We start from the raw sequence: 41,782 nt of genomic DNA, 5'->3' as shown, positions 1-41,782 counted from the left end.
CCGAATGGAATGGGGAATGACTCCGACCAATTAGGACGTAATATTATGGATCATCATTTAGGTGTAGGAGCTTCTGGAAATTTCGACGGATTTGAAGACAAATATTATAAAGGTAGAAGACCGAATGGAGTTTATATTCCTCGTTTTAGAAATTTAGGTGGCACATCAAACAGAACCGATTACAAAAGAGGTTTCGGATATCAGGGTGGTGCCAGCAGAGGTAACTGGGAAGATACAGTTGCAGAATTAGCGTACGGTAAAGATTTGAAAAATGCAGTCGAAAAACCAGGTGGATGGAGAATGGGAATAGGTGGATTTGGCGAAGTTTTACCTTATGAAGACAATAGAATGACCTTAGATTACGATAAAAAAGATGCATGGGGCCTACCTACTGTTACTTTTGATGCTGATTTACAGGAAAATGAATTTAATATGCGTAAGGACATGCAAGAATCTGCCGTTGAAATGTTAGAAAAGGCAGGATTTAAAGATGTGAAAGGCCATGACGGACCAACCGGACTAGGACTTGGAATTCACGAAATGGGTACAGCACGTATGGGGCGAAATAGAAAAACCTCAGTATTAAATGGAAACAATCAATTACATGATGTTTCAAATGTATACGTAACAGATGGTGCCTTTATGACATCAGCTGCTTGTGTAAACCCATCATTAACTTATATGGCATTTACTGCCCGTGCTGCTAACCATGCAGTTGCGCAACTTAAAAAAGGAAATATATAATGGATAGAAGAAAAGCACTAAAAAACATGGGAGCGGCACTAGGTTACACTATTGCTACCCCTACATTATTAAGCATCGTTCAAAGTTGTAAAAGTGAAAACGCTATCACTTGGACTCCTGATTTTTTAACTCCTGACCAAGGTTCAGCAATAATGAAATTAGTAGATATCATATTACCAGCAACAGATACGCCTGCCGCTTCAGAACTTCAAGTTCACATCTTTATAGATAAGTTTGTAAATGAAGTTATGGATCAAGAAAAGCAAGACTTTTTTAAAATGTCTATGGACAAATTTCTTAGTAAATCACTAAAAACTGCTGGCAAAGAAAAAGCGGGTGATTTAAGCATGGAAGATTTAGAGACGACTTTAGCAAGCACTTTAAAAATATCGAAAGATGAACAATTAAAGAATTCTGAAGCCATCGCTGATTACAACAAAGCACTTGCAGCAAACGAAACTGCTAATTTAAATGACGATGCAGCTGCATATGCCTTTGCGAGCCAATTACGAGGAACAACTATTTGGGGTTATAAAACTTCGGAGTATGTAGGAGAGAAGGTACTCGCCTATTTGCCCATACCTGGTGAATACATAGGCTGTGATGACCTTACAGAATTAACAGATGGTAAAGCATGGTCATTGTAAACAAATTATGAAAATGAAAAGAAGAAGTTTTATCCAAAAAACTGCTCTAACAACTGGAGCACTATCTATGACTGGCGTATTATCGCATGCGAATTCAACCAGCAATACAGCTGCACATAAATTCAATTTAAAATATGCACCGCATTTGGGCATGTTTAAAAATCTAGCTGGTGAAGATCCGATTGACCAAATAAATTTCATGGCCGATCAAGGTTTCACAGCATTTGAAGATAATGGCATGATGAAACGCGACTTAGCTATGCAAACCAAAATGGGGGAGACTTTAGCGAAACGCGGAATGACTATGGGTGTTTTTGTAGTTGACAAAGGCGGCAATATGGCAAATACATTAGCAGCTGGTAAACAAGAATATATTGATATCTTTTTAGATGGATGCAAAAGAGCTGTAGAAACCGCAAAGCGTGTAAATGCTAAATGGATGACTGTTGTGCCGGGAGGTTATGAAAGAAAACTGCCTATTGGAGTACAAGATGGTAATGTAATTGAAGCACTAAAAAGAGGAGCTGAAATATTAGAACCTCATGGTTTGGTAATGGTATTAGAACCGCTTTCTGATTCACCTGATTTGTACTTGCAAAATTCTGATCAAACTTATATGATTTGTAAAGGCGTAGATAGCCCATCATGCAAAATACTTTTCGACATTTATCATATGCAGAAGACCGAAGGCCATTTAATTCACAATATGGGTTTAACTTGGGATGAAGTTGCATACATACAAATTGGAGACAATCCGGGCAGAAAAGAACCTACTACAGGTGAAATAAACTACAAAAATGTCTTTAAATGGATTCATGAAAAAGGATTCGATGGTGTTTTAGGAATGGAACACGGAAATTCTAAAGAAGGTAAAGATGGAGAACAAGCAGTAATAGATGCTTATAAAAGTGAAGATGCATTCATGTAGTTTTAAATACACTAATATAAAAAGGGTTTCCTAAATGGAAACCCTTTTTATTTATGCCTTGATTCTTTTTGACAATCTTCGCTTTGAATATGAGATTACTTTTTGAGGTGTAATCCCTTTTAAAAAATTGACAGTTTTACGTGTTTTATGCTTGGTTTTCTCCCAGTTCAAACTTTCACCTTTTCGAAGTAAATCATAAGAATACAGCAAATGCTTTTCTCCCTTAAATTGATATTTATAATCATATTCACCCCATAAGAGGTGAAATTTTTTACCTCCTTGTTCCAAAAAGTGTTTAATAGTTAAATATAAATTTACTTGCCCTAAGCGGTAGTAATCATACTTTGGGTCGTGTGAGATTATATGAAAATACAAATGTCCCCCAACTATCGTGTTAACAATAACCGAAGCTACTCTTCCTTCAACACAAATACTCGAAACAAGACCATGTGCCTTTACACGTTCAATCATTCTTCTATTCATCTCGGCATTTTGAAGTGAGGCTTTGCCTTTTTTCTTCATTCTTAACTGATTCAATTCAAACGCTTTTTCGATAATTGAAACTGGAACATTTTCCTTCTCATAAAAGGTTATTTCAAAATCAGCAAAATCTCTTTTTAATCGATTTATAGAACTATTGATATTACGTTTAATATTCTTGCCTAATAAAGATCTATAGGTTGCAATATTTTCCGGCAAATCAATGATATAATCATCATTCATTTCCGTAGCATAAGAATGGTACTCTTCTGAGTTAATTTTAGCGTATTGCTTTTGAAAAGAAATTTTACGAATGTTATTAAAGTTCTCGAAAACAGTTTTACTAAACATGTTTAAAACCGAATCATCAATGGAACACAGTTGATTTATAACCTCAACCTTATTCTTGTTGGTGCCGAATAAAATAACATCAGTAACTTGTTCTTTCTCATTTAAAACCGAGAACGTGTATTTCTTTTGTTCTCCATAACTAATATTACCAAAAGCAGTAACTGCATATGAACTTTCATAAAGTCTTTCTAATTCTGGTAATGACTTGTTCTCTTGATAAGGCTCAAGTACATATTTTGATGTCTTTGAATAATTCCCCATAAAACATATTAAGTTTAATTAATATTATGGGGAACTATTTCGTACGGGGAACTATCTCATATTGGGGAACATTATATTTTAACCTTTCTCTAATTCGGAATTTCCGGTGTATTTAATCTCACTATAGAAGCATTTATTTCTTCTTGAGTCAATTCGTGTTTTACAATTTTCCCGTCGAAATAATCATCATATGCTTTCATATCAAAATTACCATGCCCACATAAATTAAAGAGTATTGTTTTAGAAACTCCTTCTTCTTTACATTTTTTTGCCTCAGCAATTACAGTTGCAATTCCATGTGTGGCTTCTGGTGCCGGAATAATACCTTCAGTTTTTGCAAAAAGAACTCCTGCTTCGAATACCTCTACATTATCATGTGCCACGGCTTCAATTAATTTATCTTTTAAAAGCTGACTAACGATTACCCCTGCTCCATGATAACGCAACCCTCCTGCATGTATAGGAGCAGGAACAAAATCATGCCCTAAAGTGTACATCGGAAGTAAAGGAGTCATTCCTCCAGTATCACCAAAATCATATCGAAACACACCTCTTGTTAATTTCGGACAAGAAGTGGGCTCACTGGCAATACATCTTATGTTTTTTCCTTCTTCTAAGTTCAATCTTAAAAATGGAAATGCTAATCCTGCAAAATTTGAACCACCTCCAAAGGGCGCAACTACAATATCAGGCATATCGCCCGCTTTCTCCATTTGCTTAATTGCTTCCTGACCTATAATAGTCTGATGTAATTTTACATGGTTTAAAACACTCCCCAAAGCATATTTGGTATCTTCTCTTTGAGCTGCCATTTCAACTGCCTCAGAAATAGCAATTCCCAAAGAACCAGGGCTATCAGGATTTTCAGCTAATATCTTTCTACCTGCTTCAGTCAAATTTGTAGGCGACGCAAACACATTTGCTCCCCATGCATTCATCATCGATTTACGATACGGTTTGTGATGATATGATAGTTTCACCATATATACATCGCATTCAATTCCGAAATGTTGACAGGCAAAGCTCAATGCACTACCCCACTGACCTGCTCCTGTTTCGGTTGTAATCCTTTTAACTCCTTCCTGTTTACTATAATAGGCCTGAGGAACAGCTGTATTTGGCTTATGAGAACCAGATGGACTAACTCCTTCATATTTGTAATAAATCTTTGCAGGGGTATCTAATGCCTTTTCCAAGCCATATGCCCTATATAATGGTGTTGGTCTCCAAAGCGAATAAAGATTTCGAACTTCATCAGGAATTGGAATCCACTTTTCAGTACTGACCTCTTGTTCAATAAGAGCCATTGGAAACAAAGGAGCCAATGCCTCTGGACCAATAGGTTCTAAAGTACCCGGATTTAATGGCGGCAAAGGCTTATTAGGCATGTCTGCAACAATGTTATACCAGTTCTCTGGAATCTCATTTTCATCAAGGATAATCTTTCTTTTCTTCATTATTCACTATTTAATATAAATTTAAAACAAAGGTTAACACTGTGTTTTAGGCAGTTTACAGTTTTAATTGTGCATTTTGTCGATTACTATTTTAGCAAAATTACCTTTCAACGAATTTTTTAACCGTTTTCGACATACAGCATACTATAAAAATAAGATAATTCTCAAATCGCCCGTTATCCTATCATAACCTATTTAAAACTTATGCTATGGTCCCTTATCTTTTAATTGCTGCTTACGTTTTATTACTTTTTGTTGGAAGAATATACTACCGCAAATTTTCAAATTCTAATTTGAAGAATAATGGTAATTTGAGCGAGGCATAATCCTACTAAAATTCGTTAAAAAGCACCTTTTTTCCGATTTAGTGTAATTTTGATAAACTATTTGCGTTACTTATACGTATATAGTTTATCAAAATTTACCTAAACATGGACAATTATTTAATTATTTTAATGATTTACATCGCTGCTTATATGTTTTCAGTAGCGTTGCGTCCGTATATTAAAAAATAGTATACAAGCTTATAAATCATTTTTTTTCTTTCATTTCCCCATTTAATACACCAATTTTAAGTGTATTTCCCTTCTTTACTATTTTGAAAATTGTTCTTTTTACTATTATAGTAGATATCTATTATCTAACTATCAATTTCAAACTTTATCTTCCTAAAACTAATAAATTTTTACAAGAAAAAACCCCTGTAAAAACAGAGGTTTTGTTAAATAAATAAGTTCTAAGTATTACTTTTTCTATATCTAAATTTTGAAACTAAGAGCCACACATTAAACAATCATCATCCGCTTGACCCAATTTAGATTGTTCAATTAACGCCTTCATTTCTTCAGCACTCATAGGCTCAACGTTTAACTCTTCTGCTGCAACAGGAGTTGTTTTAACGGCTAACTCTTTTGCATTTTCAACAACTGGTGTTGCTGCCTCAACCTCTGCTTCCGCCGCTACGCTAACTGGCACTTCCTTTTTCTTGGTATTATCTAATGTGAATTTTATAGCATCTACTGCAGCTTTAGTTCTCAAATAGTACATCCCTGTTTTAAGTCCACTTTTCCATGCATAAAAGTGCATAGAAGTTAACTTACCATAATTGGCATTTTCCATAAATAAATTAAGCGACTGACTCTGATCTATGAAGTATCCTCGTTGGCGACTCATATCGATAATATCCTTCATACTTAACTCCCAAACTGTTTTATACAATTCCTTAATATCTGCTGGAATTACATCAATATTTTGTATTGATCCATTGGCTCGCATTAATTCTTGCTTTAAACTCTCATTCCACAACCCAAGGTTAACTAAGTCTTCTAACAAATGCTTATTGACCACAATAAACTCACCCGACAAAACTCTTCTTGTATAGATATTTGAAGTATAAGGTTCAAAACATTCATTATTACCTAATATCTGAGAAGTAGATGCAGTTGGCATAGGCGCTACCAAAAGTGAATTACGAACGCCATGTTTTTCTACTTGAGCACGCAATTTACTCCAATCCCATCTGCCCGATAAATCTTCATCTTTTATATTCCATAAATTATGCTGAAAAAGGCCTTGAGATATCGGGGAACCTTCATATGTCGAATATGGACCTTCTACTTTTGAAGCTTCCATGGAAGCTGTTACAGCAGCATAATACAATGTTTCAAAAATCTCTTGATTAAGCTTCTTGGCTTTATCACTTGTAAATGGCAATCGAAGCATTATAAAAACATCCGCTAATCCTTGCACTCCTAAACCAACAGGTCTGTGGCGCATATTTGAATTCTCAGCCTCTTTTACAGGATAGTAATTTCTATCGATTACGCTGTTTAAATTCTTAGTTACTCGCTTAGTTACTCGATGTAGTTCTTTATGGTCAAATTCGCCATTTTTAACGAACATCGGTAGAGCTATGGACGCTAAATTACACACAGCAACCTCATCTGGCGAGGTATATTCTAATATTTCGGTACATAAATTTGAAGAACGTATGGTTCCTAAATTTTTCTGATTACTCTTACGGTTAGCAGCATCTTTATAAAGCATATAAGGAGTGCCTGTCTCTATTTGAGACTCTAATATTTTCTCCCAAAGCTCCCTAGCCTTTATCGTTTTCCTCCCTTTATTTTCAGCCTCGTACTTAAGATATAACTTTTCAAACTCTTCGCTATGATTGGTGAAAAGTCCTGGACACTCATTCGGACACATAAGTGTCCATTCAGCATCTGCTTCTACCCTTTTCATAAATAAATCCGGTATCCACATGGCATAAAATAAATCACGCGCACGCATTTCTTCCTTACCATGATTCTTTTTTAAATCTAGAAAATCGAAGATATCTGCATGCCATGGTTCTACATAAATTGCAAAGCTACCTTTACGCTTACCTCCTCCTTGATCTACATAACGTGCCGTATCATTAAATACACGCAACATTGGCACAACGCCGTTAGAAGTTCCGTTTGTTCCTGCGATATACGACCCTGTGGCACGAACATTATGAATAGAAAGACCGATACCACCAGCACTTTGCGAAATTTTAGCAGTTTGCTTTAGCGTATCATAAATACCATCTATACTATCGTCTTGCATTGCCAATAAAAAACAAGAAGACATTTGTGGTTTTGGAGTACCTGAATTAAATAAGGTTGGCGTTGCATGAGTAAAATACTTTTTTGACATCAACTCGTAAGTCTCAATTGCTGCATCAAGATCATTTAAATGAATACCTACTGATACACGCATAAGCATGTGTTGTGGTCTTTCAGCAATTTTTCCATTCAGTTTTAAAAGATAAGAACGTTCTAATGTTTTAAAACCAAAATAATCATAACCAAAATCGCGATTGTAAATAATAGTAGAATCAAGTCGTTCCGAATTTTCAGCGATTACTTTAAAAACTTCATCAGATACTAACGGCGCTTTTTTACCTGTTCTAGGGTTTACATATTTGTAAAGATCCTCCATTGTTTCAGAGAAGGATTTTTTTGTATTCTTATGTAGATTAGATACCGAAATACGAGCAGCCAATTTTGCAAAATCGGGATGTGTTGTTGTCATCGTTGCGGCAATTTCAGCAGCAAGATTATCTAACTCTGATGTAGTTACGCCGTCATACAAACCTTCAATAACTCGCATGGACACCTTTATTGGATCAACACGCTCATTGAGACCATAACACAGCTTTCGCACCCGTGCAGTAATTTTATCAAACATCATCGGCTCTCTTTTACCGTCTCTTTTTAGTACGAACATAGGGTCTCAATTTTTTTTGTTATTAATAGGTTTTAACTCGATTAAAAATCAGCGTCGAAACTAATTTTTTGAGAATCAACATCTTTATCTTTATTCAACACGCCTGCCTTTTGATATTCTGACACTCGCTTTTCAAAGAAATTGGTTTTTCCTTGTAAGGATATCATATCCATAAAATCAAATGGATTTGTGGCATTATATACTTTCTCGCATTCCAATTCAACCAACAATCTGTCCGTTACAAATTCCAAATATTGGGTCATTAACTTAGAATTCATGCCAATTAAACTTGCTGGTAACGATTCTGTAATAAACTCTCTTTCAATATCTAATGCATTGGTTAAAATCTGAGTAATGCGTTCCTTAGGCACTTTATTTATTAGATGCTTGTTATGCAAGTGTACCGCATAATCACAGTGCATACCTTCATCTCTAGAAATTAACTCATTTGAAAAAGTGAGTCCAGGCATAAGACCTCTTTTTTTCAACCAAAATATAGAACAAAAAGCACCCGAAAAGAAAATACCTTCAACTGCTGCAAAAGCAATTAATCGTTCAGCGAAACTTGGAGAATCAATCCATTTTAAAGCCCAATCTGCCTTCTTCTTGATAGCCGGAAAGTTTTCAATTGCCTTAAATAGAATATTCTTTTCCTTTTCATCCTTTACATAGGTATCAATTAAAAGTGAATACGTTTCAGAATGAATATTTTCCATCATGATTTGAAAACCATAGAAAAATTTTGCTTCCGAATACTGAACTTCACTAACAAAATTCTCTGCAAGATTTTCATTTACGATGCCATCTGAAGCTGCAAAAAAGGCCAATATATGTTTGATGAAATATTTTTCATCATCACTTAATTTGTTATTCCAATCGTTTATATCCTCACTTAAATCTATTTCTTCAGCAGTCCAGAAACAAGCTTCACATTTTTTATACCATTCCCATAAATCGTGATGTTGAATTGGGAAGATTACAAATCGATCTTCGTTTTTATCTAAAATAGGTTCTACTGCTGTTGACATATTTATATATTTTAACTTCTATATTTTATTCCGGTTTTACAAACGAGCCTTAAAGTACTCGCGCATAAAACTAATAGGCCTTGTATTTTTCTCTAAATACGGAGAAAAAAGGCTGATGATTGTAAAATCAAATTCAAACTTTAGTTAAGAAAGGGTGCTTAGCTGAGCCGTTGTGTACACAAATATGGAGAATAAAGCAACTGAATAAAAGGAGCTTAACATAAAACAGTTACAAAGTTTTTAACACTACATGTTGAAATGTGTGATGGCATCTGATATTTATTGACCTGATCAAAAGTCTAGATTTAAAGCAAAAATCAGTACAAAAAAACAAACCAAAAAGTATATTAAAAACATACTTTTTGGTTTGAATAAAAATATTTCTAGGTTCTGTATTTCAATTAAAATTTTATCATGGTTTATATACCACAAAATTGAAAATGGCATCCTCCGCAACTCCCGCAGTATTAAATGTATCTACAAGCAACTTGCCATTAACCGAACCGCTTTTAATAAACCCTATTCCGCTTCTACTTACTAGAGTAGGATAATTCCACAAAACATAAAATTCACCTGTAATTTCAATACTATATTTACCCTCACCTGTTCTAGTTACAGAAAAATTATCACTACCAGAACTAATGCTTCCATCTGAAGCGATAGCTCCATATGCATTAGCAAGCATATTGGCATTTCCAGTAGCAGAAGTATGAAGTTCACCTGAAGTTCTTATATTGCCCGCCACTTCTAATTTTTCTGAAGGATTAATATCCCCAATACCCACGTTGCCTGAACCGCTAATTGTCATTCGATTAGCAGCACCTTGATCATTCTGAATATAAAAATTTAACCTACTATTCGCTGCTCCACTCACACCATCCTTCGCAATACCAGCAATTTGCCAAAAACCTGTGTTCTCAGTATTTCTAAATTCAAGTCTTGAAAAATCATCTCCTTCCTCTTCCAATTTAAGTAAAGGTCTTTCAATTGCTGAATTATTCTTTATATGCAAATGGGAATTTGGGTTTGAAGTTCCTATTCCTACATTACCACTATCAAAATAAATATCACTTCCAGTAGTTTCCCACTGCGAACCACCTCCTCCACCAACTTCATCAGTGCCCGCAACCCAATTGCCCAGTGCTGCGTCCCATTTAGCAACTTGACCATCAACAGTTCCAACTAGACCATCAACTATTCCGTCATCACCTAGTAATAGTCCGTGCCTTGTAGTTCTATTAAAATAATCGCTTAGATCAACACTTCCGAGACCATCTTCAATAGAAAGCACATCTCCAGTTAATACTAAACCTTGATTATCCGTATCTACCAATCCGCCAGTGGCCAATTCCTCTATTGCTGCTTGCGTATCACTTGCAGCAAGACCGGTTCCTGTATTGTCAAAAGGCACTTCAGAAGCGTCTTGGTCATCGGTTCCTCCCGGTGGAATAATTGTAGAAAGGTCGACACTAGTACCATCTGTAATTTGCAGGGTAGTACCCGAAAGTGATAAATCCTGATCATCGGTATCTACCAATCCGCCTGAAGCCAATTCTGCTATTGCTGCTTGCGTGTCACTTGCAGCAAGACCGGTTCCTGTATTATCAAAAGGAACTTCAGAAGCGTCTTGATCATCCGTTCCTCCCGGCGGAATAATAGCAGAAAGATCTACACTGGTACCGTCTGTAATTTGAAGAGTTGTACCTGATAAAGATAAATCCTGATCATCCGTATCCACCAACCCTCCAGTGGCCAACTCATCTATAGCTGCCTGAGCATCTGTTGCCGTTAGTCCGGAAGATGTATTATCATAAGAAACCTCTCCAGCATTTTGGTCATCGGTACCTCCTGGTGGAATTATGGCCGATAAATCTATCGTAGATCCATCGGTAATACTTAAATCAGTTCCAGAAAGACTAATATCTTGAATTTCATTAGTTGGATCCGCATCAGCATCTATTGCTCCCCCAGTAAGTTTGCCATCGATATATGTTTTTATAGCCTTCTGCGTAGGCACTTTTTCATCACTATTACCAGCAAATGTACCATCGGTTGAAAATTCATTAATAGCAGCTCCTTCTGCTAATGAAAGATCTTTTGATGCGTAAAGCGACCCCGTTACAAAAACATTGCCGCCATTTTTATTTTCGATATCATCTCCAATGGTATGCCATTTATTATCCGCAGAACTTAATGCATAAGGCACCGCCATCATTTCCGTTGTACCCACCTCGTTGCCATTCATCGTAATTGTAGCCAAGGCCGCTCCTGAACCCCATGGCAAGCTATTAAAATCACCACTTACCAAATTACCATTTCCAATTTTAAGACTAAAAACACCATTGGCGTCCGTAGTGATTTCATGACTTTCCTCATACTCGATGGTGTCACCTGTGGGTCCAACTTTTAACGTAACACCGATTGTCATGGTTTCGCTAATCAATAATTGTTGATCTGCATTTCGTGCTACACCTTGGTAGTTTATAAAATTCTTTTGCCCTTCCTGAGCAAGAGCCATCGCACTTAAAAACAGTGTAATTACTAAAATAATTGGAGTGTAAATTTCTTTCATAATTTCTAAATTTTGTCCCATTAAAAAACCACAGCAATGCGGCCTTTAAATGTGATGTTATTTTTTAATGACTTTAAATAGTTTTTCTTCTTGTTCGTTTTCTATGGCTAGGCGTAGCACATAAACACCACTTGCTAAATGGCTAACATCTATTTGGTGTTCCAAATTCGCAGTCGCTACTTTTTGCTTTAACGCCATGATACCATTTACAGTAAATAGAGTTACACCGTATATTGGATTATTATTTGTTTGAATATTCAATTGATTATCCATAGGACTCGGATATATTACAATACCGCCCAAGTCTTTATCTTCAGTAATTGCCTCAACAAAAAGTGATCCAGCCCAAAAGCCTTGATCTATAGATTCATCACCTGCGATTAACCCAACAATGGGCTCGCCTATTGTAAAACTGAAACTATTAGAGTCGTTTGATAATATTATTCCAGCTGAGCTAACTGCGTTCTTAGCTATTGTTTGGCCAACTGCGGAAAGTGTGATAAATATTAAAAGAAAAGTGAGTAGCGTTTTCATCATATTAATCTTTAGTTTTTTATTGATGTTTTAAAAAACTAAAGGTTAACAACCCTTAATGAAATTTATTTTTATAATTAATTGAATAGGAAAAGAAAACAAACAAAAACCGAAAAGTAGCAAGAAGTCACTTTTCGGTTATATTAGTTCAAAAGACGAAAATCGATTTTGAAAATTAAAGTTTAACATGCAAAAACAAACACACATTTAATGCTTCGCGGTCAATGCTAATTTGACTATTTAAAAATCCTGCTTGTTTCGCTAAATGTAAAAGTTGTTTTCCGGTTCTATGTATTAAATGCCAATCTCCCATTATTTCAAGATAATTTCTACTAGGATTATTCTCTTTATTAAAATTCCCTAAAATAATTTCCCCTCCGGGCAACAATTTATTTTTAAGGTATTCCAACAATAAAATCACCCCATTATCACTCAAATAATTACATAGACCCGCCGACCATATAATATTGTGCTTTTCAACAGAATTATAGTTAAAGATATTACTATGCACATACTCAATATGATGGTTATATTCAGTATTTAATCCTTTAGAATAAGCTATAGCATAGTCATCTAGCTCCACACAAGTGGTAGTTATTTTGCACCCATTTATATTATTAGCATACATTTCGAATAATTCTCTACCCGAACCACTTGCTACATTTAACAATTTTAGGTTTTTAGTAACCTTGCTTTTATTTTCTATTATTTTTTTAAAATACTCTTTGCTATTGCGTATTGCCTTAGGTACGGTTTGTTGCTGAAAATATTCGTCCCATATTCGAAAAGCAGTATTCCTAGTTTTGAATTCTGTGTAAATTTTATCAATCAATAAAAAATCACCTGGATAACCATAGGGCTTTCTTAATACATGTCCCTGAAGAGTTTCTGCTAAAAATTCTTTTTTAAAACTTGTACTGATTTCTAAAATATCTGACTTTAATATTGCGGCATTTTCCATGTCGCACCTAACTTCAAATAACAAATCGTTTAATTTTTCAAATCGATCGTTACTCCAGTTTTCTTTACCTACAAAACTTTTTAGCTTATCTAAAAGTGCAGTGTGACTATCTTTTTTGTGAAGAATTGCGAACATAGCTTAAGATTTAATTATTCTTAAAAAATTAAAAATTTCTATTGTATCGATAGCAAAAGCCTTCTTTAGATCATGTAACATTTTATAAGTAACATAACATATTAGTATTACCAATTGAAAACTAGCAATGTACCACATGTTTACACCTTGTGTAAATTTAGCTAAAGGCTCAACACATAATAACATTGTATTACATAGAAGTATTGCTAAAATTATTGTGGCCTTCATAGCTATAATTTATTGGTTAATAATTATGCTTTACACTAATATAAAATTAAGGTTAAGCAGGTTAAAAAACTTAAAAATGCAATAGTTGATAATGTGGCATAAACAAAAAACGCTTTCATAGTCATATCGATTTATTAATTAATGTTCTTAATAATTAAAGGTTAACATTTTTAAAACTTGCGAAATACAATTCCTGTAAAATTCTGAGAAGAAATAACTTGTATTAACCGACTACAATATAAAAACAAGATTGCCTGCACATTTTAATATTGTATAAATGGTAAAGAATTATGTAAGATTGACCAGGTTTTAATAATGAAAATGCGACCAGTTCATAATTCTTAAAATTCAATCCTGATTTTTAATACTTAGACAATGCTATTCTTCTCCTTACCTAAAATTTCAACAAGTCATAATATGCTAAAAAGACACTATTTACGAATTGGTAGTTTTGAAACAGCCAGAGCCGAATCAGTTACCATCTCTACATTATCAGGTTCTAAATCAAAACAAGCTCCAGGGTTGTATGCACAATCTATCAAGCACGCTTCGGGAGTCTCCTCACATCCTTCGGTATTTTTACTGCAGGCCATAAAAATTGTAAAAAGTCCAACTATTAAAACAGATAATAAAATTTTTGTTTTCATGATGTTTTATTTAAGGTTATATATTATTACACAACTACAATGTGGGAAACATCAGGAGAACTAAGGAATAATATCCCTATCGAATAAAAGGAAAGATTCTTCTTTTATTAACTGACCACAATATAAAAACTAGATTGCCTGCCCAATTAAATGTTGTATAAACGGTTTAAAATTATGTAAGATTGGTTTGTAATTTAGAATCCGAGAAATACACACTTGCTTTTATTAGCTCTTTTTAAAAATTGTGGAAACCAATCCTATGTTCTACTCCATTATTTGGCTTAAAACATCTAAATTCAATTCATCTACTAATTTCCATGTATTATCAGGATTTATATTTACCCCGTTTACGATTACACCGAACCTTTTATCCACTACAAACTGTAAACTAGTTTCATTTCTCTTTTTATAAAATGTCTGTTGTGCTTGTATTCCATTTGCATTTACAGCCTGCAGGTGTATGCTTTCATCTTCCTGTTCCATATCCATATTGGCAGCCATATCCAAGCCAGCTATCACCATACTGCCTGCTGGCCCAGCGCCATCAATAATATTTACCTTAAACTTCTGATTTGTGTTATCTAATTTAAATACACCTTCAATAGATGCCACATTGGCGAAACCAGCCAATCCAACCTTAAACCCTGTTCTATTAAAACTATTTACTGCTACTGGGAGCCAGTTTTTTAAATCATCATTTGTTAAAGGCTGAACACTTTTTAAATGCTCTATATCTTCTTTAGCCTCTTGAACTTTATCAATCAGGGTGGTTGTGTTTGAAACTGTTTGTTTGGCTTTAGATAATTTTTCTTTTACCTCGCCGACACAAGACCAAAAATTCAATAACACTAACATAAGAACTATATACTTTTCTTTATTTTTCATTATTCACAACTTTCACTATCTATTTCAGCCTTTGCCTCTTTTATAGCTTGATCAATTTCAGCCCGACTGACTGTTGGTATGCAGTCATAAATGTTATTTACAGCATCATAATAAGCCTTTGCAGCACTTTTATAGTTTGCACAATTTCCTGCAGTCGGATTTTCGGAATATGCTGAAGCAGCATTGGACCATGCCTGAAGTTCATCTATATAGCCTTGAGACCAATTTCCACCAAAACAGTTCCCAGCTGGATTTAAGGGGTTGTCTTTACTACAACCAAATGTTAGCATTATTACTAAAGCGTAACCGCTTAAAAGAATTTGTTTTCTGAAATTTTTCATCATCTTAATTTTTATTGGTTAATCAATTCAATTTATTAGCGTTCTAATTATTAGAACTATCTACATTTATTAGTGTACTAAACTTTAAAAGGTAAACATCAAAATGAAAAAAACCGATAACAATATTGTTATCGGTTCTTTCATCAACCTAACTCAAACTCTATTAATCTAATATCAAAAAAGTATTTCAATTACAAACATCACCTTCAGTTCCATTGTCGTTAAATTCATTTTCCAATTCTATAAAATTTGCGTTGGAATTAACGTTAATTCCACACCCACCACTTTGTGCAATAAGTGAATATTCAACGGTCAATTGTCCGGATTTTATATAAATAGCTGCCTTATCATTACAACAGTAGACATAATTAGAACCAGCATTTTTAACCTCAGCATATCGAATTATATTTGATGAACTATTTGTTTCGGTATGGATGCCTCGCCAAAAGCCACTTATATCCTCTGATCCACGAAATATAATAGGCTCATTTTCTGTACCGATAGCATTAATAATACCATTGTCGTAAACTCCTAAACCAGCATTTTCTTCAAATACTATCTCGACACCAGCTTCAACATCCAATCTTGCTTGAACATCTATAACTTTATTAAGTTCTATACGATAAGGAACATCGGTAGCTTTCATGGTGATTTTTTCATTTATTCCTGAATCATCAATTATTATATAATTCTTATCGTTCCCCTGATATGATGAAGAAACACCATCTATCTCACCTATTCTCTCCATGGTCAGTTTAAGGGGGGCTAGTTCATGGGTGGTAATGATATTTTCCGAATAACCGTTAAATTCAAAATTATCAGTAGCAATTATCCCATAGGATTTGCCATTGCTTATTTCAGTATTGGTAATGGCAGCCATTCCGTCTTTTAAGTATATTGATGAAGCGTCATTACAACAATAAACATAATTACCTCCAGCATCAGATATTTGTAAATAGTTAAGGGAATTACTTAGTTTATTAGACTGAATATGAATTCCTCTCCAGTAACCTTTAGTAGCTTCTTCTCCTTGCATTACTACTGGCTCGGTATCACTACCATTCACAGTCAAGGACCCATCATCATAAACCCCGATACCAGCATTTTCATTAAATTGTATTACCACGCCAGCTTCAACTATTAAAGGTGCGGTAACATCTATTACACAGTCTACAACATAATCTATTTCCGCCGGACCATTAGTTAAAGTTGTTTCTACCGTTATATCACAATCTATTTTTTGTGTTTCCGTGCTGACTTGCTCCGATACTGGAGTATATTCCCCCTCATGAACCCATTTTTGGATATTTCCAGCACCGCTTGAACCTACTGAAATTCTTAAAGTATCGTCGCCTTTAAGCTCCATAAATGCATTGTAATAACTATAATCACTACCTAATTCTTCGTATGTATAATTCTCGGCATCTATAGCTTCAATATCTTTCCATTTTATATCACCATCATTAAATGATGACCCTGCCTTATCAGTAATTTTACCTTCGGCGTCTTTCATTTCAATAATCATCCCGTCATTAGGAATGTTATTACTCGCAATTCTAATCCAAGAACCTGTTAATTTATCAAGAGTTAATTCTTCTTGTTGCTCTTCTTCTGGAGATTCTGGCACTACAGGTATTTCATTAGAGTCGTTTAATTCCTCTACAGTACAAGACACTAACATTAAAGTAAAAAGTGAGATGTACACTACAAATTTTGTTTTCATAATCTTATATTTTTATTGATTTTATAGCTATTTGTACCTTAAACTTTAAAAGGTCAACATCTCCTTTAAAAAAAATTTATATTTAAGGGATGTTTACTTCTTAATCAATTGAGCACCAATGAAAGACCAGCAGATTATTTCCCAAATGAAACAGCGGGATAGAAATGCACTTAAAGAAGTTTATAAAGAATATAAAATAGAATTTTTCAAATTCGCTTCTCGATATACTTCTGATAATGAAGTGTTAGAAGATATTTTCCAGGATGCTTTAATTGTACTTTATGAAAACGCCCAAGTAGGAAAATTAGATCAATTAAAAAGTACCTTGAAAACTTATTTATTTGGCACTGGTAAGTTTATGTTGTTTAAGCATTTTCGAGATTCAAAAAAAGAGGTGCCTACAGAGGAAACTTATATTTTTGACCGCTATGAAAAACAGGTAATAAATGATGTTTATGAAGATAAAGGAATGAATGATTACCAAGTAAAACTTATTGCCAACTTTAAAAAGTTAGGTAATAAGTGCCGTGAAATTTTAGAACTTTTTTATCTAAAAGGAATAAAATTAGATGAGATTATGGCTATTCAAGGTTATGAAAATAAAAATGTAGTCAAAAGTCAGAAGTCGAGATGTCTTAAAACATTAAAAGAATTAATAATGAAGAAAGATGGATAAAGAAGAATTGATTAACGGATATATCGAAGGTTCCCTCTCCGAAAGTCAATTGGAAGAGGTTACACATTTACTGAACACCGATTCAGAATTTGCATCTGATTTAAAGTTTGAAGAAGAATTAAAAATATCACTTAAAATAGAAGAGCGACAAGAGCTAAAAGATATGTTCGCTACCTTAAATACAAAAAAAGAATTTAAAAAAGGGAAGCTAATTTTAATGCGTCCTTGGTTAGCAGCTGCCTCGATTGCACTCGTAGTTGGACTAACATCATGGTTTTTCTTCTTTAATAACAGTTCAGCCAATTTAAATGAATTATACATTAGCAACTTTTCACCTTATGAAAATGTTGTACATCCTATTGAACGTGGCAACCAAATTGAAGATTTAATGACACGTGCTTTTACAGCCTATGAGGATGAAGACTATACAAAAGCCTTAGAACTATTTAAAGAACTAAACGTAAAAAACAATGATTCGTATATCGACTTTTACGAAGCCATTATATTAATGCAATTAAACAGGCACGAAGAATCTGTTGCACTACTCAATAATTATATTCAACAAAATGGCGAACTGAAAGACCGTGCCCATTGGTACCTGGCATTAACCTATTTAAAGCTAGATGATGTAGCAAAAAGCAAAGTCGAATTACAAAAGCTAATAACGTTGGGTAGTTTTAAACTAAGTGCTGCTCAAGAATTATTGGTAGCGTTAGAATGAGAGTTTTATCGAAATAGAGAAGCTTTTCGTTTAAAATAAATAACACCTAAAAATACAATTATTAATATAATACCGGAAACAACATACCACCATAAATAATTTGTGGTTAGCGGAGTTATATCTCCAGAAACCACAAATGCTGACCAATAATAAGGGTGTCTCAATAAATTGTCTTCTGTAGTCTGGAGGTATTTTAATTTAGCATTTTGCAAGGCCTTAGATTTCGATTTTCCCTCACTTAATTCTTCGTAAAAATACTCCATTAATTTTACGCTACTCTTGTCATTAATTTTCCACAATGTATTAACTAACGATTTTGCTCCGGCATAATAAAAGCCTTTTGAGAGACTTAACATGCCCTGTCCTTTTTGCAATTTTCCAATACCTGTTTGGCAAGCACTTAAAGTTATCATATCAGCATTTAATGAAGTATTGTAGAGGTCTTTTATATAAAGAATATTGCTAGCTGTACTGTCGTTTTGTTGACTAAAAGCGAGATAGGAATAATCTGGATAAGCATCATTGGCAGAAGCATGTGTTGCTAAATGAATAATATTAAAATTCTCTGAATTCGCTTTAAAAGCTGCTAACGAAGCCTTATCATCTATAACCGCCTTAGTTTCATAAAACGCACTTATTTTTGAAACCTCATCATCATTATAAAGCAATTTTCCGAATTGTCGACTACTTTGAAACGCTGTAGCATCATCAAAACTTGGTGCAAAAGCTAAAACACGATTTTTGTTAGATTTAGCCTTTTTGCGAAGTTCCAAAAGTGACGTAACTGAATTACCATAACCAATATTTTTAGTTTCTAACAAATATGAATCTTTCCATTGTAAGAGATCAAATGGTAAATAGTGAAGTTCTCCATCCGGAATTATAGTTAGGTTTTCACTCTCGTAATTTTCAAGTGGCTTTCGAAGTAGTTTATTGAATAACGTTTCTCCTAAAACAGAAACTTCAGCAGCACCTTGGTCCATTGAAGGCTTAGAAATTAGTTGATAAAAATCGCTTACCAATTCTCTATCACCTTCATCAAAAGACAACTTATAAAAGTCTGATTTAGAATTATTTAAAACAATAACGTATAAATTATCCTTTGATAATGTATATGAAATTAAGGTACTATTCTTTTCTAAAACAAGATTTCGAATTGTTCTTAAATTTAAAGTTGTTTCTCGATACTTTAAATCGTGATATTTAGGGTACTTATGTTTTACTGTGTCTAAAAAACTATAATACTCTTGTTTTAACTTAAAAAGCTCATCAGAAAAATTACCGATAGTATCATTCGCATCGAAAATCTCTTTTTCTAATTTGGTTATTTGTGCTCTTATTTGCGTTTCCCTATCTAGTACACCCTTTGGTATTTCACTGTATTTTGTCGCTTGAGAACTACGCAAGGCTTCCAAAAGGAGAAAATCTTTACCTTTCTCACTAATATTTATAGCTAATTCCAGAAGCACTTCTGAGTGGTTCTTTTCATATGCCAAATAGACCACATCTAGCATTCTTTCAAATACAGGATAAACTTTTTCCGCTAAATACTGCTTATCTAATTTGCTGTCAAATTCCTTTTTTAGCAAGTCAAAAGTAGAAAGCATATCTCGCTCCAACGAAAGTGCTATTTTTAAATATTCTTCATCTTTTGAAGATTTATACATGCCTATTAAAAGCTGAAGTTTAATATCTAAAAGATATAATAATTGGTTTTTTGAAAATACACTTTCTGCATCGGGATTCTCATCATTGCGAACTATCCGGATGTTTCTTCCTGAAAAATTAAATCCCTTTTTAATTGATTCTAAACCTTCACCATACTTCTTTTGTTTTAATTGTAGTTCCGCAATTTTTCCGTAGACCTTTGCGACATCTTCATGCGGCTTATTTTGGCGATAAATTAAAAACTCATCAAGTGCTTTTTGATAACTCAACAAAGCCTTTTTATCCTGATTTTGCTTAGCATATAAATCCCCATAGAGCAGAAAATTTTGCTTTTGAAAAGAATCATTTGAAAGCAAATAATTTTCACTTTCCTTTAAATAATTAATCGCTTTTTGATATTTATTTTGCTTACTAGCATTCGCAACTAGTTTTTGATAAATAGCAATAATATTGTTCTTATACTCTTTGTCATCTACATAAAGAATTTTATAATCCCCCAATATATTTTGTAAGTGCAGATTTGCTTCTTCATACCTATTTGTAATAGTGTACAACTTGGATAACAGATGTATTGTGGCCCGTTCTAGACTTTTTGACTGAGTGGTTTTATATGTATGAACAAAACTTATGGATTGGTTAAAATAATTCTCGGCCAAATCAAATTTATCAGTGTTGGTATAAATTAATCCTAAATAATTTAAAGTATGCACAATCATTCCATATTCATTACCGCTTAGTTTTAATGGGTCTTTTTCTGAATAAGCTGCATAAAGCCTTTGGAAATATTTACTTGCGTTTTCATAATCTTTTTTATCATAAAAATAACTTGCTTTATCGAAAGCAAATCTATTATCATAGTACTCTAAATCATCCAAATTATCCCTAACAGCGTCTTTGCTTAAAAGATTTTCAAAATTATTTAGATAACTTTCGTATGCTCCTAAATCATAATAATAAGTACTAGTTAAAATTGCAGATATCAAAACCTCCATCCCATCTGAATATCTCGATAATTCTAATGAATAATTGTAAGCTGAATCAAAGTAGTAATAAGAACTGTCTTTATTTATTGTACGAAGTGAAATACCTTTACTATAATATTCTTCGATTAACTGCTCTTTCGACAAACTATCTTGACATACCATATTTGGTTGCGCAAAAAATATGACCAATAATAAAACCAAATATTTCATTTGTAAACTATAATGGTATTTTACAAAAATTCTAATTTATAGAAAAACAAAAGTCCCTGTCGTTGATTGTCAGAGACTTTCATTCTATTATTTTAAACTACTTCTATCTAATTTCAACTCTAGTTGAATAATTCAATTTACCCTTTACAATTATTAAATTTCCATTTTCGAGTTCAGGTGCTTTCAAGTTAAACTGACTCACCCCATTTATAGTTTTATGTGCCCCTATTTGTTTTCCCTGACTAATTACTTTACCCTCTTCTGATTGTAATACAACTTGGCGTACCGCTTCTTGATTATTAATAACATTTACCAATAATTCACCTACATTAAACACATGTTTACATTCTATTTCTGGCTTACCTAAACCACAACCACCAACAGCATCTTCGCCTTCTTTTATTAATCGAAATGCGACGGCTCCAATATAAATTGGTGATTTTCCACTTTCGCATTCCTCTACTTTTTTATTCAATTCGTTCAATTCGCTCTTTAAACTAGTGTTTCCAGAACGTACTTGCATTAATATGTTTCGTTGTCTTAACTTTAAATAACCACAAGAATTTTCAAGAATTGAACTCAATATTTCATTATTTAAATCAATTTCTTTTACTACACTTTCCCAAGTAGGTATTAGTTTTCTGCTGCCTTTTTCAATCTTAGACTCTAACACACTCTTTTCGGCTTCTAATTTATTGATTTGTGCTAAAAGGTAATATTGATGTAAATCGAGCTCAAACACTTCTTGCGTTTCAATACTTTTATCAATAATTCGCCCTTTAAACTCAGTAGATTCTAAAAAGACTTCGTCGGTTGGATTTTCGTTAGTGCATGAGCTCATTATGAGCACGAATGCAATTGTAAATACATAGTTCATTGCTTTCATATTTTTATAGTTTATATTGGTTAATGTTTATTTTTCCAATAAGTAAACACGATTTCGAGTGTTTTTTAAAATTAATTGACAAATTTTCACACAAATAGAAAAATGTATAAACAGTACTTTTTACTGTACCAGCTACAATCAATTACTTAGTGTATTTGTTAAATTAGGGGAAAAGAAATATTTAAAATAACTATAATTATTCGGCAACTGAAAACATTATTTATCTAGCAGAATTCCTTCACATATAGCAGATAAATAGACTGTTTTTGAAAGGTGTTTCAAGTGAGATTCAATTAGCTATACCATAAATAAGTGCAAAAGTTTAAGGTGTATCGAATCTTAATCAATGGAAGTTATAAATGATACCGCCAAACCGTACGGTCAATCTGATGTATCTATTCGATATGCCGAATATGGCGCTGATTTAGGTAGTTCCCCCGAAACCTATATCAAACATACACTACACCAACAAGTTGGTTTAGCGCTCCTAATGCGACAATCATCAGCTGATCAAATTCATGTTCTTAACATATAATTCTAGACCGTACCATAGTTGGATTGGCAGTTCCATAATATTGAAGCACAATTTCCCAGAATGTTACGAACGGGGAACTCTGCTTTAATTTCTTAAAATGTACCGGGGGAGTATCAAAAATACATAAAATTCAATGCATTACCCCAGTATTAAAAAAACTTAATATTTTGACGTACTTATTTTAATTTTCTTTCTCATTGAATTCTAAAGGCCTTTATCATTAGAAAGCTAATCCCTAACATAAATAAAATCTTTAGTGTTGTTTATTGCCATCACATCTTCAGTGTCTGGTATTGTATTGTTCTCAGAAATAATTGAAATAACTAAAACCGTCAAGAACACTACCAACATAAAAAAGCATTTTTTCATAACTACATTATTTAGCTCCTAAAACTTGTTTTTTCAAGTATTTATAAAGGGACCAAAATCATCCTTTTAACAAGAACTAAGTTAAAAGAACCTTTTTCCGACAGTCGATTAATTTGTATAAATGGGGCTTTTTACTGTATAATTGGTAGAAACCAAATTTAACATGTTATCCATAATTTAAATAAGTAATATTTGTAGTTTTATTTTGTAAGTTAAATACTACTTTATATCTGATTAAGAGTAATTTACTACCAACCATACTACTATTTCTTCAATTGGTACATCTTTTAAAAAAATGATAAACCTTACCTTTATTTTTGTTTATCTTTCTATAAAGTAATTGTAAATGATAAATGCTGTAATCGTAGACGATGAAATAAAGGCACTGCAAAGTCTTTCTTGGGAACTAACCAACTTTAGTGATGAAATTGATGTTAACGCTTCGTTTACTGACCCATATGAAGCGCTTAATTATTTGGAGAGTAATCCACCAGATTGTCTTTTTTTAGATATTGAGATGCCAAAAATGGATGGTTTTCAATTTATACAAAAGCTAAAAAACAAAACCTTCCCAGTTGTAATAACAACCGCATATAATCAATATGCAATTAAAGCATTAAAAAATGAAGCTATCGATTATTTATTGAAACCAATTGACACAGATGACTTAAAAGACACTATTGTAAAAATCAAAAAATACAATAAAAGGAATTATACTGCTGAAAAACTAGAAGACATTTTAGTAAATTTCAACGCTAACACGAGCCACAAAAAAATCACCTTTAATACAGATGGGAAATTACTCTTTCTAGATAGTGAAGAAATTCTTTACGCGGAGTCTGATGGCAATTATAGCACTATATACTTAACAGACGGTCAGAAACTTGTACTTACGAAAAAATTAAAAGAAGTGAATGATTTATTACCCAAAGATTCATTTTTTAGAATTCATAACTCGTACATTATTAACTTACAAAAAATTAAGGAGTTTCTTAAAACTGACGGTTATGTTGTTTTAACGTCTAACCATAAAATACCTGTTTCAAGACAAAAGAAATCTGATTTTCTTGATATGATTTAACCGCTATTGGCTTATATGAAATACCCTATGGCAGTAAAAACAAAATTATATCCAATGTTCCCACTTAAAAAAATATCTCTTCTTTTGCTCTTGTTTATTAATTTAAATGGGCATGCGCAAAATGTTCCTGCAGCGTTTCAAAAAGCAGTGGACAGCGTTCTTTCTGTAAAACCTACAACTTATCTCGATTTAGAAGACATTATTGGTTCTTATCAGAAAGATACCGTTCTCATGCGTTATTTAGCGGCAACATCGGTTAAAGAAAATTACTTAATTGGACAGGCATATGCCTTAAACCATATTGGCAGGAGGTATCGAAATTTATCGGAATATTCGAAAGCGTTGGCATTGCACCGACAAGCCTTAGAAGCTGCCACTGAGGCAAATAGTTTAGAATTTAAAGTATTTAGCCTAAACATGCAGAGTGTGGTTTTTCGTAGAACTGATGCTATTAAATCGGCATTGGACTATAGCCAAGAGGCCTTAGAATTGGCAGAATCTGTAAAAGAACCCTCTATTGGTATTAAACGAAGCATCAATGTTTCACTAAATAATATTGGGAACATTTATAGAAAATTAGACCAATACGATATCGCTATTAAAAACTTTCAAAAATCTTTAATTTTAGATAAAGAGTTAGGCAATAAACTAGGCTTAGCAATAAATCATCAAAATATAGGGGAGTGTTATGAAGCGCAGGGCAACTTAGAACAAGCTCTTGAAAACCACCTAACTTCACTTGATTATAATGAAGAAATCGATTCTGAAAGAGGTAGGATTATTTGCAAGTATAGCATTGCTCATGTCTATGTGCATCAAGGTAAAGCTCAAAAAGGTTTAAACCTACTAAATTCCCTAGTAAGCTCAGCTAAAAAGCTAGGTGATATGGAAATACTTACCGCATTACAAATTAATATCGGCTGGACATTAATTGAGTTAAAACGATATGATGAAGCACGTACAATTTTATTAAACAGTTTAGAGTTAGCACAAAAACATAACATACCAACTGCAATGTCTGAAGCATATGCTTACCTGTCCACTTTATGGGTGCATAAAGGTGATTTTGAAAAAGCGCTAGACTACTACAGACATTATAAAAAATATGACGAAGAAATTTCAAACGATCGTAATTTGCGTTACGTTACAGACGTAATTACCCGTTACGATTCAGAAAAAAAGAATACCCAAATACAAATACTTGCACAAGAAAACGAACTTGTTAAACTAGAACTTAAAAAAAACAAAACTGTTCTACTAATAAGCGGCATAGCCTTGGCACTATTAGCTGGCATTTTTTATATACTATATCGTCAATACCAATTAAACAATGAGAAGAAGGTGCTTACCTTAGAACAAAGCATGCTCCGCAGTCAAATGAATCCGCACTTTTTATTCAATTCTTTAAATTCCATTAAACTATATATTATTAATAATGAACAAAAGAATGCGGTATACTACTTAAACAAATTTTCCAAATTAGTTCGTAAAATATTAGAATCGTCATCGGTAAAAGAAATTCCATTAGCTGAAGAGTTAGAAACTGTTGAGTTATATATGAATATTGAAAATATTCGATTCTCGAATGAAATAAATTTTGTCATAACAATTGATAATGACGTAGACCCGCATGTAATTAAAATACCCTCATTAATATTACAACCATTTTTGGAAAATGCACTTTGGCATGGACTGTCGCCCAAAGAAGGTGAAAAAAATATAACGCTCCATATTAGTAGAGAAAAAATGTATATAAATATTGCTATTACTGATAATGGCATTGGACGTGAAGCTGCAGAGAAAATAAAGCAAAGTAAAGTTTTAAAACGAAAATCTGTGGGAATAGATATTACCAAAGAAAGGCTGGCCAATTTTTCTAGGGATTTTCAAAATTCTTTTGATATTGAAATTATTGACCTTTATGATGATGATGGAATTCCTTCAGGAACGAAAGTAATTTTACACATACCTACCTCGTAATTAGAGCAATTTTTAGTCTCTTATAAGTTCAATTCTTCAGCCACTTTTTCTATTTCATCGTACCATTCTTGACCAAATTTTCGAATTAAAGCCTCTTTTACAAATTTGTAAATCGGCACTTTTAATTCAGCTCCCAAAGCACAGGCAGGGTCGCAGATTTCCCACTTATGGTAATTAACTGCTGTTAGCTCAGTATACTCACGAACACGAACTGGGTACATATGACAAGAAACAGGTTTTTTCCAAGCAATGGCTCCCTGATTATATGCTTCTTCTATTCCGCATTTGGTGATGTTCGCATTATCAAAAATCACATAAGCACATTCGCTTTCATTTACTAAAGGAGTTTCCCATTCACCATCTTCTCCTTTTATAAAGGCACCTTGCTCCTCTATTGCTGCAACACCTTCAGGTCTTAGAAAAGGTTTCACCTTCGAATAAATATCTACTAGAATTTCGGTTTCCTTATCATCTAAAGGAGCTCCAGCATTACCATCAATACAACATGCACCCTTACAAGCGCTTAGGTTACAAACGAAATCTTGTTCTAATATCTCTTCCGAAACAATGGTTTTTCCTACCTGGAACATACTTCTAATTTAAAATATCAAAGATACTTTTTAAAGCGGATATCGTAGACAAATTAATTATATATGTATGCTTTCTTTGGGTTTAATTAAATGTACTTTTGCAAAAAATTTTAAGATATGGATATTCAATTCAATTTTCGAGAAATTGCTACAGCCACTATGGTCTTATTTGCTGTAATTGATATTTTAGGTAGTATTCCAATTATTATTGGCTTACGTAAAAAAGTAGGACATATACAGTCTGAAAAAGCATCGATTGTTTCGTTGATTATTATGATTGCCTTTCTTTTTGTTGGGGAGAAAATATTGAAATTAATAGGTATTGATGTTTACTCTTTTGCTGTGGCTGGTTCCTTAATTCTGTTTTTTCTTGCATTAGAAATGATTTTAGGTATATCATTATATAAAGAAGATGAACCAGAAAGTGCATCTATCGTGCCTATAGCGTTCCCGTTAATTGCAGGTGCAGGAACCTTAACTGCATTACTTTCATTACGAGCAGAATATAGAGTAGAGAATATTATTGTAGCTATTTTTGTAAATATTATTTTTGTATTTATTGTTCTTAAATCCTCAGGACGGATAGAACGTGTTTTAGGTTCAAACGGCCTAAATATTATCAGAAAAGTATTTGGTGTTATCTTATTGGCCATTGCTGTAAAATTATTTGCCGCAAATGCTAACCAATTGTTTTAAATAAAATATTATACAATGAATAGAATGCTATCTATTATTTTAATTGTTTCGGCCTTAGCATTAATTATCTACAATGTAACGATGGTCAATTTTGATAATCCTTTAGAGGGTAATAGTATTATTGCCATTATAGGAATTTTGGCATCACTTTGTGCTATAGTGTTAATTTTGATTTATAACACATCGAAAAAGATAGAAAAGAAAATTCATGAAGATTAATTATTAGCCTCTATCGCCTCAGCCTCACCTTGCCTTACAATTGGGTTGTCTAGTTCTAGTACTTTACTCAACATCGAATCTTCGGCACTTTTTATTTTAGCATGTAGATTTTCGTCAAATAGTTGTTCTGCAAGACCTGCTTTTAAATATAGTTTGATGCTCTCTTCAAAATCATAGAAATTCATATTCAAGTTTCTTGAAATTGAATACTGAACAAAATCACTAAACAAGGTGTCATCTACTTTAAAATCTCGTGCAAATTCAGATTTCGAGTAACCACTATAATCCAATCGATGTGTATCTAAATGTTCAAATATAAAAAAGGATAAAAAGCCTAAGTTATCCATACTTTCAACGGCTTCTTCTTCATTTGTGCCAATAGAAACGAATACATCAGGAATAATTCCGCCACCTCCGTAAACCACTTTTCCCTTGGGAGTTTTAAACTTTAGTGAGTCCGCTACTTTAATACTATCAGCAGAGATCATTTCCCCATTGTGATAACGATCATTAAACGATTGATAATAGTCTCTATTACCTTTGGTGTAATCTCGCTGAATACTTCTTCCGGTAGGTGTATAATATCTGGAGACTGTTAATCTAACTGCCGAACCATCACCCAAATCCATTTCACGTTGTACCAGACCTTTTCCAAAAGAACGTCTTCCTACAATGGTTCCTATGTCATTATCTTGTAAAGCTCCTGCTATTATTTCACTAGCAGATGCCGACCTTTCATTAATTAAAACATAAACGGGCTTATCCTCAAAACTACCTTCATCGGTAGCATATATTTTATTGATTTTGCCTTTCTTGTTTTTTGTAAAAAGTATCAACTTACCATCTTCAAGAAATTCATCTGCCATTTGTTCTGCTATACCCAAATATCCACCAGGATTATCTCTTAAATCTAAGGTTAATTTCTTGGCCCCAAGCTTTCTTAATTTGCCCAGTGCAGCTTTGAACTCTTTAAAAGTAGATTCTGCAAACCTATTTATCTTCATATAGCCCATATCATCAGTGAGCATAAAATATGAATCAACACTCTTGATTGGAACTATATCTCTTTTAACTTTAACATTAAAAATTTTATCTTCGTCTTTTCGGTATACTTTTAAGTTAACCGTTGTACCTCGCTTACCTTTTAAACGCTGAATTATCATTTCATTAGGCAAATTCTTACCATATAAAGTATCTTCATCAGCCATTAAAATTCTATCGCCTGCTTTTATTCCTTCTTTAGAACTAGGGCCATTTGGAATAGTTCTAATAACCGAAATTGTATCCTTATAAGCATAAAAATTAACACCAATACCTACAAAATCACCTTTCATATTTTCAGATACTTTAGTCATATCCTTTTCTGAAATATATACTGAGTGTGGGTCTAATTTTTCGAGTATTTGATTTACAGCAACATCGACTATACTATCAGTGTTAATCTCATCAACATATTCATAATCGATGTAATCAATTAATCTATTTAGTTTGTCTTTTTTCGAATTTGTAGTGAAGAGCTTCTCAGGAGTATCAGTATAATGCAATTTTCCACCAACAAAAATCCCTACCGCAAGAGCTGCAGCGATAATTGTAGGCCAAATAAAATTGTTTTTATTATTCATTATTCTTCAATACTGTCTATTACCGGAATAAAATCGAGTTGCACTCCTGCCTTTTCCAAAAATTTTAACCCAGAATCGTCTTTATAAGCCTTATGATATACTACACGTTTAATGCCAGATTGATGAATTAACTTACTACATTCTCTACATGGCGATAACGTAATGTATAAAGTAGCTCCCTCACAGCTCTGTGTTGAAGCGGCTACTTTACTTATAGCATTTGCTTCGGCATGCAACACATACCACTTGGTATATCCATCTTCATCTTCACAGTGATTTTCAAAGCCAGTGGGTGTTCCATTATAACCATCTGATATGATCATTCGGTCACGTACAATTATTGCACCTACCTGTTTTCTTTTACAAAACGATAGTTTTCCCCATTCTTTTGCCATTCGCAAATACGCTCTATCATATTTAATTTGCTTGTCAATTCTCATGGATAATTGCTAAAATACTAAGACTAAGATACCTGCTTTGTTTAAGCCTTACAACCGAATTAGGTTAATATTAAACTAATGCTACCATGGGAACGTTTCAAACAGCATTGGTATTGTAACTAGAAACAATAAAATTGAAGTACCTACGATATAAAATTTTCTTTCTACATGTAAGGCATTTTGTACTATGTAGGCTACCCACAATACAGCAAGTATAATAACAATTTGGGAGAACTCTATTCCCGTTGCAAAACCCAATAAAGAACTTAATTTATCGGTTTCTTCTGCCATTAACATTCTAAAATAATTCGAAAAGCCAAATCCGTGTATTAAACCAAAGAATCCGGCTGCTAAATAATGCAAAACAAAAGAACCCTCTCCTTCTTTTATTTTTGAATAGACAATGTTAAATATGGTAGTTAAACAAATGGTTACCGGAATTAAAAACTCAATTAAAGTAGTATCCATTGCAACAACACCGTATACTGATAACGCTAATGACGTGCAATGGGCAACTGTAAAAAGTGTAGCAAGTAAAAGAACTGACTTCCAGTTTTTAAAAACAAAAGGAACAGTTAGTGCTGCCAAAAATAAAATATGGTCATATGCCGAAAAGTCTAGTACATGCCAAAACCCCAATTTTATGTAAAACCAAAAATTTTCCATTTTTCACTTCTTAATCGCGTACAAACATCTAAAATACCATAGTTTTTCGTCCAACTAAAATAATTACTTTATAATACACTTCTGGCACTACAAACTACCTATAAACCACGTTCAGCTTGAATAGTCTCGTACGCTTTTTGAACCTCTTTAAACTTCTCTTCCGCACCTTTTTTAATGGCCTCATCTTGCGTATTTACCCTATCAGGGTGATATTTTTTAGCCATTGTGCGATAGGCTTTCTTAACATCTGCATCGGTAGCCGATTTTTGAATATCCAGAATTTTATACGCATTGTTAGCCGACTTAATAAACATCGCTTTAATACTCTCAAAATCGCGCAATGTTACGCGTAAATAACCCGCTATTTCTCGTATTTTATTTACTTCAGCATTACTAACATTACCATCTGCTTGAGCTATACCAAACAAAAAGTGTAATAATTGTAACCTAACTTCATAACGTGTACGCTGCGTCATAAAAGCACATATTCGCTGTGCAGATATTTCGCGCTTTTTATTTACTTCATTAAACGTTCTAAAAATGGCATTAGCCTTGTCTTTACCGTATGTGCTTACAAAATACTGTCTTACATAATCCGTTTCGCTCTGACTCGCCTTCCCATCTGCCTTAATCACTATAGAGCACAAGGAAAGCAAATTCAATTCAAAATCAGCAGGAGAAACACTTTGGCGTGTCATATCCTTAAAAACGGATTGTGCTCCGCCGCTACTGGAAGTCATGTTATCTAAAAAACTGCCTAATAAAAATCCTACTATCGCTCCTGGGAAACGAAATAAAGAATAGCCTACTAAAGCTCCAAACCACTTAATCATCTACTACAGAAATTTGGCCAAAGATAACTCCCCAATTGCAGCCCTACAAGATTCGTAGATATTATGACAATCATTTGTTAAGGTTCATCAATGAAATACGACAAATTAAGTATCTTTGAATTTGCTTATTTAAAATATAAAACTATGTATCCTGCAGAATTAGTAAAACCTATGAGAGAAGATCTGGCTTCAGCCGGATTTGAAGAATTATATACGGCCGATGCGGTCAAGAGTGCTATCAATAATGATGGTACAATTTTAGTTGTAGTAAACTCGGTTTGTGGCTGTGCAGCTGCCAACGCAAGACCTGGAGCCAAAATTAGCCTTCAAAACAACAAGAAACCTGATAATTTAGTTACTGTTTTTGCTGGTGTAGATACCGAAGCTGTTGATATGGCTAGAAGTATGATGTTACCTTTTCCTCCATCATCACCAAGTATGGCTTTGTTTAAAGATGGTGAATTGGTTCATATGATTGAGCGTCATCACATCGAAGGTAGACCAGCTGAAATGATTGCTGAAAATTTAATGGAAGCTTATAACGAATTCTGTTAATTATAGCTCACGCTTAAAAAGAGCGTAGAAAGATTATATAAAAACCGTTTCTCTCGAAGCGGTTTTTTATTTTTGGGCATGCAAAAAGTATTGGCTTACATCTTAACACCCATTTTCTTATTTTTCTTTGTGTTAACGTTATTGGTCTTTCATCCAATACAAGTATTCTGTCATAATCTTATCGGATATAGTGCTCATGGCTTTTCGGTAGCATTAATGAACCGTACGCTTATGCTATGCACCAACTTATTAGGCACGCGATATACCTTCATTAATAAAAATAAGCTGCCTACAGATCGTCCTATAATTTTAGTTGCTAACCATCAAAGCATGTTCGATATACCTCCTATTATATGGCACATGCGCAAATACCATCCAAAATTTGTAAGTAAAAAAGAACTTGGTAAAGGAATTCCGAGTGTCTCCTACAATTTACGCCATGCAGGGTCTGTATTAATTGACAGGACAAATAACAAACAAGCGCTAACTGAAATCGCCAAACTTGGTCGATATATTGAAAAACATAAAAGAAGTGCAGTAATATTCCCTGAAGGCACACGAAGCCGTAATGGCCAACCTCAACATTTTAGAACTACAGGATTGAAAATTCTAATGAAAACTGCACCATCTGCAATTATTGTCCCAATCAGTATTAACAATTCATGGAAATTATTGCGCTATGGTAAATTTCCAATGGGAATTGGAAGCCATTTAAAATTCTTCGTTCATCCACCGATGGAAAGAACTGAAAATAGTGATGACTTCATAACCCAAATTGAAGACAAAGTAGTTTCTTACATCAAATAAATACAAATTAGCATGAGTGATTCTGAAATTATTGACCAGACAATTTTATTTGTAAAAGAGACGCTTATAAATGCCGAGGGAGGTCACGATTGGTTCCATATTCAGCGAGTTTATAATAATTCACTACTTATTGCAAAAGATGAATCAGCAGACATTTTGGTGGTCGGTTTGGGTGCATTATTACATGACATTGCTGATGCTAAATTTAATAATGGAGACGAAACAATTGCTCCAAAAATGGCCAAAGAATTTTTGAATTCTATACATGTACCCAAGCAAACCATAAAACATGTGGTACAGATTATTGCCAACTGCTCTTATAAAAACAGTTTAGATAAAGCCGACAAACCCTTTGAATCTATAGAGCTTTCTATAATTAAAGATGCCGACCGCCTCGATGCTATTGGTGCAATTGGAATTGCTAGAGCTTTTAACTATGGAGGATTCAAAAATAGAAAGCTGTATGACCCTAATATTGCTCCAAACCTAAACCTAACTAAAGAAGAGTACAAAAACTCGACCGCACCAACCATTAACCATTTCTACGAAAAACTCCTATTACTTAAGGATACCCTAGAAACCAACACTGGAAAAAAACTTGCTGCTAAACGACATCAATTTATGATGAATTATTTAGAACAGTTTTATGGAGAATGGAGTGGCAAACCCGGATTCTAAACTTTCGAAATACAGTTCTTAAAAAGCGTAACCAGCAAAAATTTGAAACACGTTATTTTGACTATTTCCGTTAATATTGGCATCATTATTAATATTCATTATACCTTTATTATAACGCAATCCTGCAAACAAGTTATCGCTAATTTTATAAGATGCTCCAATACCGAATGCTATATCTAAGCTTTTAAAATCTTCTTTATCTGCATTTGTGGACAATAAAAATCCTGCTAAAGGCCCTGCCTCAGCGCTTAACCCCTTTATTATATAATATTTGACCATTACTGGAAGATTAACATAATCTAATTTCAAATTATCACTTGCTCCGTAAAACGCCCAACTACTTCCTTGTGAGGAATAAAGTAATTCTGGTTGTACAGCTATTTTTTCCGAAATTGGAATTTCTACAACTCCTCCAACATGAAAACTAACTTTAGATGATAATCCACCCAGTCCAGTTCCGGTGTATGCATTACCTCCTATTGAAGCCAAGTTTAAACCTCCTTTTACTCCTAAGGTGAATTCTTGGGCACTAGCCAATGAAAAAGTTAAAAATACAAATACGGCGAAAATTGATTGTTTTCTCATAATTCTAAATGTTTATTTTAGCGTTAGTGCAGAAACCTGAAAAAGGTTAACATCAATAAAACAAACATTTAGAATTATACGAATCTCATTTAATAATTGGTAAAAAGTCTACTTAGAAGTCTCCGTTGTAGTACTTTTAAATTCCACCTTTACCAATTGCTTTTTCGTACCGCGTTTGGCATAAAAAATCATTTGATTTTGCTCTTTATTTATTAACGGAATATTCACCATTAAAGGTAATCTTGCCTCTTTATCGTCAATAAATTTTTCGAAACTTATTTTACCATTTGCATCCAATTGAATGCTAAATACATTTCTGTTTCTACTCAAACCTTGTTTAAACAACAAACGATCACCTGACATTAATTGTGGATTCTCTGCTGAAGTTGCAATAAAAAAGTATGTTTTGCCATCTTTCACATATGTACTATATGATGCATAAGCTCCATCGCCCTGTGTAACTTCTGCTTTGTTGATATTACGCACCCAACTAATATCTCCAGAACGATTAAGCTTTGCAGAAACAATGTCGTTATAATGATAACGCTCAACTTTTACACGACCTCCGCTGGTATTAGACTGCACACTATTAGTTACAAAATACTCTTCGGCATTAAAAAGGATAGCACCATCTGGCTCAATATGTAAACTTTTAAAAACTAAATTTTTAATCTCAGCGTTAATATCACGACCGAATTTATCAACCATAAATTGATCAGAAAACGGATTGTATTTTTTTGCTTTTAATTCTAATGTTAGTGGATCAACTTCGAAATATGAAAGCCCATTATATCTATTATCCTTTCGATCTGCATAGAATCCCACGCAAAACAATTTACCCTTGTGTATAATTGGTTTTAGTCCTTCTGAAAACTTGCTAAAATCATCAAAAGACTGTGTTTTTGCACCTAACTTAGAGATTTGTATCATCTCATATTGAAACTTGCGCTCTTTGGCACTAAAACGTCTCTTTTTAAAATATGCCTTACCTACAATATACACGTTCTCGAGATCTTGTGAAAAAACAACATTTTCAAAAGAGTAGTTTTTTTCTTCTGCTGTATCCGAAAAATCATAGGTCATTAACTTACTCAAACCTGAATTATACAGATGTATTAAATGCTGATCTACTTTGCCCTTTTTAAAATGAGTACTTATTACAAAAGCAGATTTTTCATCATTAAACAAAACAGATGTCGTAAAACCCGAATTAAATTTACGGTTGTAATAATTTTTACCTAATGGTTGCCTAACTGGGTCAGATTTTATTGATAAAATAGTTTCTTCAGTAAAATTATATTCATCCATAGGACTTCTATGAACTACATAATCATAAGATTCAGTATCATTATTATAATCTAAAAAGAGTAAATAAATTTGTCCATTACGCACGTAGCCTTCAACAAAATTTGCATTCTTCAGCTTGTAATTATACTCAGAAATTAAATTGAGATCTTTATCGTAATTCTCAATAAAATACCCTTTAGGTCGCAATACCATTCCGGTGTAATAGGCGCGCACCAAAAGTGTCCCACCCTGTTCGTCATTGCCTATAGTTAATAGGTTTGAATATTTATACCTATCATTATATTTTTCTCCAAACGAATAATTTAAGGGAATTTCTTGCGCATTAGACACAGTATAAATAGCAAGAAAAAGTATTAGAGCAATGCTTTTTCGTAGTCTCATAAGTAGGTAATTTGGTTGTTGCTATTCTCCTGGAAATTCGGCCTTTCGTTTTTCTAAAAACGCAGTAGTACCTTCTTCAAAATCTGCAGTACCAAAGCATTCTCCAAAAGCCTCTATCTCAGAATCATAACCATTCACATTAGTTTTAAAACCAGCATTTACTACTTTTATTGCATGCGCAATGGCAACTGGGGAGTTATTTGCTATTTTTTCTCCAATCTCAAAACAAAAATCTAGTAATTCTTCTTGTGGCACCACATGATTTACCAAACCATAGTCCAATGCTTTTTCGGCATTTATCATACCGGCTGTCATTATCATTTCTAATGCGCGACCTTTGCCAACCAATTGCGGTAAACGTTGTGTGCCACCATATCCAGGAATAAGCCCTAACGACACTTCAGGAAGGCCCATTCTCGCATTATCACTTGCTACTCGAAAGTGACAAGCCATAGCCAATTCGAGTCCACCACCTAATGCAAAGCCGTTTACTGCAGCTATAACAGGGGTAGAAAGGTTTTCAACAAAGTCGAATACCGTTTTATGTCCTTTTGCCGCTAATTGTGCTCCTTCATCCACAGAAAAATCCGAGAATTCGGAAATATCAGCACCTGCCACGAAGGCCTTTTCACCACTACCAGTTAAAACAATAACCAAAGTTTCTTTTTCGCTATCTAATTCTTTAAAAGCCTCATGCAACTCTTTAATCGTTTCACTATTTAAAGCATTTAATTTCTTTGGACGATTGATAGTTATGATTGCAAAATTGTCATCATAATCAATGATTAAATTTTTATAGCTCATTTTGTATTTTATTTAATTCTTTTTGGGAACCGAACTGTAAATACAGTTTCAATTCCTTCTTTTGAATTTACCGTTATATCCCCTTTATAAGTCTCCACAATATTTTTAACCATACCTAAACCAAGACCCATTCCGCTTGACTTTGTAGTAAATTTAGGTTCGAATATTTTATCTTTAAACTCCTCCGAAATTCCAATTCCGTTATCAGACACTTCAATTTTAACCATTTCATTTTCTGATGACACAACTACTGTTATGTTTGGATTTTCAACTTCTGGCATAGCCTGAATAGCATTTTTCACTAAATTGGTTACTACTCTAATCAGCTGCGTACGGTCTAATTTCGCAATAATTTCTTTTTCATCGGATTGAAAATTGATATAATTTTCATTAAAAATATCCAATGCTAGTCGCACAATTTCAACTACGTTTAAGGTCTCGTTTTGCTGTGCTGGCATTTCGGCAAAATTTGAAAATGCCGAAGCTATATTGCTCATCGTATCAATTTGCTGAATAAGTGTTTTAGAATATTCCGCCACTTTAGATTCAACATTCGGATCTTCGGGATTAAATTTTCGTTCAAAACTCTGCACACTCAAACGCATAGGCGTTAATGGGTTTTTTATTTCGTGCGCAACCTGTTTTGCCATTTCACGCCAAGCTTGTTCACGCTCACTTCGAGCTAATTTCGCTGCACTATTCTCAAGCTCATCAATCATGGCATTGTACGAAGTGATTAAATTACCCATTTCTTCACTAGGGTCTTCAACAAATATTTTCTGATTTTTACCAGACAGTTCTGTTCTAGCCAACATATCAGAAACCGTTTGCAGTGACCTTGTAATATATTTAGATATAAAATACGCTAGGCCAATGGCAATTATCATCATTAATAGATATACCCAAGCTAATCGCACCAAAAATTCTTTTAACTCATTATCATTAAAAGAATTATCCTCATAATAAGGTAAATTTAGTATGCCAATTGGTTTAAATTTTAAATCATTTATATACATATATGAGGCCTGATAACGATCCCCAGCAGCCGAATTATGCTCTACATACCTTTTGGTAACACTACTAGAAAGGTTATTGAGAACATTCGGTGATAAACAGGTAGAAATAGAATCATTTTCGAACTGTGTTTTAGAACTTTTAATCAATTGCCCTTCTAAGTCGTAGATATTAAAATTGACATTTTGCACATCAGCTATTCGGTATATCTCATCTCTAAAAATGTGACCAAGGTTCTCAGTAGTTACAGGATACGTTGTTTGCTGCAACGTGTTCTTTACACTTTGATTTATTTGTTCTTCCTTCTTTGCTAATCGAACTTTATGATAATCAATATTAATCTCGCGAAACTGATAAATAGTAATCCCTAAGATTAATACAGAGGCAATAACCACCAATAAAATCATGGTTACGAAAATGCGCGATCTAAGAGAAAGTTCTTTAAACAAGCTTGAATTTATTTGTACTCAAAGGTAGCAATTATCGAGCCGTTTTTCGAGTTTTAGGTGCTTGTAGAAAATATATCTAGCATCTAAAATTTCCTATGCTTCCGGATTTTTTTCTCTAATGCGTTTATAAAGTTTAATACCGAGCATTAAAAGAATTCCAAAAATGATAAGCCCTACAACGCCATAAATCCAATTCAATGCGTTTCGTAACATCACTAAGAAAATAATCGCAAAAAGTATAAGAGTTGCTCCTTCATTCCAAATACGCATGTAATTTGAAGAATTTTTAATCACGTTATTTTGTAACTGCCTAAAAATTTGATGCGTTCTTAAATGATAAACAATCAAGAGCACGACAAAAGCGAGTTTTACATGCATCCAAGGCTGTTGTAACAATGACGGCATTAACACTAATAATATAACAGCAAATACCACTGCTAATATGGCCGAAGGCCACGTAATTATAAACCACAACCTCTTCGACATCAATTGCAATTGTTTCGTTAGTATTTCTTTTTCAGGTGAAGATTTTTCTGAAGCCTCAATATGATAGATAAATAATCTCGGAATATAAAATAAACCCGCAAACCATGTAATTACAAAAATCAGATGCAGGGCCTTTATATAGTTATAGTATTCCATTGATGCGCTTGTTCTTAACAGTATGTTGATACTGAAAGACAAAGGTAAGAAATGATTTAAGGTCTATTCCACACTTTTAAAATGCTAGGATTTAGTATTTAAATATTAAGCGGTCCTTTTTAATTTAGTATTTTGAAGTATCTAATTAAAATTGAAAAATAAAATGTCACAGCAAGAATTTTGGCTTAGTGGTCCGATAGCCCATGTACCTGTATTACTGCAACCTAGTGCACATGCCTTACTACAATCTGTTCGTGAGATTAAGGAGTATCTTATTGATTTTCCGGAAGAAAAACTGTGGTTAAAGCCATTTGGCAGAGCTGCTATTGGCTTTCATCTACAACATTTAACTGGTGTTTTAGATAGAATGTTGACTTACGCTCAAGGTAAACCATTATCAACAAATCAATTTGAATTTCTAAAGAATGAAGGAAATGCTACCAGTCAAAAATCGTCTATGGAAATGATTGTTGAATTCGAATCGAAAGTACAGGAGGCTCTTTCATTTTTTAAAACCGTACCTGAATCTAGTTTAACAGAAGTGAGAACTGTTGGTCGCAAAAAACTACCTTCTACAGTAATTGGATTACTTTTTCATGCGGCTGAACATAGTCAACGACATGTTGGTCAATTATTAGTTACAATAAGCGCGCTTAAAGAATAATTATTAAAGGGCATTATCTATAATTTCCCGAATTTTGTTACTATTCCAATCGACAGCTCCAACTTCTTTTATGATAATTTTCCCTGTTTTATCAATAATATAATTCGTGGGAATATTATGTGATTGTAATAGTTCCGGACTTGGCATGTTAGGATTATAAACTGGCAAATCATATCCTTTCTTTCTCAAAAAAGCTTTTACTTTTTCAGAATTCTCATTTGTTAGTAATAGGAAATTAATTTTAGAACCATAATCTTCATATAATTTAACAATACCAGGCATTTCCGCAATACAAGGCGGACACCAAGTAGCCCAATAACTGATAAAAGTTACCTCACCCTGTCCTACATTAATTTCTGATTGATTTCCTTCCAATGAGGTCAATTGATATTGAAAAGACTGCAACTGGGTTTGTTCTTCTTCCTTTAATTTCGATGGCGACATCACAAAAACTTTGGCCTTATTTATTGCAACTTGTAAAGCTATTCGCGTTTTCGGAATTATTAAAGCCACAATAAAAAGTGCGAAAATTATATTACTAAAAGATAGGTGTTTCTTATTCATTTCAATTATTCTATTTCACCAAAAAACCATTATTTCTTGCCACCAAATCCATTTTATGTAACAAAACTACTTATTTCACTACACATCTATAGAACCATTACCAAGTGATTATGGCAGGAGGAGGAATAGCAGCTGCAATTGTAGCTTTAAAAAACAATCGATCATTACTTAGCAAGCGCAAGCTAAAAAGTAAAGGCGATGTTTATGGTATTGAAAGCAAAACTAAGTTGAATCTAAAAGTTTCAACCGAACAAGATATGAAGCGTATTCGCAAAAAAATTAAAACCTATAAACGCCAAGAGCGCTTGAATTGGACCATAGCAATCTGTATCACATTCTTTTTCTTTTATGCCATTATCTGGTGGATGGCGACTTAAATCTCGCAAGTTTTCAGTCAATAATATTGCTGCAAATTTATTTGTACCTTAATCCATAACTCAAAAACACAACCATGAAACGCTCCCAAAGTATTAGCTCAGTACTTCTATTTATATTTTCCCTAGTATTTATAAATAACAATCTACAAGCTCAACAAACCATTTTATACGGAGACCAACTCCCAGACGCACCTGAACTTTCCAAGCGAGGAGAACACACCATTGGTGTGCGAACAATGCAATTAGTAAATAAAAATCAAATTGATATCATAAATTCTAAAGAAGGAAAAGACCCAACTTACGACCGACCGTTAACGGTAGAAATTTGGTATCCATCCAATGTCTCAAACAAAACAGCTACCACAACTTATAACGAGGTTATGGGCACACGTGGCGACACACTTCGCCCTCTAATTCCATTTACTTTTAAAGGACGAGCACTACGAGATGCCAAGCCCAAAACCTCAGCAGGTAAATTTCCATTAGTTGTTGTTGCTCACGGATATGTTGGATCGCGCTATTTAATGACGTATTTAACCGAAAATTTAGCTTCAAAAGGCTATGTTGTGGTTTCAATTGACCATACCGATTCTACATTTAAAGACGCAAATGTTTTCCAAAGTACCCTATTAAACAGAGCTAAAGACATTCGTTTTGTGGTAAATGAAATAGCCAATTTAGACGCAGTAAATAGTAAAGATTCTTTGACTGGACTTATAGATACCGAAAATATCGGTATAATAGGTTACTCTATGGGTGGTTATGGTGTACTTAATGTTGGTGGTGCTGGATATAGTGATGGACTTGGTCAATTTTTTGGAGGAATGACAGGTGGCAGCACTGCAATTTCAACATTACTAGCTAGCAACGCAGAATATCAAAAACAAAATGACCCTCGTATTAAGGCCGTTGTAGCTTTTGCTCCATGGGGAATGGAACGAGGCGTTTGGGATGCGGAAGGCTTAAAAGGATTAAATAAACCCACCTTATTTATAGCAGGAAGCGAAGATGATATTTCTGGATATGAAAAAGGCATAAAAGCAATTTACGAAGGATCAATTAATGCCGATAGATATTTACTAACCTATAAAAATGCGAGGCACAATGTTGCACCAAATCCTCCACCAGCTGAAGCCTTAGCTCCAGGCTTACATATAGATGAATACTTTCGTTATGCCGATGCCACTTGGGATCAACGTAAAATTAATAATATTAATCAACATTTTGTAACAGCGTTTTTAGGTTCACTTTTAAAGAATGAAGACAACGCTAAATTTTTAGATATCCAAGAAAATTCTAATGATAAAGATTGGCCAGGTTTTAAACCAAGATCTTCAACAGGCATGGAATTGCTCCATCAAAAAGCATCGAATTAAACAATATCAAACAAAGCTAAACTTTGTATAAAACGTGCTTAAACATTTTTTAAAAAGGGTAAATTCAATTTTTAATCCTTAGCATGAATCTAGATTCAATTATTCTTGTCTTAAGTTGTCTTGGTCTTGTTCAAGCTATTTTTTTGTGTGCTTATCTGTTCACTTTTAAAAATGGCAACAATAAAACCAATATTTATCTTGCTTTTTTCCTTTTAGGGTTAACTAT

At 33.6% G+C, this 41,782-nt stretch carries 42 protein-coding genes (1 of these 42 cut by a window edge); 17 read left to right on the top strand and 25 right to left on the bottom strand.

What is annotated here, in order from left to right:
• The 3 genes from ABJF52_RS14420 to ABJF52_RS14410 form a co-directional block, all read left to right on the top strand.
• Positions 1-744, top strand: a 744-nt coding sequence (locus ABJF52_RS14420; RefSeq protein WP_348151664.1) for a GMC oxidoreductase, incomplete at its 5' end; no start/stop codon positions are given.
• A complete protein-coding gene (locus ABJF52_RS14415; protein WP_348151661.1) occupies positions 744-1,391 on the top strand; it encodes a gluconate 2-dehydrogenase subunit 3 family protein in 648 nt (215 codons plus the stop codon). The genes ABJF52_RS14420 and ABJF52_RS14415, both read left to right, overlap by 1 nt.
• Before the next feature lie 13 nt (positions 1,392-1,404).
• On the top strand, positions 1,405-2,319 hold the full coding sequence (locus ABJF52_RS14410) for a TIM barrel protein (RefSeq protein WP_348151658.1): 915 nt from the start codon (positions 1,405-1,407) through the stop codon (positions 2,317-2,319).
• Positions 2,320-2,370: 51 nt separating this feature from the next.
• Here the strand turns inward: ABJF52_RS14410 and ABJF52_RS14405 are convergent, their stop codons facing one another.
• The 11 genes from ABJF52_RS14405 to ABJF52_RS14355 all read right to left on the bottom strand — a co-directional run bounded on the left by ABJF52_RS14405 (position 2,371) and on the right by ABJF52_RS14355 (position 17,177).
• Entirely contained in the window at positions 2,371-3,411 is a 1,041-nt protein-coding gene (locus ABJF52_RS14405) for a GNAT family N-acetyltransferase (protein WP_348151655.1), read from the bottom strand.
• Positions 3,412-3,500: 89 nt separating this feature from the next.
• On the bottom strand, positions 3,501-4,868 hold the full coding sequence (locus ABJF52_RS14400) for a TrpB-like pyridoxal phosphate-dependent enzyme (protein ID WP_348151652.1): 1,368 nt from the start codon (positions 4,866-4,868) through the stop codon (positions 3,501-3,503).
• A gap of 771 nt (positions 4,869-5,639) precedes the next feature.
• Positions 5,640-8,123: a ribonucleoside-diphosphate reductase subunit alpha gene (locus ABJF52_RS14395; RefSeq protein WP_348151649.1), complete on the bottom strand. Its 2,484-nt coding sequence runs from the start codon at positions 8,121-8,123 to the stop codon at positions 5,640-5,642.
• 41 nt (positions 8,124-8,164) lie between these two features.
• A complete protein-coding gene (locus ABJF52_RS14390; protein WP_348151646.1) occupies positions 8,165-9,151 on the bottom strand; it encodes a ribonucleotide-diphosphate reductase subunit beta in 987 nt (328 codons plus the stop codon).
• 412 nt (positions 9,152-9,563) lie between these two features.
• Positions 9,564-11,723 carry a hypothetical protein gene (locus tag ABJF52_RS14385; protein WP_348151643.1) on the bottom strand — a complete coding sequence of 720 codons (2,160 nt, stop codon included), beginning with the start codon at positions 11,721-11,723 and terminating at the stop codon, positions 9,564-9,566.
• Positions 11,724-11,780: 57 nt separating this feature from the next.
• Complete coding sequence (locus ABJF52_RS14380; RefSeq protein ID WP_348151640.1) at positions 11,781-12,260, bottom strand: T9SS type A sorting domain-containing protein; 480 nt, start codon at positions 12,258-12,260, stop codon at positions 11,781-11,783.
• 172 nt (positions 12,261-12,432) lie between these two features.
• Positions 12,433-13,353 carry a class I SAM-dependent methyltransferase gene (locus ABJF52_RS14375; protein ID WP_348151637.1) on the bottom strand — a complete coding sequence of 307 codons (921 nt, stop codon included), beginning with the start codon at positions 13,351-13,353 and terminating at the stop codon, positions 12,433-12,435.
• A 659-nt stretch (positions 13,354-14,012) separates the two neighbouring features.
• Complete coding sequence (locus ABJF52_RS14370) at positions 14,013-14,228, bottom strand: hypothetical protein (RefSeq protein ID WP_348151635.1); 216 nt, start codon at positions 14,226-14,228, stop codon at positions 14,013-14,015.
• 264 nt (positions 14,229-14,492) lie between these two features.
• On the bottom strand, positions 14,493-15,113 hold the full coding sequence (locus ABJF52_RS14365) for a hypothetical protein (RefSeq protein ID WP_348151632.1): 621 nt from the start codon (positions 15,111-15,113) through the stop codon (positions 14,493-14,495).
• Positions 15,113-15,454, bottom strand: a complete 342-nt coding sequence (locus ABJF52_RS14360) for a hypothetical protein (RefSeq protein WP_348151629.1) — start codon at positions 15,452-15,454, stop codon at positions 15,113-15,115. Before ABJF52_RS14360 ends, ABJF52_RS14365 begins: the two co-directional genes overlap by 1 nt.
• A gap of 187 nt (positions 15,455-15,641) precedes the next feature.
• Positions 15,642-17,177, bottom strand: coding sequence for a hypothetical protein (locus ABJF52_RS14355; RefSeq protein ID WP_348151627.1), 1,536 nt, complete (start codon positions 17,175-17,177; stop codon positions 15,642-15,644).
• A gap of 118 nt (positions 17,178-17,295) precedes the next feature.
• Between ABJF52_RS14355 and ABJF52_RS14350 the strand changes: the two genes are divergently transcribed.
• On the top strand, positions 17,296-17,853 hold the full coding sequence (locus ABJF52_RS14350; protein ID WP_348151624.1) for a sigma-70 family RNA polymerase sigma factor: 558 nt from the start codon (positions 17,296-17,298) through the stop codon (positions 17,851-17,853).
• Positions 17,846-18,574: a hypothetical protein gene (locus ABJF52_RS14345; protein ID WP_348151621.1), complete on the top strand. Its 729-nt coding sequence runs from the start codon at positions 17,846-17,848 to the stop codon at positions 18,572-18,574. The genes ABJF52_RS14350 and ABJF52_RS14345 overlap by 8 nt, the downstream gene beginning before the upstream one ends.
• A 5-nt stretch (positions 18,575-18,579) precedes the next feature.
• Here the strand turns inward: ABJF52_RS14345 and ABJF52_RS14340 are convergent, their stop codons facing one another.
• Entirely contained in the window at positions 18,580-21,435 is a 2,856-nt protein-coding gene (locus ABJF52_RS14340; RefSeq protein ID WP_348151619.1) for a CHAT domain-containing protein, read from the bottom strand.
• A 103-nt stretch (positions 21,436-21,538) separates the two neighbouring features.
• Entirely contained in the window at positions 21,539-22,321 is a 783-nt protein-coding gene (locus tag ABJF52_RS14335; RefSeq protein WP_348151617.1) for a hypothetical protein, read from the bottom strand.
• 346 nt (positions 22,322-22,667) lie between these two features.
• On the opposite strand from ABJF52_RS14335, the gene ABJF52_RS14330 reads away from it, so the two are divergent.
• A complete protein-coding gene (locus ABJF52_RS14330) occupies positions 22,668-22,856 on the top strand; it encodes a hypothetical protein (protein ID WP_348151614.1) in 189 nt (62 codons plus the stop codon).
• Between the two features lie 228 nt (positions 22,857-23,084).
• On the opposite strand, the gene ABJF52_RS14325 is transcribed toward ABJF52_RS14330, so the two are convergent.
• Positions 23,085-23,225, bottom strand: coding sequence for a hypothetical protein (locus tag ABJF52_RS14325; RefSeq protein WP_348151612.1), 141 nt, complete (start codon positions 23,223-23,225; stop codon positions 23,085-23,087).
• A 346-nt stretch (positions 23,226-23,571) separates the two neighbouring features.
• On the opposite strand from ABJF52_RS14325, the gene ABJF52_RS14320 reads away from it, so the two are divergent.
• Together ABJF52_RS14320 and ABJF52_RS14315 are read left to right on the top strand one after the other, a co-directional pair.
• Complete coding sequence (locus ABJF52_RS14320; RefSeq protein ID WP_348151609.1) at positions 23,572-24,306, top strand: LytTR family DNA-binding domain-containing protein; 735 nt, start codon at positions 23,572-23,574, stop codon at positions 24,304-24,306.
• A 54-nt stretch (positions 24,307-24,360) separates the two neighbouring features.
• Entirely contained in the window at positions 24,361-26,286 is a 1,926-nt protein-coding gene (locus ABJF52_RS14315; protein ID WP_348151606.1) for a tetratricopeptide repeat protein, read from the top strand.
• A gap of 20 nt (positions 26,287-26,306) precedes the next feature.
• On the opposite strand, the gene ABJF52_RS14310 is transcribed toward ABJF52_RS14315, so the two are convergent.
• Complete coding sequence (locus ABJF52_RS14310) at positions 26,307-26,876, bottom strand: DUF3109 family protein (protein ID WP_348151603.1); 570 nt, start codon at positions 26,874-26,876, stop codon at positions 26,307-26,309.
• 117 nt (positions 26,877-26,993) lie between these two features.
• Here ABJF52_RS14310 and ABJF52_RS14305 point away from each other — a divergent pair, with 117 nt between their 5' ends.
• The gene (locus tag ABJF52_RS14305; RefSeq protein WP_348151600.1) at positions 26,994-27,572 is read left to right on the top strand and encodes a MarC family protein; all 579 of its coding nucleotides are present in this window, start codon (positions 26,994-26,996) and stop codon (positions 27,570-27,572) included.
• 15 nt (positions 27,573-27,587) lie between these two features.
• Positions 27,588-27,791, top strand: a complete 204-nt coding sequence (locus ABJF52_RS14300) for a hypothetical protein (RefSeq protein ID WP_348151598.1) — start codon at positions 27,588-27,590, stop codon at positions 27,789-27,791.
• Here the strand turns inward: ABJF52_RS14300 and ABJF52_RS14295 are convergent.
• The 4 genes from ABJF52_RS14295 to ABJF52_RS14280 form a co-directional block, all read right to left on the bottom strand.
• Complete coding sequence (locus tag ABJF52_RS14295; RefSeq protein ID WP_348151595.1) at positions 27,788-29,413, bottom strand: S41 family peptidase; 1,626 nt, start codon at positions 29,411-29,413, stop codon at positions 27,788-27,790. The two genes, ABJF52_RS14300 and ABJF52_RS14295, sit on opposite strands and share 4 nt — an antisense overlap.
• Positions 29,413-29,853, bottom strand: coding sequence for a dCMP deaminase family protein (locus ABJF52_RS14290; RefSeq protein ID WP_348151592.1), 441 nt, complete (start codon positions 29,851-29,853; stop codon positions 29,413-29,415). Before ABJF52_RS14290 ends, ABJF52_RS14295 begins: the two co-directional genes overlap by 1 nt.
• Before the next feature lie 81 nt (positions 29,854-29,934).
• The gene (locus ABJF52_RS14285) at positions 29,935-30,519 is read right to left on the bottom strand and encodes a HupE/UreJ family protein (RefSeq protein WP_348151590.1); all 585 of its coding nucleotides are present in this window, start codon (positions 30,517-30,519) and stop codon (positions 29,935-29,937) included.
• Between the two features lie 98 nt (positions 30,520-30,617).
• Positions 30,618-31,352, bottom strand: a complete 735-nt coding sequence (locus ABJF52_RS14280) for a TerB family tellurite resistance protein (RefSeq protein ID WP_348151587.1) — start codon at positions 31,350-31,352, stop codon at positions 30,618-30,620.
• A gap of 144 nt (positions 31,353-31,496) precedes the next feature.
• On the opposite strand from ABJF52_RS14280, the gene ABJF52_RS14275 reads away from it, so the two are divergent.
• The 3 genes from ABJF52_RS14275 to ABJF52_RS14265 all read left to right on the top strand — a co-directional run bounded on the left by ABJF52_RS14275 (position 31,497) and on the right by ABJF52_RS14265 (position 33,392).
• Positions 31,497-31,907, top strand: coding sequence for a BrxA/BrxB family bacilliredoxin (locus tag ABJF52_RS14275; protein ID WP_348151673.1), 411 nt, complete (start codon positions 31,497-31,499; stop codon positions 31,905-31,907).
• A gap of 78 nt (positions 31,908-31,985) precedes the next feature.
• Positions 31,986-32,714 (top strand): lysophospholipid acyltransferase family protein, encoded by a 729-nt coding sequence (locus tag ABJF52_RS14270; RefSeq protein ID WP_348151585.1) that lies wholly within the window; start codon positions 31,986-31,988, stop codon positions 32,712-32,714.
• Positions 32,715-32,726: 12 nt separating this feature from the next.
• Complete coding sequence (locus tag ABJF52_RS14265; RefSeq protein ID WP_348151583.1) at positions 32,727-33,392, top strand: HD domain-containing protein; 666 nt, start codon at positions 32,727-32,729, stop codon at positions 33,390-33,392.
• Between the two features lie 18 nt (positions 33,393-33,410).
• On the opposite strand, the gene ABJF52_RS14260 is transcribed toward ABJF52_RS14265, so the two are convergent.
• The 5 genes from ABJF52_RS14260 to ABJF52_RS14240 form a co-directional block, all read right to left on the bottom strand.
• On the bottom strand, positions 33,411-33,977 hold the full coding sequence (locus tag ABJF52_RS14260) for a porin family protein (protein WP_348151581.1): 567 nt from the start codon (positions 33,975-33,977) through the stop codon (positions 33,411-33,413).
• A gap of 108 nt (positions 33,978-34,085) precedes the next feature.
• Positions 34,086-35,666, bottom strand: a complete 1,581-nt coding sequence (locus tag ABJF52_RS14255; RefSeq protein ID WP_348151578.1) for a hypothetical protein — start codon at positions 35,664-35,666, stop codon at positions 34,086-34,088.
• A gap of 21 nt (positions 35,667-35,687) precedes the next feature.
• Positions 35,688-36,470, bottom strand: a complete 783-nt coding sequence (locus ABJF52_RS14250) for an enoyl-CoA hydratase-related protein (RefSeq protein WP_348151575.1) — start codon at positions 36,468-36,470, stop codon at positions 35,688-35,690.
• 8 nt (positions 36,471-36,478) lie between these two features.
• Positions 36,479-37,891 (bottom strand): HAMP domain-containing sensor histidine kinase, encoded by a 1,413-nt coding sequence (locus ABJF52_RS14245; RefSeq protein ID WP_348151669.1) that lies wholly within the window; start codon positions 37,889-37,891, stop codon positions 36,479-36,481.
• A gap of 135 nt (positions 37,892-38,026) precedes the next feature.
• On the bottom strand, positions 38,027-38,575 hold the full coding sequence (locus ABJF52_RS14240; protein ID WP_348151573.1) for a CopD family protein: 549 nt from the start codon (positions 38,573-38,575) through the stop codon (positions 38,027-38,029).
• Positions 38,576-38,738: 163 nt separating this feature from the next.
• Between ABJF52_RS14240 and ABJF52_RS14235 the strand changes: the two genes are divergently transcribed.
• Positions 38,739-39,239, top strand: a complete 501-nt coding sequence (locus ABJF52_RS14235; RefSeq protein ID WP_348151570.1) for a DinB family protein — start codon at positions 38,739-38,741, stop codon at positions 39,237-39,239.
• Between the two features lie 3 nt (positions 39,240-39,242).
• On the opposite strand, the gene ABJF52_RS14230 is transcribed toward ABJF52_RS14235, so the two are convergent.
• A complete protein-coding gene (locus tag ABJF52_RS14230; RefSeq protein WP_348151568.1) occupies positions 39,243-39,803 on the bottom strand; it encodes a TlpA disulfide reductase family protein in 561 nt (186 codons plus the stop codon).
• 110 nt (positions 39,804-39,913) lie between these two features.
• On the opposite strand from ABJF52_RS14230, the gene ABJF52_RS14225 reads away from it, so the two are divergent.
• The 3 genes from ABJF52_RS14225 to ABJF52_RS14215 form a co-directional block, all read left to right on the top strand.
• Entirely contained in the window at positions 39,914-40,180 is a 267-nt protein-coding gene (locus tag ABJF52_RS14225) for a hypothetical protein (RefSeq protein WP_348151565.1), read from the top strand.
• A gap of 74 nt (positions 40,181-40,254) precedes the next feature.
• Positions 40,255-41,556, top strand: coding sequence for a dienelactone hydrolase family protein (locus ABJF52_RS14220; protein WP_348151562.1), 1,302 nt, complete (start codon positions 40,255-40,257; stop codon positions 41,554-41,556).
• An 83-nt stretch (positions 41,557-41,639) separates the two neighbouring features.
• A protein-coding gene (locus tag ABJF52_RS14215) for a helix-turn-helix domain-containing protein (RefSeq protein WP_348151559.1) crosses the window boundary here: on the top strand, positions 41,640-41,782 show its start. 868 nt of this gene lie beyond the right edge of the window; the window shows 143 of its 1,011 coding nt (coding positions 1-143); its start codon is at positions 41,640-41,642; its stop codon lies beyond the right edge, outside the window.

The sequence above is a fragment of the Aurantibacter sp. genome, from assembly GCF_039941195.1.
Lineage (GTDB): Bacteria > Bacteroidota > Bacteroidia > Flavobacteriales > Flavobacteriaceae > Aurantibacter_A.
The sequence above is the reverse complement of the archived record's forward strand: the minus strand, read 5'-3'. Positions and strand labels throughout refer to the sequence as shown.

Excerpts from the sequence above, each read along its gene's own strand:
- ABJF52_RS14295 (WP_348151595.1), bottom strand. The coding sequence starts at position 29,413 with ATGAATAATAAAAACAATTTTATTTGGCCTACAATTATCGCTGCAGCT.
- ABJF52_RS14270 (WP_348151585.1), top strand. The coding sequence starts at position 31,986 with ATGCAAAAAGTATTGGCTTACATCTTAACACCCATTTTCTTATTTTTC.
- ABJF52_RS14415 (WP_348151661.1), top strand. The coding sequence starts at position 744 with ATGGATAGAAGAAAAGCACTAAAAAACATGGGAGCGGCACTAGGTTAC.
- ABJF52_RS14225 (WP_348151565.1), top strand. The coding sequence starts at position 39,914 with ATGGCAGGAGGAGGAATAGCAGCTGCAATTGTAGCTTTAAAAAACAAT.
- ABJF52_RS14395 (WP_348151649.1), bottom strand. The coding sequence starts at position 8,123 with ATGTTCGTACTAAAAAGAGACGGTAAAAGAGAGCCGATGATGTTTGAT.
- ABJF52_RS14280 (WP_348151587.1), bottom strand. The coding sequence starts at position 31,352 with ATGATTAAGTGGTTTGGAGCTTTAGTAGGCTATTCTTTATTTCGTTTC.
- ABJF52_RS14380 (WP_348151640.1), bottom strand. The coding sequence starts at position 12,260 with ATGATGAAAACGCTACTCACTTTTCTTTTAATATTTATCACACTTTCC.
- ABJF52_RS14240 (WP_348151573.1), bottom strand. The coding sequence starts at position 38,575 with ATGGAATACTATAACTATATAAAGGCCCTGCATCTGATTTTTGTAATT.
- ABJF52_RS14265 (WP_348151583.1), top strand. The coding sequence starts at position 32,727 with ATGAGTGATTCTGAAATTATTGACCAGACAATTTTATTTGTAAAAGAG.
- ABJF52_RS14325 (WP_348151612.1), bottom strand. The coding sequence starts at position 23,225 with ATGAAAAAATGCTTTTTTATGTTGGTAGTGTTCTTGACGGTTTTAGTT.
- ABJF52_RS14370 (WP_348151635.1), bottom strand. The coding sequence starts at position 14,228 with ATGAAAACAAAAATTTTATTATCTGTTTTAATAGTTGGACTTTTTACA.
- ABJF52_RS14255 (WP_348151578.1), bottom strand. The coding sequence starts at position 35,666 with ATGAGACTACGAAAAAGCATTGCTCTAATACTTTTTCTTGCTATTTAT.
- ABJF52_RS14335 (WP_348151617.1), bottom strand. The coding sequence starts at position 22,321 with ATGAAAGCAATGAACTATGTATTTACAATTGCATTCGTGCTCATAATG.
- ABJF52_RS14350 (WP_348151624.1), top strand. The coding sequence starts at position 17,296 with ATGAAAGACCAGCAGATTATTTCCCAAATGAAACAGCGGGATAGAAAT.
- ABJF52_RS14235 (WP_348151570.1), top strand. The coding sequence starts at position 38,739 with ATGTCACAGCAAGAATTTTGGCTTAGTGGTCCGATAGCCCATGTACCT.
- ABJF52_RS14220 (WP_348151562.1), top strand. The coding sequence starts at position 40,255 with ATGAAACGCTCCCAAAGTATTAGCTCAGTACTTCTATTTATATTTTCC.
- ABJF52_RS14250 (WP_348151575.1), bottom strand. The coding sequence starts at position 36,470 with ATGAGCTATAAAAATTTAATCATTGATTATGATGACAATTTTGCAATC.
- ABJF52_RS14315 (WP_348151606.1), top strand. The coding sequence starts at position 24,361 with ATGTTCCCACTTAAAAAAATATCTCTTCTTTTGCTCTTGTTTATTAAT.
- ABJF52_RS14405 (WP_348151655.1), bottom strand. The coding sequence starts at position 3,411 with ATGGGGAATTATTCAAAGACATCAAAATATGTACTTGAGCCTTATCAA.
- ABJF52_RS14390 (WP_348151646.1), bottom strand. The coding sequence starts at position 9,151 with ATGTCAACAGCAGTAGAACCTATTTTAGATAAAAACGAAGATCGATTT.
- ABJF52_RS14410 (WP_348151658.1), top strand. The coding sequence starts at position 1,405 with ATGAAAAGAAGAAGTTTTATCCAAAAAACTGCTCTAACAACTGGAGCA.
- ABJF52_RS14285 (WP_348151590.1), bottom strand. The coding sequence starts at position 30,519 with ATGGAAAATTTTTGGTTTTACATAAAATTGGGGTTTTGGCATGTACTA.
- ABJF52_RS14375 (WP_348151637.1), bottom strand. The coding sequence starts at position 13,353 with ATGTTCGCAATTCTTCACAAAAAAGATAGTCACACTGCACTTTTAGAT.
- ABJF52_RS14320 (WP_348151609.1), top strand. The coding sequence starts at position 23,572 with ATGATAAATGCTGTAATCGTAGACGATGAAATAAAGGCACTGCAAAGT.
- ABJF52_RS14275 (WP_348151673.1), top strand. The coding sequence starts at position 31,497 with ATGTATCCTGCAGAATTAGTAAAACCTATGAGAGAAGATCTGGCTTCA.
- ABJF52_RS14345 (WP_348151621.1), top strand. The coding sequence starts at position 17,846 with ATGGATAAAGAAGAATTGATTAACGGATATATCGAAGGTTCCCTCTCC.
- ABJF52_RS14340 (WP_348151619.1), bottom strand. The coding sequence starts at position 21,435 with ATGAAATATTTGGTTTTATTATTGGTCATATTTTTTGCGCAACCAAAT.
- ABJF52_RS14290 (WP_348151592.1), bottom strand. The coding sequence starts at position 29,853 with ATGAGAATTGACAAGCAAATTAAATATGATAGAGCGTATTTGCGAATG.
- ABJF52_RS14305 (WP_348151600.1), top strand. The coding sequence starts at position 26,994 with ATGGATATTCAATTCAATTTTCGAGAAATTGCTACAGCCACTATGGTC.
- ABJF52_RS14230 (WP_348151568.1), bottom strand. The coding sequence starts at position 39,803 with ATGAATAAGAAACACCTATCTTTTAGTAATATAATTTTCGCACTTTTT.
- ABJF52_RS14355 (WP_348151627.1), bottom strand. The coding sequence starts at position 17,177 with ATGAAAACAAAATTTGTAGTGTACATCTCACTTTTTACTTTAATGTTA.
- ABJF52_RS14330 (WP_348151614.1), top strand. The coding sequence starts at position 22,668 with ATGGAAGTTATAAATGATACCGCCAAACCGTACGGTCAATCTGATGTA.
- ABJF52_RS14400 (WP_348151652.1), bottom strand. The coding sequence starts at position 4,868 with ATGAAGAAAAGAAAGATTATCCTTGATGAAAATGAGATTCCAGAGAAC.
- ABJF52_RS14360 (WP_348151629.1), bottom strand. The coding sequence starts at position 15,454 with ATGAAAAATTTCAGAAAACAAATTCTTTTAAGCGGTTACGCTTTAGTA.
- ABJF52_RS14300 (WP_348151598.1), top strand. The coding sequence starts at position 27,588 with ATGAATAGAATGCTATCTATTATTTTAATTGTTTCGGCCTTAGCATTA.
- ABJF52_RS14245 (WP_348151669.1), bottom strand. The coding sequence starts at position 37,891 with ATGATTTTATTGGTGGTTATTGCCTCTGTATTAATCTTAGGGATTACT.
- ABJF52_RS14310 (WP_348151603.1), bottom strand. The coding sequence starts at position 26,876 with ATGTTCCAGGTAGGAAAAACCATTGTTTCGGAAGAGATATTAGAACAA.
- ABJF52_RS14365 (WP_348151632.1), bottom strand. The coding sequence starts at position 15,113 with ATGAAAAATAAAGAAAAGTATATAGTTCTTATGTTAGTGTTATTGAAT.
- ABJF52_RS14260 (WP_348151581.1), bottom strand. The coding sequence starts at position 33,977 with ATGAGAAAACAATCAATTTTCGCCGTATTTGTATTTTTAACTTTTTCA.
- ABJF52_RS14385 (WP_348151643.1), bottom strand. The coding sequence starts at position 11,723 with ATGAAAGAAATTTACACTCCAATTATTTTAGTAATTACACTGTTTTTA.